The sequence below is a fragment of the Flavobacterium olei genome (assembly GCF_039749035.1).
Classification (GTDB): domain Bacteria; phylum Bacteroidota; class Bacteroidia; order Flavobacteriales; family Flavobacteriaceae; genus Flavobacterium; species Flavobacterium olei.
In genome coordinates this window covers 230,685-288,355 of sequence record NZ_JBDKWC010000002.1, presented here as the reverse complement: position 1 = coordinate 288,355, position 57,671 = coordinate 230,685, and the positions used below count along the sequence as shown (strand labels likewise).

At 33.8% G+C, this 57,671-nt stretch carries 51 protein-coding genes (2 of these 51 cut by a window edge); 31 read left to right on the top strand and 20 right to left on the bottom strand.

Features of this window, described 5'->3' with window-relative positions:
• Together ABEB31_RS05225 and ABEB31_RS05220 are read right to left on the bottom strand one after the other, a co-directional pair.
• Positions 1 to 1,022, bottom strand: partial view of an O-acetylhomoserine aminocarboxypropyltransferase/cysteine synthase family protein gene (locus tag ABEB31_RS05225; RefSeq protein ID WP_347050300.1) — the 5' portion only. The gene continues 283 nt to the left of window position 1, outside the view; 1,022 of the gene's 1,305 nt are visible here — the first part of the coding sequence; it begins with the start codon at positions 1,020 to 1,022; the stop codon falls past the left edge of the window.
• Between the two features lie 48 nt (positions 1,023 to 1,070).
• Positions 1,071 to 1,256: a hypothetical protein gene (locus ABEB31_RS05220; protein WP_347050299.1), complete on the bottom strand. Its 186-nt coding sequence runs from the start codon at positions 1,254 to 1,256 to the stop codon at positions 1,071 to 1,073.
• A gap of 752 nt (positions 1,257 to 2,008) precedes the next feature.
• Between ABEB31_RS05220 and metK the strand changes: the two genes are divergently transcribed.
• Entirely contained in the window at positions 2,009 to 3,259 is a 1,251-nt protein-coding gene (gene metK / locus ABEB31_RS05215; RefSeq protein WP_347050298.1) for a methionine adenosyltransferase, read from the top strand.
• 108 nt (positions 3,260 to 3,367) lie between these two features.
• Here metK and ABEB31_RS05210 read toward each other — a convergent pair whose 3' ends face one another.
• The 3 genes from ABEB31_RS05210 to ABEB31_RS05200 all read right to left on the bottom strand — a co-directional run bounded on the left by ABEB31_RS05210 (position 3,368) and on the right by ABEB31_RS05200 (position 9,320).
• Positions 3,368 to 5,611 (bottom strand): hypothetical protein, encoded by a 2,244-nt coding sequence (locus tag ABEB31_RS05210; RefSeq protein ID WP_347050297.1) that lies wholly within the window; start codon positions 5,609 to 5,611, stop codon positions 3,368 to 3,370.
• A gap of 89 nt (positions 5,612 to 5,700) precedes the next feature.
• Positions 5,701 to 8,397 (bottom strand): carboxypeptidase-like regulatory domain-containing protein, encoded by a 2,697-nt coding sequence (locus ABEB31_RS05205; RefSeq protein ID WP_347050296.1) that lies wholly within the window; start codon positions 8,395 to 8,397, stop codon positions 5,701 to 5,703.
• A 38-nt stretch (positions 8,398 to 8,435) separates the two neighbouring features.
• Positions 8,436 to 9,320: a GLPGLI family protein gene (locus ABEB31_RS05200; RefSeq protein WP_347050295.1), complete on the bottom strand. Its 885-nt coding sequence runs from the start codon at positions 9,318 to 9,320 to the stop codon at positions 8,436 to 8,438.
• Positions 9,321 to 9,533: 213 nt separating this feature from the next.
• Here ABEB31_RS05200 and ABEB31_RS05195 point away from each other — a divergent pair, with 213 nt between their 5' ends.
• From ABEB31_RS05195 to ABEB31_RS05180, 4 genes are all read left to right on the top strand, one after another.
• Positions 9,534 to 10,349, top strand: a complete 816-nt coding sequence (locus ABEB31_RS05195) for a hypothetical protein (protein ID WP_347050294.1) — start codon at positions 9,534 to 9,536, stop codon at positions 10,347 to 10,349.
• Positions 10,349 to 10,963, top strand: a complete 615-nt coding sequence (locus ABEB31_RS05190) for a deoxynucleoside kinase (protein ID WP_347050293.1) — start codon at positions 10,349 to 10,351, stop codon at positions 10,961 to 10,963. The genes ABEB31_RS05195 and ABEB31_RS05190 overlap by 1 nt, the downstream gene beginning before the upstream one ends.
• A gap of 144 nt (positions 10,964 to 11,107) precedes the next feature.
• Positions 11,108 to 11,404 (top strand): type II toxin-antitoxin system HigB family toxin, encoded by a 297-nt coding sequence (locus tag ABEB31_RS05185; RefSeq protein WP_347050292.1) that lies wholly within the window; start codon positions 11,108 to 11,110, stop codon positions 11,402 to 11,404.
• Between the two features lies 1 nt (position 11,405).
• Complete coding sequence (locus tag ABEB31_RS05180) at positions 11,406 to 11,774, top strand: helix-turn-helix domain-containing protein (protein WP_347050291.1); 369 nt, start codon at positions 11,406 to 11,408, stop codon at positions 11,772 to 11,774.
• 77 nt (positions 11,775 to 11,851) lie between these two features.
• On the opposite strand, the gene ABEB31_RS05175 is transcribed toward ABEB31_RS05180, so the two are convergent.
• From ABEB31_RS05175 to ABEB31_RS05155, 5 genes are all read right to left on the bottom strand, one after another.
• Complete coding sequence (locus tag ABEB31_RS05175) at positions 11,852 to 14,395, bottom strand: sodium-translocating pyrophosphatase (protein ID WP_347050290.1); 2,544 nt, start codon at positions 14,393 to 14,395, stop codon at positions 11,852 to 11,854.
• Positions 14,396 to 14,507: 112 nt separating this feature from the next.
• Entirely contained in the window at positions 14,508 to 15,038 is a 531-nt protein-coding gene (locus ABEB31_RS05170) for an inorganic diphosphatase (RefSeq protein WP_055097158.1), read from the bottom strand.
• A gap of 108 nt (positions 15,039 to 15,146) precedes the next feature.
• Positions 15,147 to 15,746 carry a DNA-3-methyladenine glycosylase family protein gene (locus tag ABEB31_RS05165; protein ID WP_347050289.1) on the bottom strand — a complete coding sequence of 200 codons (600 nt, stop codon included), beginning with the start codon at positions 15,744 to 15,746 and terminating at the stop codon, positions 15,147 to 15,149.
• Between the two features lie 232 nt (positions 15,747 to 15,978).
• Complete coding sequence (locus ABEB31_RS05160; RefSeq protein ID WP_347050288.1) at positions 15,979 to 18,480, bottom strand: DUF5686 and carboxypeptidase-like regulatory domain-containing protein; 2,502 nt, start codon at positions 18,478 to 18,480, stop codon at positions 15,979 to 15,981.
• A gap of 71 nt (positions 18,481 to 18,551) precedes the next feature.
• The gene (locus ABEB31_RS05155; protein WP_035645643.1) at positions 18,552 to 19,529 is read right to left on the bottom strand and encodes a pyruvate dehydrogenase complex E1 component subunit beta; all 978 of its coding nucleotides are present in this window, start codon (positions 19,527 to 19,529) and stop codon (positions 18,552 to 18,554) included.
• Positions 19,530 to 20,030: 501 nt separating this feature from the next.
• Between ABEB31_RS05155 and ABEB31_RS05150 the strand changes: the two genes are divergently transcribed.
• The 4 genes from ABEB31_RS05150 (at position 20,031) to ABEB31_RS05135 (ending at position 23,649) form a co-directional block, all read left to right on the top strand.
• The gene (locus ABEB31_RS05150; protein ID WP_347050287.1) at positions 20,031 to 20,777 is read left to right on the top strand and encodes an electron transfer flavoprotein subunit beta/FixA family protein; all 747 of its coding nucleotides are present in this window, start codon (positions 20,031 to 20,033) and stop codon (positions 20,775 to 20,777) included.
• A gap of 180 nt (positions 20,778 to 20,957) precedes the next feature.
• The gene (locus ABEB31_RS05145) at positions 20,958 to 21,926 is read left to right on the top strand and encodes an electron transfer flavoprotein subunit alpha/FixB family protein (protein WP_347050286.1); all 969 of its coding nucleotides are present in this window, start codon (positions 20,958 to 20,960) and stop codon (positions 21,924 to 21,926) included.
• Between the two features lie 163 nt (positions 21,927 to 22,089).
• Positions 22,090 to 22,713 carry a bifunctional nuclease domain-containing protein gene (locus tag ABEB31_RS05140; protein ID WP_347050285.1) on the top strand — a complete coding sequence of 208 codons (624 nt, stop codon included), beginning with the start codon at positions 22,090 to 22,092 and terminating at the stop codon, positions 22,711 to 22,713.
• 84 nt (positions 22,714 to 22,797) lie between these two features.
• On the top strand, positions 22,798 to 23,649 hold the full coding sequence (locus ABEB31_RS05135; RefSeq protein ID WP_347050284.1) for a thymidylate synthase: 852 nt from the start codon (positions 22,798 to 22,800) through the stop codon (positions 23,647 to 23,649).
• Between the two features lie 37 nt (positions 23,650 to 23,686).
• On the opposite strand, the gene ABEB31_RS05130 is transcribed toward ABEB31_RS05135, so the two are convergent.
• Positions 23,687 to 23,983 carry an isoamylase early set domain-containing protein gene (locus tag ABEB31_RS05130; RefSeq protein ID WP_347050764.1) on the bottom strand — a complete coding sequence of 99 codons (297 nt, stop codon included), beginning with the start codon at positions 23,981 to 23,983 and terminating at the stop codon, positions 23,687 to 23,689.
• Positions 23,984 to 24,223: 240 nt separating this feature from the next.
• Here ABEB31_RS05130 and ABEB31_RS05125 point away from each other — a divergent pair, with 240 nt between their 5' ends.
• From ABEB31_RS05125 to porT, 4 genes are all read left to right on the top strand, one after another.
• On the top strand, positions 24,224 to 24,568 hold the full coding sequence (locus ABEB31_RS05125; RefSeq protein WP_347050283.1) for a 2TM domain-containing protein: 345 nt from the start codon (positions 24,224 to 24,226) through the stop codon (positions 24,566 to 24,568).
• 11 nt (positions 24,569 to 24,579) lie between these two features.
• A complete protein-coding gene (locus ABEB31_RS05120) occupies positions 24,580 to 25,062 on the top strand; it encodes a dihydrofolate reductase (RefSeq protein WP_347050281.1) in 483 nt (160 codons plus the stop codon).
• A 573-nt stretch (positions 25,063 to 25,635) separates the two neighbouring features.
• A complete protein-coding gene (gene ubiE, locus ABEB31_RS05115; protein WP_347050280.1) occupies positions 25,636 to 26,367 on the top strand; it encodes a bifunctional demethylmenaquinone methyltransferase/2-methoxy-6-polyprenyl-1,4-benzoquinol methylase UbiE in 732 nt (243 codons plus the stop codon).
• A gap of 1 nt (position 26,368) precedes the next feature.
• A complete protein-coding gene (gene porT, locus ABEB31_RS05110) occupies positions 26,369 to 27,091 on the top strand; it encodes a type IX secretion/gliding motility protein PorT/SprT (protein ID WP_347050278.1) in 723 nt (240 codons plus the stop codon).
• A 9-nt stretch (positions 27,092 to 27,100) separates the two neighbouring features.
• Here porT and ABEB31_RS05105 read toward each other — a convergent pair whose 3' ends face one another.
• Positions 27,101 to 27,829, bottom strand: coding sequence for a TrmH family RNA methyltransferase (locus ABEB31_RS05105; RefSeq protein ID WP_347050276.1), 729 nt, complete (start codon positions 27,827 to 27,829; stop codon positions 27,101 to 27,103).
• Between the two features lie 37 nt (positions 27,830 to 27,866).
• On the opposite strand from ABEB31_RS05105, the gene tamL reads away from it, so the two are divergent.
• The 3 genes from tamL (at position 27,867) to accD (ending at position 32,503) form a co-directional block, all read left to right on the top strand.
• Complete coding sequence (gene tamL, locus ABEB31_RS05100; protein WP_347050275.1) at positions 27,867 to 30,440, top strand: translocation and assembly module lipoprotein TamL; 2,574 nt, start codon at positions 27,867 to 27,869, stop codon at positions 30,438 to 30,440.
• 60 nt (positions 30,441 to 30,500) lie between these two features.
• Positions 30,501 to 31,568, top strand: coding sequence for a class II fructose-bisphosphate aldolase (gene fbaA, locus ABEB31_RS05095; protein ID WP_347050273.1), 1,068 nt, complete (start codon positions 30,501 to 30,503; stop codon positions 31,566 to 31,568).
• An 80-nt stretch (positions 31,569 to 31,648) separates the two neighbouring features.
• The gene (accD, locus tag ABEB31_RS05090; protein ID WP_347050272.1) at positions 31,649 to 32,503 is read left to right on the top strand and encodes an acetyl-CoA carboxylase, carboxyltransferase subunit beta; all 855 of its coding nucleotides are present in this window, start codon (positions 31,649 to 31,651) and stop codon (positions 32,501 to 32,503) included.
• Between the two features lie 154 nt (positions 32,504 to 32,657).
• Here the strand turns inward: accD and ABEB31_RS05085 are convergent, their stop codons facing one another.
• On the bottom strand, positions 32,658 to 33,539 hold the full coding sequence (locus ABEB31_RS05085; RefSeq protein ID WP_347050271.1) for a cupin-like domain-containing protein: 882 nt from the start codon (positions 33,537 to 33,539) through the stop codon (positions 32,658 to 32,660).
• A gap of 72 nt (positions 33,540 to 33,611) precedes the next feature.
• A complete protein-coding gene (locus ABEB31_RS05080; RefSeq protein ID WP_347050270.1) occupies positions 33,612 to 34,859 on the bottom strand; it encodes an ABC transporter permease in 1,248 nt (415 codons plus the stop codon).
• Between the two features lie 164 nt (positions 34,860 to 35,023).
• On the opposite strand from ABEB31_RS05080, the gene purH reads away from it, so the two are divergent.
• From purH to rodA, 6 genes are all read left to right on the top strand, one after another.
• A complete protein-coding gene (gene purH, locus ABEB31_RS05075; RefSeq protein WP_347050268.1) occupies positions 35,024 to 36,550 on the top strand; it encodes a bifunctional phosphoribosylaminoimidazolecarboxamide formyltransferase/IMP cyclohydrolase in 1,527 nt (508 codons plus the stop codon).
• Positions 36,551 to 36,606: 56 nt separating this feature from the next.
• Complete coding sequence (locus tag ABEB31_RS05070) at positions 36,607 to 37,635, top strand: rod shape-determining protein (RefSeq protein ID WP_008466528.1); 1,029 nt, start codon at positions 36,607 to 36,609, stop codon at positions 37,633 to 37,635.
• A 108-nt stretch (positions 37,636 to 37,743) separates the two neighbouring features.
• Positions 37,744 to 38,574, top strand: a complete 831-nt coding sequence (gene mreC / locus ABEB31_RS05065) for a rod shape-determining protein MreC (protein ID WP_347050267.1) — start codon at positions 37,744 to 37,746, stop codon at positions 38,572 to 38,574.
• On the top strand, positions 38,567 to 39,073 hold the full coding sequence (locus ABEB31_RS05060; protein WP_347050266.1) for a rod shape-determining protein MreD: 507 nt from the start codon (positions 38,567 to 38,569) through the stop codon (positions 39,071 to 39,073). The genes mreC and ABEB31_RS05060 overlap by 8 nt, the downstream gene beginning before the upstream one ends.
• Positions 39,070 to 41,040: a penicillin-binding protein 2 gene (gene mrdA, locus ABEB31_RS05055; protein WP_347050265.1), complete on the top strand. Its 1,971-nt coding sequence runs from the start codon at positions 39,070 to 39,072 to the stop codon at positions 41,038 to 41,040. The genes ABEB31_RS05060 and mrdA overlap by 4 nt, the downstream gene beginning before the upstream one ends.
• Before the next feature lie 15 nt (positions 41,041 to 41,055).
• The gene (rodA, locus tag ABEB31_RS05050; RefSeq protein ID WP_347050263.1) at positions 41,056 to 42,291 is read left to right on the top strand and encodes a rod shape-determining protein RodA; all 1,236 of its coding nucleotides are present in this window, start codon (positions 41,056 to 41,058) and stop codon (positions 42,289 to 42,291) included.
• Between the two features lie 172 nt (positions 42,292 to 42,463).
• Here rodA and ABEB31_RS05045 read toward each other — a convergent pair whose 3' ends face one another.
• The 6 genes from ABEB31_RS05045 to xrtF all read right to left on the bottom strand — a co-directional run bounded on the left by ABEB31_RS05045 (position 42,464) and on the right by xrtF (position 47,217).
• Positions 42,464 to 43,147: a DedA family protein gene (locus ABEB31_RS05045; protein ID WP_347050261.1), complete on the bottom strand. Its 684-nt coding sequence runs from the start codon at positions 43,145 to 43,147 to the stop codon at positions 42,464 to 42,466.
• A gap of 132 nt (positions 43,148 to 43,279) precedes the next feature.
• The gene (locus ABEB31_RS05040; protein ID WP_347050260.1) at positions 43,280 to 43,621 is read right to left on the bottom strand and encodes a heavy-metal-associated domain-containing protein; all 342 of its coding nucleotides are present in this window, start codon (positions 43,619 to 43,621) and stop codon (positions 43,280 to 43,282) included.
• Between the two features lie 53 nt (positions 43,622 to 43,674).
• Positions 43,675 to 45,681: a TonB-dependent receptor plug domain-containing protein gene (locus tag ABEB31_RS05035; protein ID WP_347050258.1), complete on the bottom strand. Its 2,007-nt coding sequence runs from the start codon at positions 45,679 to 45,681 to the stop codon at positions 43,675 to 43,677.
• Between the two features lie 118 nt (positions 45,682 to 45,799).
• Positions 45,800 to 46,198, bottom strand: a complete 399-nt coding sequence (locus ABEB31_RS05030) for an HYC_CC_PP family protein (protein ID WP_347050256.1) — start codon at positions 46,196 to 46,198, stop codon at positions 45,800 to 45,802.
• Between the two features lie 46 nt (positions 46,199 to 46,244).
• On the bottom strand, positions 46,245 to 46,691 hold the full coding sequence (locus tag ABEB31_RS05025) for an exosortase F system-associated membrane protein (RefSeq protein ID WP_347050255.1): 447 nt from the start codon (positions 46,689 to 46,691) through the stop codon (positions 46,245 to 46,247).
• Positions 46,681 to 47,217, bottom strand: a complete 537-nt coding sequence (gene xrtF, locus ABEB31_RS05020) for an exosortase family protein XrtF (protein ID WP_347050254.1) — start codon at positions 47,215 to 47,217, stop codon at positions 46,681 to 46,683. Before xrtF ends, ABEB31_RS05025 begins: the two co-directional genes overlap by 11 nt.
• 71 nt (positions 47,218 to 47,288) lie before the next feature.
• Here xrtF and ABEB31_RS05015 point away from each other — a divergent pair, with 71 nt between their 5' ends.
• The 9 genes from ABEB31_RS05015 to ABEB31_RS04975 form a co-directional block, all read left to right on the top strand.
• A complete protein-coding gene (locus tag ABEB31_RS05015) occupies positions 47,289 to 47,744 on the top strand; it encodes a GAF domain-containing protein (RefSeq protein WP_347050253.1) in 456 nt (151 codons plus the stop codon).
• 32 nt (positions 47,745 to 47,776) lie between these two features.
• Positions 47,777 to 48,427, top strand: coding sequence for a toxin-antitoxin system YwqK family antitoxin (locus tag ABEB31_RS05010; RefSeq protein WP_347050252.1), 651 nt, complete (start codon positions 47,777 to 47,779; stop codon positions 48,425 to 48,427).
• Positions 48,428 to 48,538: 111 nt separating this feature from the next.
• The gene (locus ABEB31_RS05005; protein ID WP_347050251.1) at positions 48,539 to 49,480 is read left to right on the top strand and encodes an energy transducer TonB; all 942 of its coding nucleotides are present in this window, start codon (positions 48,539 to 48,541) and stop codon (positions 49,478 to 49,480) included.
• A 98-nt stretch (positions 49,481 to 49,578) separates the two neighbouring features.
• Positions 49,579 to 49,845 carry a 30S ribosomal protein S15 gene (rpsO, locus tag ABEB31_RS05000; RefSeq protein ID WP_042566099.1) on the top strand — a complete coding sequence of 89 codons (267 nt, stop codon included), beginning with the start codon at positions 49,579 to 49,581 and terminating at the stop codon, positions 49,843 to 49,845.
• 175 nt (positions 49,846 to 50,020) lie between these two features.
• Complete coding sequence (locus ABEB31_RS04995; RefSeq protein WP_347050250.1) at positions 50,021 to 52,156, top strand: polyribonucleotide nucleotidyltransferase; 2,136 nt, start codon at positions 50,021 to 50,023, stop codon at positions 52,154 to 52,156.
• A gap of 182 nt (positions 52,157 to 52,338) precedes the next feature.
• Entirely contained in the window at positions 52,339 to 53,079 is a 741-nt protein-coding gene (locus ABEB31_RS04990; protein ID WP_347050249.1) for a hypothetical protein, read from the top strand.
• The gene (locus ABEB31_RS04985; RefSeq protein WP_347050248.1) at positions 53,080 to 55,860 is read left to right on the top strand and encodes a TonB-dependent receptor; all 2,781 of its coding nucleotides are present in this window, start codon (positions 53,080 to 53,082) and stop codon (positions 55,858 to 55,860) included.
• A 3-nt stretch (positions 55,861 to 55,863) separates the two neighbouring features.
• Positions 55,864 to 57,093, top strand: a complete 1,230-nt coding sequence (locus ABEB31_RS04980) for a DUF4249 domain-containing protein (protein ID WP_347050247.1) — start codon at positions 55,864 to 55,866, stop codon at positions 57,091 to 57,093.
• An 11-nt stretch (positions 57,094 to 57,104) separates the two neighbouring features.
• Positions 57,105 to 57,671, top strand: partial view of a hypothetical protein gene (locus ABEB31_RS04975; protein WP_347050246.1) — the beginning only. 1,218 nt of this gene lie beyond the right edge of the window; only the first 567 of its 1,785 coding nucleotides appear in the window; the start codon lies at positions 57,105 to 57,107; the stop codon falls past the right edge of the window.

Genomic DNA, 57,671 nt, shown 5'->3' with positions numbered 1-57,671 from the left:
ATAATTCCGCTTTGACCCTCAGGTAGATATTCCTGCGCCAAATCAAAATATTTATTCGACTTTAAACCCGGATAATTTACCCAGACTACCTCATCCTGCTTCTCTAACCATTCGGCCAAAGCCAAAGCATTTTCGCTATGTTTCTTAATTCGGATAGGAAGTGTTTCTAATCCCTGAATGATTTGAAAGGCATTAAACGGACTCAGGGCTGAACCAAAATCACGTAAACCTTCTATTCTCGCTTTTGCAATAAAAGCAGCATTTCCCAGAGCTTCGTGATACACCAGACCATGATATCCAGCAGAAGGCTCTGTGAATTCCGGGAATTTTCCGTTGGACCAGTCAAAGTTTCCGGCATCAATAATAACGCCTCCCAATGAAGTTCCGTTTCCTGAAATATATTTTGTCAAAGAATGAATCACAATATCGGCACCGTATTGAATTGGATTTAATAAATAAGGCGTCGCAACTGTATTGTCTACTATAAAAGGGACTTTAAAATTTTTGGCTTCCGCCGAAATTCCTTTCAGATCTAATACATCCAATTTTGGATTACCTAGAGATTCCACAAAAAAAGCTCTGGTATTTTCTTTCGCAGCATGAGTAAAATTTTCAGGTTTTGAAGGATCAACAAATGTGGTAGTAATTCCTAATCTCGGCAAAGTCACTTTTAACAGATTATAAGTTCCTCCGTATAAACTGTTTGAAGCCACGATATGATCTCCGGCTTTTAGAAGTGTCAGCAATGTCGTAGAAATTGCCGACGCTCCCGATGCGGTAACCACCGCTCCGATTCCGCCTTCGAGCGCTGCCAGTCTTTGTTCTAAAACATCGTTTGTCGGGTTATTTAATCTCGTATAAATAAATCCCGCTTCGGCAAGACCAAATAAGTTCGCTGCATGATCGGCATTATTAAATACATACGATGATGTCTGATAAATTGGTACTGCTCTCGTTCCTGCGTTTTTAGTAACATCGTGTCCTGCGTGGAGTGCGTTTGTTGCAAATTTTTGTGTGCTCATAATTTCTTAGTTTTTTGGTATATTAATACTATTTATATTGTTATTGATTTAAATGTATAGGTCTTCTTCTTCAAGATTATATAATTGAAGCAATAAAGAATTTTGCGCTTCAAAATACTGATCCTGATTGAATTCTATTATAGTCTGCTCTACGGCATCATTATTATTATCGTGTTGAGATTCTGTTCTCAATAAGTATTGAAATGCAATTGTATTTATATCTGGAGTGTTCATGATTTTAATTTTAAGTATGAAATAAAAAAGCCCTTTCGGATGGCTTACCAAAAGGGCTTATAGTAGAAACTATAACAAAGATTCGATCTTTTACTTTTGGCAACAGCAGCGCGAAATGCACATTGGCATCTTACAACACATCATCATTTTATTTACTGTTGAGTTTTTCATTTTTGCTTTCTTTTTATTTCACCATTTAATTAATGTAAAAAAATTTGAGTTTTAATACTCTAATTAATCAACTTATGTAACTTATATTATTAATAGGTTTTCTATAAAAAAACCTCTGCTGTTGGGCAGAGGTTTTATTGTTATTTTGTAGATTTAGTTACTAAACAATAGCGCGCTCTGCGGATAAATCCGGCATCATGCAGCACATATTTTTAATAACTAAATTCATTTCTTTTCGTTTATTTGACAAAGTTGAGAACTTTTTTTCAAACAGCCAAACAAAAACTAAATTATTTTCTATTACCCTATCAAATTAGTATACTTGTGTTAAATTTATACGGAATAAAATAAAAAAATGTGAACTTTAATTTGCAAATCAAAATGGTTTCATACCTTTGCACCCGAATACAGAGGAAAAATTTGAACTGATTGCAACCTCTTCATAATGAAATGGTTCATTATGATTGCCGGAAGATAAATTTCGGCATTAAAAAATGCTAAAGCAGAAACTCTCCTTTAGCCTTTTTTAGCAATTATTTTTTCTCACTAAATTTTAATTTATACAAATTTAATACATTATTATGGCTTATTTATTTACGTCAGAATCTGTTAGTGAAGGGCATCCAGACAAAGTTGCAGATCAAATTTCGGATGCATTAATTGATAACTTCTTGGCATTTGATGCTGACTCAAAAGTGGCTTGTGAAACGCTGGTTACGACTGGTCAGGTAATTTTAGCAGGTGAGGTAAAATCAAATACATATCTTGATGTGCAAAATATTGCACGTGAAGTAATCCGTAAAATTGGTTATACAAAAAGTGAATATATGTTTGAGGCGAATTCTTGTGGAATTCTCTCTGCAATTCACGAACAGTCTGCAGACATTAATCAGGGTGTTGACAGAGCTAAGCCAGAAGAGCAAGGTGCCGGAGATCAGGGAATGATGTTTGGTTACGCTACAAACGAAACTGAAAACTACATGCCATTGGCATTAGATTTATCTCATAAATTATTACAGGAGCTAGCAATTTTAAGACGCGAAAATAAAGAAATCACTTATTTACGTCCGGATGCAAAATCTCAGGTAACTTTAGAATACAGCGACGATAACAAACCAACCCGTATCGATGCGATCGTTATTTCTACACAACACGATGATTTTGACGAAGAAACAGCAATGTTGGCTAAAATCAAAAAAGATATTGTTGAAATTTTGATTCCAAGAATTATCGCTAAAAACCCGGCTCACGCTCATTTATTTAACGATAAAATCAACTACCATATTAACCCAACAGGAAAATTCGTTATTGGAGGTCCTCACGGAGATACTGGTTTAACAGGAAGAAAAATTATTGTAGATACGTACGGCGGAAAAGGTGCTCACGGTGGTGGTGCATTCTCTGGAAAAGATCCAAGTAAAGTAGACAGAAGTGCTGCTTATGCTACACGTCATATTGCTAAAAACTTAGTTGCTGCAGGCGTTGCTGATGAAATCTTAGTTCAGGTTTCTTACGCAATTGGAGTTGCGGAACCAATGGGAATTTTCATTGAAACTTACGGAACTTCTAAAGTAAACCTGACAAACGGTGAAATCGCTAAAAAAGTAGAAGCTATCTTTGATATGCGTCCTTACTTTATTGAGCAAAGATTAAAATTAAGAAATCCAATCTACAGCGAAACTGCTGCCTACGGACACATGGGACGTAAACCAGAAACTGTTACTAAAACTTTCTCTGCTCCGGGCGGAAACGAAAAAACAGTTACTGTTGAATTGTTTACATGGGAGAAACTTGATTTTGTAGATCAGGTAAAAGCTGCATTTGGACTATAATTTGATTATTAGACTAACTTAGATTGTTTGACAATTTAGTTTGCTATACATAAAGAAGCCGATTTCTATAATTAGAAATCGGCTTTTATATTTTACAATCTGAATTTATTAGTAAGTTCCGTTTTGCATTTTAGACAGAACTTCTTTAATTTCTTCTGCAGTCTCCTGATCAACCGCCGTATCCAAATATTTTACCGCCAACGTCTGAGTTTCGATTGCTTTTTGTTTTTGTCCGTCTTTATAATATAACTGCGCCAAAGTATCTAAATAGTACGGATTATTTTTAGTGACAACTAAACTATATTCAGACCATTTTATCGCATCTTTTAAATAGTTAGAGTTTTGAGGTTTTTCTACGACAATCCACGCTGCCGAATTGGCAAGATTAGAATGGTATTCTTTAAACACATTCCAACCATCATAAGAATAAGCAGAACCTGAATCTAATCCTCCAAAAATTGCATCCAATTTCTCAATCGGACTTCCTCCTGCCAGTGTTGTATCAAAATAAGTATTGAATTCTTTTAGAAAAGTTGCATTTGAACCATCCTTATCTTCCATCTGACCCAGATAATCAAAATAGTTTCGGTAGGCATCAAAATTTCCTTTTCCGGATGCAATGATTTTTTTATACACCGAATTGACTTTATCTTTATTCATTTCACCCGTAACTCCATTCTGAGAAACATATATATTTTGCTGTAATGCAGTAGAAACCTCAGAAATAGGATTTCCCAGAGTATGAAGTTCTAATTCATTACTGTTAAATGCTGTACGATTGTTTTCAATCTCTTCTGAATGTTTTAATATATAATCTATTGCCAGAAAATCGGTATCGTTTAAAACCCTTTCTTCATTAAAAAGCTGTTTTGTAAATCCTTGATTCTTAATTTCCTTTAAAATTGTTTCAACCAAATACATATTCGGTTTTGCATCTTTTTGATGCGTTTCTATAAGTTTCTTCCAGGATTGGGCGACGTCTTTTTTATCCACAGAAACCTTTGTTAAAACAAAATCAGCTGAGTTGACTTCACCTTCGTTACTTTCAGCACTCCAGTCATAATAACTTTCCAGAACAGCGGCTTTATTAAAAGATTTAATTAAATCCTGGTCAGAAGGTTTTTTATTCTTAACCATTTTATTAAGCGAAATTAAAGCATCTGTACGCTGAATCTTTAGATACAAATCTCCATAATAACCAAAATTATATTTCTGAGCCGAAAGATCTGATTTTGCCACAGCCAGCTTATCACCCGCCCCATTTAAAATAATCACACTTGGTTCGTTGGTGATCTTATTATTCTTCAACCATGTTTTGTCATTAGTTCCGGCCAGATAAAAATTATAAACATCAAAAGCCGCATTGTACTTGTCGTACATATTGTAGCCAATTTGAGTTTCCTGATCTTTTACAAAAAGGTCAAAATCGGCTTTTGCTGAAGATTTTTTAGTGTCAGCATAAACGACCAGAAATTTTTTGTTTGCGTCTTTAATAGATGACAAAGCACTTTTTAAATTATTCTCTACTTTTAATTTAAAATCATACTTACTGTAAGTTGGAGAATCTGCTTCAACTACCACAGTAGTACTATCTGCAGCAAGCCCAGTTCCAAAATTCTCGTTAAGCAAAGCGCTTTCTTTTCCAGGATATGTCCAGTTTTCTACAACCTGGCTTTCCAAAGGAAGGACTTTTGAGATTTTCTTAACAGGCTGCGGATCTTTTTGATTAACAAAAACGAGCGGATTTACTCCGGATTTTTCTGAAATCTTTAGTTCATTGGTTTGTTTATCAAAGAAACCGCTAATTTGCAAATCGGCCAACGCGGCCAGTTCATAAGTTACAGAAATTTCAGAAACGTCTTTTGGTAATGCATACTTAGTAACGTTGCTTTTTCCTCCATACTCTTCATAAACTAAATATAAAAAGTCTGCTTTTTCGATTTCGAAATCCAGATCGGTTTTCTTCCATTCCGGATCTACTTTGGTTTTAATATCAGAAAGTCTTTGATACTGAACTTCTCCCTTTCCTTTTTGTGTACCTATATAAAATGAATAATAGGAAGGATCTGAGAACTTTACTTTTATGTTTTTAGCTTTTTTATCTACTTTGAAAGAAAGATCAAAACTGGTTCCTGCAGAGGTGTTTTTGCTAAATAATAATGAATCTCCTTTTACCTCGTAATCACCTGAATAAAATACCAATTCATATTTATTATCGTCTAATAAATTTAATTTAATTTTTTGACCTTTATTAGTGGATAGATACGTTCCTTTTTCAATGCTTTTTGTTTGAGAAAAAGAAAGAACAGTTCCACAAAGAAATATTGAAACACTCCAAATAAAATTGCGCATGATTTAAGTTTTGCTTGTTAATACAAGCATAAAGATATTTCATTCTCAATTAATAAACATTAAAAAATCATTCTTTTACAGCTAAATTATTACAAATTGTATTTCATAGAGAATATAATATATCTGGGCTGAACTGTATATTGGGAAACTCTTGTAGAAAATTGCGTAAAGTTATCATCATTAAGATAAGTCGTATTCAGTAAATTGGTTGCAGAAATTTTGTATTCCCATTTGCTGTTTTTTTTCTGATAAATCAAACTGGCACTCAGAAAATCATATTCATTATCCACCGTTTTGTCGCCATTATAATAATGATAAAATTCATATTCTGAAACAAAAGAAAAACTGTCCAGAAAATAATAATCCAGTCTTGCAAATGGTTTATCTGTGTAAAATGTTGAGCCGCTGTATTTATTAACCAAAAGATTATATCCCAATTCGATATTAGGAAGATTTTTATAATTTGTCGAAGCTTTAGCGGTGTAACTCTGAACAAAACTTTCTGTCGTTCTCAATTCATTATCTTGAATATTATTGAATTTTGACCAGTTGAAAGTGGCGTTTACAGAAGCTTTATAATTCTTTAAAAACGAACGTCCATAATTCCCCACTCCGGTAAATGTTTCGTCTGCTAAATTAGAATTATACGGTACCGAAGATTGATTAATTCCGTCAAAATTTGCCTGTGTTTTAATCGCATCTACTTTTCTTGTATACGTTGCGTTCGCAAAAATGTTCTCAAAATTGAACATATTGTATTTGAAATAACGAAGTGTATGCACTTGTGAAGTGGCGTTTTCTAAGAATCGATTTCCGCGGAATAAGCTGCTGTAATCAGACAAAACATAACCTGCTGCTAATTGGTTGATATCTGTAAAATCATTGGTTAAAGAAAAATTGTAAGTCAGCGTTTCGGCTTTTTTGATTTGATACAAAGCAAAAAAATCAGGCAGGACTTTTACAAAATTCTGCGAATAATCTGTTCCGAGCTGATGATTTGTCATTTGATACGAATGCAGACTAATTCCCGGTGTTAAAGTAAATTTTCCCGTTAAGATTTTATAATGAAAACCCAGAAAGGCATCATTAAATCTGTAATCAACATCATTATTATTTTCCGCATTATTGAGGTCATTTCTTGTTCCGTTATCTAACATTTGAAAAATGTGCGAATTAAAATTCTGATACGAATACGTATTTCCTAAAGTTATATTGAAATTACTTTTTGGCGTTACCATATAATAGTAATCCAGTTTTGTATCCAGCTTATTAGTTTTCACAAAACGGTTCTGATTATAATCATTTCGATTTTGATCAGGATTATATCCTGACAATTGATCTGCTCCGAAAGGCTGTGTAAGCAGATTAGCATTATAAAACGGATTTTCGTCCTGATACAGATGCTGCATTTCAAAAGCAAAAATATTCTTTTCGCTTTGTGTATAATATAAACTCAAATTCTGATTTATAGAAGTAGGATCTTGTTTTTTTGTCGTAAAAATAGATTCCGTAGTAGATTGGTTTAGGACAATCTGATCTCTAAACAAATCGGAGTATTCTTCCTGTTTGGTGAGTTTAGTTAAGATATCATAATCAAACTGAAATTTATCGTTGGGTTTATAAGCAGAACTTACTTTAAAAAGCCCCAGATTATTCTTCTGATTGGTATTTTCGTCTCTTTTATCCCTATTTCCTGAATCTAAGATCGTAGTCTGAGATTTGGTTTCCAATTCTGTTTTTGAAGTCGAAAGAATTCCAAAACCGCTCAAAGTCCAGGTTTTTGTAGGCGAGTAAGCAAAATTTGTGGCGCCAAATTTTGTTTCAATTTCTTTTGCGCGGTTATTTCGTAGAAGTGAAATTCCCAAATCATTGGAAGAAATATTAAAATTGCTTCCTCCCTTTTTCATCATATTTTTAAATCCGCCCGTGAACTTAAAATAATCCTGCGCTGTCAACGGCAATTCTCCAATATTATTGAAATTTGTAATTACATTTAAACTGTATTTTGGGCTGTAGTAAAATAATTTGGGATTAATGATATAGCGGCTGTCCAATTCACCCACGCCAATTCCTGCCGTCACATCTCCAAACCAAAAATTCTTTTTTCCTTCTTTTAGTTTAATGTTCATCGCTACATTATCCTGATCATTTCCTAGACCTTTTAATGCGCTTACTTCATTATAATTCCTTAAAACCTGAACTTTATCAATTGCATCTGCTGGAATATTTTTGACGCCCAATTTGGTATCGCCGTCAAAAAAATCTTTTCCTTCAACCATTAATTTAGAGACTTTTTTACCTTCTACTTCAATTTCTCCGTCGGCATTAACCTCAACACCCGGAAGTTTTTTCAATACATCTTCTAATTTTCTTTCTGTACCCGTCTTAAATGAATCAGCATTGTAAACTATCGTATCCCCTTGGATCGAAACCGGCATTTCGCGAACAATTTCGACACCTTCCAGTTCTATTCCCGTACCATCAAGAACAATATTCTGGCTCATGTTCTCAGATTTTGTAGTGACCGCAATTTCTTTAGATTTCATTCCGAGAAAACTCACTTTTACGGTATAAGCAGTGTTTGGCTTTAAAGTCAGTTGAAACTTTCCTTTATCATTTGTAATTCCATAAGAATCCATTGCTTTAGTCACATTATTGATAGCCATGATATTGGCCATCTCCAGCGGGTTTTTCTGTTCGTCCTGAATAAAACCATCAAAACGAATACTCTGTGCAAAAGAAATAGAGGTAATTAATAAAGTGACGAAAAAATATACTTTGTTCATTAAAAAATGATTAGGATAAATACTAATTACAGAAAATTTTATCTTCCCATGATTGGAGGACCGCCTGCACGACCGCGGTTCATCTCTCTAAATTCTTCCATTTTTTTAATTACCGTTTCATCGTATTCTTTCTGAGAGGTTACTTTTCCTTTTTTAGAAGGTTTTATTTCTACTTTTTCTTTTGCATTCAGCACAATTTTAGAACATAGAATTGTAGTTGTTCCATCATTTATTTCTAAAATTAAACCAGGCAGTCCCCAGTAATTCTCTGGTCCCTGATTTACGGGAATTTCCGGCGCATACCATGCTGTTACAACTATTTCTTTTGGCATTTCGAAGTTATCGGCAAAATTGGTTTTAGTATCGCCGGAAGTTTTCCTGGCTTCATCCTTTTTGTCTTCTTCTTTTTTAGGTCTCAGGTTTCTAAAATCGGTTTTACTCGCTTCTTTTACGGCTGTTGCTTTGAAGCAATTATAACCACCGATTAGCTTGGTTTCCTGTTCTAATTTCCAGTTTAATTTAGGAAGCGAATCAACAACCAGAAATTCTTTTCCCATAAATTCTTTGTCAACGGTATATGTTTTTGCCTTGACATCTTTGTAAAAAGTACCGCCACCGCCTGTAAGCGAACCAAACATAATACGAAAACCGCCTTGCTGACCCGGAGCCTCCAGTTTTTCTTCTTCTTTATAAATAGAAGCCGACTTTTCAAAGTTTAATATATATGTTTTTTCGAGCATTTTTTTCATTCTCTCTTCCATACTTTTTTGCATTTCTGGCGTAATATCACGGTTTCCACGCATTCCCTCAAGTTTTGGCGCCTGTGTTTTCGACTCGTAAACGGCCATTCCCTGAAAATCTTTCTGTGCCTGAATTTGTGCAGAAACAAGCATTAATATCATATAAAAAAATATTTTCTTCATTTCATTTTCTTTAAAGTGAGTAAATCCGATAAAACTTACACTCAAATGTATTACTAATTTTAAATAACTAAAAATTAAATAGATTAATTGCCGATGAGCATAGATAAAACCAGCTATTCATTAGACGATTAGAATTAAAAAAGGTTTAAGAAACAAAAGTCAGTTTCTAATGTTAGTTTTTTGTATTTTGGTACTTTTAAATCAATTTTTCAAATGCGTAAAATCGTGCAAAAATTTTCTTTTTTAGTTGTTCTTTTCAGCACATTTTATGCGGTTTCTGCTCAGAATTCAGTTATAAGTGCAACCTTAATTTCGCACTTTAAAAATACTTCTGAAACTTTTTTAGGATATGATTCTTTTGGATATTCTTATCAGATAAATAATAATGTCTTTAGCAAAATAAGAGAAAAGGAACTATTGGAATATAAAAATGTTTCTCTGGGAAATATCTCAAAAGCAGATTTGCAAAATCCTCTCAAAATTGTTTTGTTTTACGAAGATTTTAATAGTGTCGTTTTATTGGATAATCAACTCAATAAAATGACCGAAATCAACTTTTCTCAAAATGCAATTCCAATTGTAGTAAGCGGAATTGGTATGTCGACACAAAACCAGTTATGGATTTACAATACTCTAAACCAACAAATTGGTCTTTTTGATTATTTAAAAAACGAATACAAAACGGTTTCAATTCCGTTAACAGAACCTATTAAGTATTATCAGACCGATTTTAATATGTTTTACTGGATTGATAAAAAAAACAACTGGTACTGCTGTGATATTTTTGGTAAAATTAGTTTGCTTGGTAAAGTTGCCGATTTTGATAAAATTCAGTTTATCGATAGTACGAAATATATTTTCAGTAAAGCTAATATGTTGTTTCTGAAAGAGATTAATAAGTCAGGCACAGTGACGGTTTCTGAAATTAAAGTTTTAGAAAAAACCTTTGACAATTTTGATTACAAAGACCAAATTTTATCTATTTTTACAGCTACAGATATTTCAAATTATAAAATCGTAACACCGTAATGCACATAGCAATAGCAGGAAATATAGGCGCAGGTAAAACTACTCTGACCAAATTATTGGCGAAACATTTTAAATGGGAACCGCATTATGAGGATGTAGTCGACAATCCTTATCTGGATGATTTTTACCATCAAATGGAGCGCTGGTCTTTTAATCTTCAGATTTATTTCCTTAACAGCCGTTTCCGTCAGGTGCAGCAAATCCGCGAAAGCGGAAAAAAGATAATTCAGGACAGAACCATTTACGAAGACGCCTACATCTTCGCTCCCAATTTATATTCAATGGGATTAATGACAAGCCGTGATTTTGACAATTATACTTCTTTGTTCGAATTAATGGAACTTTTGGTTAAACCGCCAGATTTACTGATTTATTTAAGAAGCTCTATCCCAAATCTTGTTGGACAAATTCACAAACGCGGACGTGAGTACGAAAACTCTATTTCGATCGATTACTTAAGCCGCTTAAATGAACGATACGAAGCCTGGATTCAAACTTATACCAAAGGTAAATTACTAATTATCGATGTTGATAATATCAATTTTGTAGACAATCCTGAAGATCTGGGCAACATCATTAATAGAATTGATGCCGAACTGAATGGCTTGTTTTAATAAGTAGTAACTCAAAAATTTATATGATAAAAAAAAGTGCCTCTAAAGATTTAGAGGCACTTTTTTTATGAGTATTGAGGTATTTTTCTTACTTTTGTCCCAGAATAACATTTCCCGTTTTGGGAAAAATTAATTACCTTTGTAGTGAGAATTATAGCTAAAAGAACTTTACAAAATTTTTGGGATCGTTTCCCAACTGCTAAGCAGCAGTTATTATCTTGGTATCAAATCTTCAACAAAAATAGTTTTTTGAATTCCAGTGAAATTAAATCAATATTTGGTTCTGCTGATTTTGTTGGAAATAATAAGGTGATATTTAATATTTGTGGAAATCATTTTCGCTTAATAGTCAAAATAAATTATGAAACTCAAATCGTGTATGTTTTGTTTATTGGAACACACAGCGAATACAATGATTTAACAGACATTAAAAATTTATAGTATGGAAATAAAACCTATAAGAACAGAAAATGATTATGATTTAGCACTAGAAAGAGTAAATACTTTATTCAATGCTAAGCAAAATACAGATGAAGCAGATGAATTAGACATTCTTGTTACTTTAATAGAAAAGTACGAAAAAATTCACTATCCAATACCGGAGCCCGATCCCATAGAAGCAATTAAATTTGTTATGGAACAAAAAGGTCTCACCGATGCTGATTTAGGAATTTTATTAAACAGTCGTTCCAGAGTATCAGAAATTTTTAAGAGAAAAAGAGCTTTGACAATAAAACAGATTAGAGTTCTGACAAAAGAGCTGCAAATTCCTGCATCAATTTTAATTAAAGAGTATGCTTTGCTACCATAAAAAATGCCTCTAAAATCTTAGAGGCTTTTTTTATGATTCTATAAGCTTTGTGAAAGTTTAAAACTTTGACAACGCTGTTACTTCGCCATTTCTACTTTTGCCAAAACTTCTTCTTCTGATCCTTCGTAAACTTCGGTTGTTGTTTTGCCATTTTCAGTTTTTGTAACTGTGCCGGTAGTTTTTCCGTTTATATTTTTAACTTCAACCTTTACTGATTTTCTATCATATTTAGAAGTATCGAAACAATCTGTTTTTTGATATTTTCCAGTATTGTCAAAATGTGCTAGACATTGAGCAGTTTCTTCCGGAGAACAACCTTTTTCTTTGCACATCGCTATGCATTCTTCTTTTGTCATTCCAGATATATCGCCACATTTAGAAAGCCCTGAGTGCATTTCTGTTTTATTGCAACAAGAAGCTGCTGCTGCAATATCCGACGGCGCATGTCCATCACCTAAAATTGGAGCAATTACTAATCCTATCAAACAGGTTAATTTAATTAAAATATTCATTGACGGACCTGACGTATCTTTAAAAGGATCCCCAACTGTATCACCGGTTACCGCTGCTTTATGGGCATCTGAACCTTTGTAGGTCATTTCTCCGTTAATCATAACTCCAGCCTCAAAAGATTTTTTAGCATTGTCCCAGGCACCTCCGGCATTGTTTTGAAAAACCGCCCAAAGTACACCAGAAACTGTAACGCCTGCCATATATCCTCCAAGCATTTCTGCTATCAGCTGATTATTATCAGAATAAACTAATTTTCCTAAAAGTACAATTGCAATTGGAAAACCAATCGTCAAAATACCCGGAAGCATCATTTCGCGCAAAGCGGCTTTTGTAGAAATTTCTACGCATTTTCCATATTCCGGTTTTCCGGTTCCTTCCATAATTCCGGGAATTTCCTTAAACTGTCGGCGTACTTCATATACCATATCCATTGCTGCTTTTCCAACAGAATTCATTGCTAAAGCAGAGAAAACTACCGGAATCATGCCTCCCACAAATAACATCGCTAAAACTGGTGCTTTAAAAATATTAATTCCGTCAATTCCTGTAAAAGTTACATAGGCAGCAAACAAAGCTAATGAAGTTAAAGCTGCAGAGGCAATTGCAAACCCTTTTCCTGTAGCTGCTGTTGTATTTCCTACTGAGTCTAAAATATCTGTTCTGGTACGCACTTCTTTTGGTAATTCGCTCATTTCTGCAATTCCTCCCGCATTATCAGATATTGGTCCGAAAGCATCAATTGCCAATTGCATGGCTGTTGTAGCCATCATAGCTGAAGCTGCCAGCGCAACCCCATAAAATCCCGCTAAAGCGTAAGAAATCCAGATCGCCCCGGCAAATAAAAGTACAGTTGGAAAAGTAGAAATCATTCCGGTTGCCAAACCTGCAATTACATTTGTTCCTGCTCCGGTTGATGATTTTTGAACTATTGCTAAAACCGGTTTTGTTCCTAATCCGGTATAATATTCTGTTACAGAAGAAATAGCTCCTCCAACAATTAATCCCACTAAAGTGGCGTAGAAAACACGCATTGACGAAATAGCTTTAGAACCTTCTCCAAAAAAGCTCATTTGCATGGTTTCCGACAACATGTATTGCACTAAGAAAAAACAAGCCACAGCTGTTAAAACAATCGAAACCCAGTTTCCTATATTTAATGCTTTTTGAACCTGCGCTTCTCTGGCATTATCATCTGTAATTTTTACAAGTAAGGTTCCTATAATAGAAAATAAAATTCCGAAACCAGCGATTGCCATTGGGAGTAAAATTGGGCCAATTCCGCCGAAAGCATCGTTTATGCTTCCACCCATATCTTTAATCACATAATTTCCTAAAACCATTGCAGCCAGAACAGTGGCCACATAAGATCCGAATAAATCGGCTCCCATACCAGCAACGTCACCCACATTATCTCCAACGTTATCTGCAATTGTTGCAGGATTACGAGGATCATCTTCCGGGATTCCTGCTTCAACTTTACCCACTAAATCAGCACCAACATCTGCGGCTTTTGTGTAAATTCCGCCACCAACTCTCGCAAACAAAGCGATTGATTCTGCTCCTAAAGAAAATCCTGCCAGAGTTTCCAAAACTACCGTCATTGTTTCGGTATCTTTCCAGACTCCGTCAGAAAAGAGATTAAAGAAAATTATAAAAAACGTTGTAAGACCTAAAACTGCTAAACCTGCTACGCCCAAACCCATAACAGTTCCTCCGCCAAAAGAGACTTTTAAGGCCTGAGGAAGACTTGTACGTGCAGCCTGAGTTGTTCTAACGTTTGTTTTAGTTGCTATTTTCATTCCAATATTCCCGGCATAAGCCGAAAACAATGCCCCAAAAATAAATGCAATTACGATTAATAAATGTGTTTTAACTCCTGGAATAAAAGTAATTCCTGCCAAAGCAAGGCTGGCAATAATTACAAAAATAGTGAGTAATTTATATTCTGCTTTTAGAAATGCGAGTGCACCTTCGTAGATGTAATCTGAAATCTCTTTCATCTTACCATCGCCGGCATCCTGCTTTAAAACCCAAGTCCTTTTTATTCCCATGAAAAGTAATCCTAAAACTGCCATTACAATTGGCAGATAAATCATAAATGCATTCATAATATTTTAATGGTTTTGGTTAATAGTCAACAATCTAACTAAACGAATTTAAACAAAAAAGCAATACTCCTGACGGCAGTATTGCTTTTTTTATATTAGAATAGGGTAAAAATTATTTAATACTAAATAATCCTTCTGGTTTATTTTCAATATCGTTAAAACGTTTCGTACACTCTGCAATAATAGCAAAAGCTTCGTTTACGTCTCCCCAGCCTTCAACATCAACTTTTTTGTTTTCAAGATCTTTGTAAACCTGAAAGAAGTGCTCGATTTCTTTTACTAAGTGCGGGTTCATGTCTGATAAATCTGTTAACGAATTCCAGATTGGATCTGAAACCGGTACACAGATAATTTTCTCGTCTGGTCCTTTATCATCTGCCATGTGGAAAACTCCGATTGGCTTAACTTCCATAACACATCCTGGAAAAGTTGGTTCGTTTACCAAAACCAATACATCAAGAGGATCTCCGTCTAATGCTAAAGTTTCCGGAATAAACCCGTAATCTGCCGGGTACATCATTGAAGAGAATAACATTCTGTCAAAACGCATTCTTTTAATTTCAAAATCGTATTCGTATTTATTTCTGCTTCCTCTTGGTATTTCGATTAATACATCGAAAGTCGTTAATTTGTCTGCGGTCATTTTCGTTTTTTATTGTTTCTATAATTTCGGTTGCAAAAATAGCTAAAGAATCTAGTTTTACAATAAAAAACGATGTAATATCTGCATTAAGTTTTTAAAAATTAGACATTAAAAAGTTATTTTTCTATTTCGCTTGGTCAAATAGTGGTGCCACAATAAATAAGTTGCATAAGATCGGTACGGACTCCATTCTGCAGCAAACTTTTCCATCTCCAATTTATCATGAATATCAAACAGCTCCTTTATCGTATTTACTATTGCAATATCGCCTAACGGAATCAAATCAGGCTCCTGAAGACAAAACATTAAATAGATATCAATTGTCCAGTTTCCAATTCCTTTTAATTTAATTAATTCTTCCCGAACCTGAATTGAAGATTTCGAAGCTAAACTTTCAATATCTAATTCTTTATTTAAAACCGCTTCCGCTAAAATCTTGATGTATTTTGTTTTCTGACGACTGACGCCAAGACTTCTATATTCTTCATCAGACAAAAGCAGCATATTCTCCGGATTACAAATCGTGTAATTTTTGATTTTTAAAAATGTGGCTTTCGCCGAATCTATAGAAACCTGCTGTTCGAGAATCAACAATACCAATGTTTCAAAACCTGGTGGACGTTTCGGAATTGGTGGCAATCCGTATTTTTCTATGATTTCCAGAAAGATTGGATTTTTGGATGAAAGAAAATCGATGGCTTCCTGCATGATTTGAATTTTTAAGTCTAATTTCAAAATTAAATAAAAGAATATTCAAATAAATTATTTTAGATAATCTTGTCATTTCGACGAAGGAGAAATCACACTAGAGATTCCTCAGCTTGCCAATCTTTGTCGAGCTACTAGTGTGATTTCTCCTTCGCCGAAATGACAAAAATTGAAATAAAAAAAGCCGCAGAATTAAAAACTCTGCGACTTTGCAACTTTGTTCCTTTGCAACTTAGAAGTAAAATCCGAAAGATCCTTTTATTGCAAATTTATGCGCATCAGGCATATCTAAATAATTTCCTCTCCATGAGAAATCAAGTCTGAATACTTTAAATATATTTCCAATTCCGGCGTTGTATTCCCAATATACTTTTTCTGGAGCATTGTATGGTAATCCAGAAGCATTTATGGCACGATTGGCATCAGAAATGGTTCCGTGAACTGCTCGAACACCGATAAATTCTCTCCAGTTTAATTTTCTCATGAATGGAACTCTGGCAAATAATCTTCCGCCAAAATCATGGTTCCACTGCAAAGTTGTATATTGATCTGTAACAAATTCGTAAAAATTTAAATTACTGAATGTATTCTCAATCGTAAAATAAGTCTGATTCCCCGGAATTACACTCATTAATCCTAACGGAATTGTTCCAAATGTTTTTCCTGTTTCCACGATTACATTTGATCTTCCTAATGGACCAATTATAATTGGCTGCTTATAAAAAATTTGTATTTTTTCGTAAGCAAAATCACTGTCCATAACTCCTTTTAAACCGTAACTAAAGTTTACAAAGAAATGACTAAACGGACTGTCAACTAAATCTCTTTCAACTCCGTAACCAATAGTTTTTCGATTTGGCATATATTCAAACTGGATATTTGCCTCTGTTTGTTTGACATCACTTTTTATAACTCCCATCGGATCTGCGGCAGTAGGCAAAGTCGTGTAGTAATCTAAACTAAAGGTCTTAGAAGCAGATTCTAAGGTTCGGTATGAAAATCCCGCAGAAACAATAAAGTTCTTTTTTGCTTCCATTTCTACAGAAACATTACTCAAATTTATGTTTGTTAGTTTTCCGTTACTTCCCGTTGTAAACAAAGCTGATGAAGCAAAACTTCTTCCTAAAACATCATTTGTCGTGGTTAAGCTGGCACCAATTTGTTCGATATCCCGCCTGTTTCCTCCAGAAATGATGACACGGTTTTTCTTGTCAACCATCCATTTTCCTGAAACTCCATATTTAAATTTGTTGTCGTCAAATCCGTAGGCTGTGTATGCCTGGATACGCCATGGATCGTTTGGTCCGAAGTACGTTCTCCCTCCTACACGCAATCTTAAGCCTTCGACTTCATTATATCCAAAGGTTGAAAATATCGGCCCATAATCAAAGTTTTTAAATTCAACATAACCACTACCCAAAATCGAGACGAGACTGTACAATTGCTTAAATCGCTTGACGGTCTGCAGCGTGTCAAGCATTTTATAGATACCGGCTTCGTCCTTATTCAGTTTTTCAAAACGATTTTCTTCCCAAAATTCAGGGGGTCGTTCGTAGACTGCATTATCAATATAATTGACTTCTTCCTTATAAAACTTTTCCGGCTTCTGAATGTTGAATTTATGTCCGCGATACAAAGTCGTTCGTTTTCCGTAAACACCTTTTGATTTTTCTTTTTTATTCAAAGCAAAATCAGACATCATATAATCGCGTGTCAGTAAAAAAACAGAATCGTTTTCTACTTCAAATTCCTGCTCTATATAAATGTCTTTTACCCAGTTGATATTGGCGCTTTTGGTAACGCCCATATTAATTTTTTTAATCGCAAAAGTGGTATCGTTTACCCAGAAATCTCCTTTAAAAGTTAACTCATTTTTACGTCTCGGATAAAAAACAATATTAAAACACCATTTTTTATCGATATAAGCACTGTCCTTTAGAACATAGTTATAAACATCTATTCCGGTTTTTGAAAGCGGACTTGTAAAACTTTTATCAAAAAATTTAAGGTGATTGTCGTAAATATTATAATCGGAATAAAGATCTTTTACAAAAGATAAAATCTGCTGATTTCCATTGAAACCGGACATTTTATTTCCTTTTATATTTTCTTTTACTTTTTTTAATTTATTGTCACCGTAAACATCGTAAACCGATTCATTAATGAAAATTGGCAAATACGTTTTTCCGGTAACATCAGAAGTATCTACATGATTAAAGACAAACTCCATTCCTTTAAAAAGCTTATTTTTCATGAACGCACTATCAATTGTGTTCATGTCAAACTCTACTTTTTCATATTTCTGCATTTGATACTGATCAAACTGATAAAGTCCGTTTTTTCGTTTCCTTTCCCAGATTTTCCTCAAAATATCCAGCGCCGGATTGTTCTTTTTAGATGTTTTTCCGGCAAAAATCACGACTTCATTAAGAGCTTCAGCTTCGCCTAATACAATTTTAAAATCGTAGTTAACTGCTTTTTCCAAAGTCACTTCTTTATCCGAAAATCCTGCAGAAGTTACAATCAGAGCTGTATAAGTGTTTGGCGATTCTAAATAAAAACGTCCGTCTTCATTTGAAACAATTCCGGTATTTGTGCCTTTAAAAACGACATTTGCAAAAGGAATAGGCTGATTCGTTTTGTCCAAAACAATTCCACTCACTTTTGTTTGTGCAGTAGCAATAGTCGCAAATGCGAGTACAAAAAATAGGCTGAGTAAAATTAGTTTTTTCATCATCTGGGCAAAAAAAAAACTTCATCAATTAACTGTGAATGATGAAGTTTTGTGAGTATTTTAAATATGTATTATTTGTACATTACTTTTTTTACTGCTTTTACTACATCACCAGCATTTGGCAACCAGTCTTTTAATAAAACCGGAGAGTAAGGAGCAGGAGTATCAGCAGTTGTGATACGTTGAATTGGAGCGTCAAGGAAATCAAAAGCTTGTTCCTGAACGATATATGTAATTTCAGAAGAAATACTGGCGAATGGCCACGCTTCTTCGAGAATTACTAAACGGTTTGTTTTTTTAACTGAAGTAAGAATAGCATCCTTATCCATAGGGCGAACCGTTCTTAAATCGATAATCTCGCATGAAATTCCTTCTTTGGCTAGTTCATCTGCAGCAATAAAAGCTTCTTTAATGATTTTTCCAAAAGATACGATTGTTACGTCTTTTCCTTCACGTTTGATATCAGCAACTCCTAATGGAATTGTATATTCTCCGTCTGGCACTTCTCCTTTATCACCGTACATTTGCTCAGATTCCATGAAAATAACAGGATCATTATCACGAATAGCCGATTTTAAAAGTCCTTTTGCATCGTAAGGAGTTGAAGGCACAACCACTTTAAGACCCGGAGTATTTGCAAACCAGTTTTCTAAAGCCTGAGAGTGAGTCGCCCCTAATTGACCTGCAGAAGCAGTTGGTCCTCGGAAAACGATAGGCACATTAAATTGTCCACCTGTCATTTGACGCATTTTAGCAGCGTTATTTATAATTTGATCAATACCAACCAGACAGAAGTTGAATGTCATATATTCTACAATCGGTCGATTTCCGTTCATTGCAGAACCTACTGCAATTCCTGTAAACCCAAGCTCAGCAATTGGAGTATCAATAACTCTTTTTTCTCCAAACTCAGCAAGCATTCCTTTTGAAGCTTTGTATGCTCCATTGTATTCTGCAACTTCTTCGCCCATTAAATATATGGATTCATCGTGACGCATTTCTTCGCTCATCGCTTCACAAATGGCCTCTCTAAATTGTATTGTTCTCATATTTTATATTGTATGTTGAATTTTCTGAAGAGCAAAAATAAATATTTTAAATAACTTAAAAGCAAAAAACGAATTTAAAATCGCATGAACTTCTCTCTGCTCTTCCGTTTTAACTTTTTTAACTTTATTGTACTATTTACGAAATCGATATAATAACGTATTAATGACACTTATTCTCTCAAAATCATTTTTTAGACAAACTTGTATTTATTTGTTTAATTATTGATGTTCCAAAAATCCTTCATAAAAACGAAAAATTAAAAGTTTTAGTATTTTTCATACAAAAAATAATTCCCAACTACTTTTACAAATATTATAAAATTACTAATAATCAACAAAAAAGCATGATTTTTTAATTACTACAGACGATGAAAACCAGTAAAATCTGCGCAATTTGCGAAATCGTAATAGTTTTGAAAAATATTATGCATGCATAGTATAATTATTCCAAATTAAATTCTAAATTTGTAAAAGCATATTATAAATTCAAAATATATACTTATGAAAATATTAGTTTGCATCAGCCACGTGCCTGATACTACTTCAAAAATTAACTTTACTAACGGCGATTCAGAATTTGATACTGCCGGCGTACAATATGTAATAAATCCTAATGATGAATTTGGTCTTACACGTGCAATCTGGTTTCAGGAACAACAAGGTGCAAATGTAACCGTTGTAAATGTTGGAGGTCCTGATACAGAACCAACTTTACGTAAAGCTTTAGCAATTGGAGCCAACGAGGCCATTCGTGTAAATGCAAACCCAACTGATGGTTTTTTTGTTGCAAAACAATTGGCAGAAGTAATTAAAAATGGCGGTTATGATTTAGTAATTGCAGGAAAAGAATCTTTAGATTACAACGGCGGAATGGTTCCTGGTATGATTGCCGGAATTTTAGGTTCTAATTTTTTAAACTCTTGTACAAGTTTAACTGTTGACGGAAATAATGTAAAAGCAGTCCGTGAAATTGACGGTGGAAAAGAAACTGTAAGTACTACTCTTCCTTTAATTATTGGAGGTCAGAAAGGTCTGGTTGAAGAAAAAGATTTACGTATCCCGAACATGAGAGGAATTATGACAGCCAGAACCAAAGCGCTTACTATTCTTGAGCCTGTTGACGCGCCTGTAAATACAAAAGCAGTGAAGTTTGAAAAACCAGCTCCTAAATCGGCAGTAAAATTAATTTCTCCAGATAATTTAGATGAGTTAGTAAATTTATTACACAACGAAGCTAAGGTGATTTAAGATTGTAGTCCCTATCCCGATGCTTCGGGACGGATAGATTTTAGATTGCTCATCAAAGCTGATAAAATCTAATTGAAACAATATAATTTACTCATAATATAAAATCGTTAATCTAAGAATCACATTTTAGAATTCAGTTTCAAAAAATCTGAAATCTAAAATCTAAAATCTAAAATTATTATGTCATTATTAATATATGCAGAATCTGCAGAAGGAAAATTTAAAAAAGTTGCTTTTGAATTGGCTTCATACGCTAAGAAAGTAGCAGAAACTTTAGGAACAACCGTTACTGCGGTAACAGTAAATATTAGCGACGTTAGCGAATTGGCAAAATACGGAGTTGATAAAGTCCTAAAAGTAAACAACGATAAACTGGCCGGTTTTACTGCTAAGGCTTATGCCGATGTAATTAAACAAGCGGCTCAAAAAGAAGGAGCAAAAGTAATTTTACTTTCTTCTACAACAGACAGTATTTATCTTTCATCATTGGTTGCAGTTTCTTTAGAAGCTGGTTTTGCATCCAATGTTGTAGGATTACCTGTTAGCACTTCTCCTTTTCAGGTAAAAAGAAACGCTTTTTCGAACAAAGCTTTCAACATTACAGAAATCAGTACAGACATCAAAGTTCTTGCTTTGGCTAAAAACTCTTACGGAATTTTCGAAAGTGCCGGAGCCGGAGCCGAAGAAGATTTTAACCCAACCATTGGCGAAAATGATTTTGGTGTAAAAGTTGAATCTGTAGAAAAAGTATCCGGTAAAGTTTCTATCGCTGACGCGGATATCGTAGTTTCCGGAGGACGCGGATTAAAAGGTCCGGAAAACTGGGGACTAATCGAAGATCTAGCAGCCGTTCTTGGGGCTGCGACAGCTTGTTCCAAACCTGTTTCAGATTTAGGATGGAGACCTCACAGCGAACACGTTGGACAAACCGGTAAACCGGTTGCAACGAATTTATATATTGCAGTGGGAATTTCCGGGGCAATTCAACACATTGCCGGAATCAATTCCTCGAAAGTTAAAGTAGTAATTAACAGCGATCCTGAAGCCCCTTTCTTTAAAGTTGCTGATTATGGTATAGTTGGAGATGCATTTACAATTATACCTGAACTAACAGAGAAATTAAAAGCTTTTAAAGCTCAGCATTCATAATTTAAAATTCTCTTTAAAAATATAGCTGCCTAAAAACAAGATAATCGTATCTTTGTTTTAAGGCGGCTTTTTTGTTCCATATTTTTTGATTAAAATTGCACCTTTATTTTCCAATCAAAAAAAGCAATAAAATGAGGCAGTAATGCCCTTTTTACATACATATATGAGTCTAGTTAAATTATCCATAAAAGGAATTTCATACAGTCAAACTCAAAATGGCGCTTATGCCTTAATTTTGAATGAAGTTGATGGCGAAAGAAAATTGCCAATTGTCATAGGAGCTTTTGAAGCCCAGTCAATTGCTATCGCCTTAGAAAAAGAAATAAAACCACCACGTCCGTTAACACACGATTTATTCAAAAATTTCGCTGAAAGATTTGATATCGTAGTAAAACAAGTAATCATACATAAATTAGTCGATGGTGTTTTTTATTCCAGCTTAATTTGCGAAAGAGATAAAATCGAAGAAATAATTGATGCACGAACGTCAGATGCCATTGCTTTAGCATTGCGCTTTAATGCTCCGATTTTTACGTATAAAAACATTCTTGACAAAGCCGGAATCTACTTAAAATCAAATACCGCAGAAACTGATCAGGGCGCGCAGGAGATTGATGATGTACTTTCAAATCCGGAAACATTCGGACATGAAGAAGAAACAAATCAATCTGGAGAAGTTTATGCCAAACATAGTTTGCAAGAACTAAATGAACTTTTAGATCAGGCGGTTTCTCAGGAAGATTATGAAAAAGCGGCAAAAATCAGAGACGAAATTTCGAAAAGATAAATTTTAATGGTTAATCGTTTAACCGTTTATTCGTTAATACGTCTAGACAAATAAACGATCAACAATTAAACGATTAAACAAAAGATGAAACAATACTTAGATTTAGTAAAACACGTTTTAGAAAACGGTTGTCAGAAAGGTGACCGAACCGGCACCGGGACAAAAAGTGTTTTCGGTTATCAGATGCGTTTTGATTTAAGTGAAGGTTTCCCAATGGTAACTACAAAAAAACTTCATTTAAAATCAATCATATACGAATTGCTCTGGTTTTTAAAAGGAGATACCAATATTAAATATCTGCAGGAAAACGGAGTAAAAATTTGGGATGAATGGGCAGATTCTGATGGGAATCTGGGGCCTGTTTATGGACATCAATGGCGCAATTGGAACAGTGAAGAAATTGACCAAATTTCTGAATTAATTAAAGAGTTAAAAACAAACCCGAATAGCAGAAGAATGCTGGTTTCTGCCTGGAATCCATCTGTTCTTCCAGATACTAAAAAATCTTTTGAGGAGAATGTAGCCAATAATAAAGCCGCTTTACCTCCATGCCACGCCTTCTTTCAGTTTTATGTGGCAAGTCCGGATACCGAAAAAGGAGAAACTAAAGGAAAATTATCCTGCCAGTTGTATCAACGAAGTGCAGATATCTTTTTAGGAGTTCCTTTTAATATTGCTTCTTATGCATTACTTACTATGATGATTGCTCAGGTTTGCGATTTAGAGCCAGGTGAATTCATACATACTTTTGGAGATGCACATATTTATAACAATCACTTTGAGCAATTGGAATTGCAATTGTCAAGAGATCCAAAACCATTGCCAAAAATGATATTAAATCCGGAGATCAAAAACATTTTCGATTTTGATTTTGAAGATTTCACATTAGTAGACTATGATCCGCATCCTGCCATAAAAGGAAGTGTTGCCGTATAAAAAACAAAAATCCGCTTAAAAATTTAAGCGGATTTTTTTATACAACTAATACACTATTTTCACTTCCGGCGTAATCATTCCATTTATAAGAATCTGCTTCGGGATCATTAATATAAGAACCGTCTACTAAATACTTAAACTCATAAACAGCATCTTTGACTAAATCATACGTAGCTTTAAAAGTACCATTTTTCAATTTACTCAAAGCTCCTTCTTCGGCATTCCAATTATTAAAATCTCCTACAACAGCAGCCGATGTTGCATTTTTAGCTTCTACTGAAAACGTAACTTTACAGACAGGTTTTGTTTTTACAAATTGTTTCTTCAAAGACATAACTGTTTCTTTTTTAGATTTATACATCTAAAATTAATTAAATTCAGTGAGACACTCACTAGCACTCTTACCGATTTATCATAATACAAAAAACAGGATGCCATTTTCGCTTTATCTGTAATTTATCGCCTTTAAAATTTTGTATTTCAGATTCTTATAACGTTTTCAACTAAATATTCGATCTCCAAAATATTGTCTTTCAAAAAATAATTTTAACTTTATAATCTCATTTTTTATCTTATGGAAAAAGAAGTACACGAACAATACGAATATGCGAGACGACGATTAAGACAAAAAAAGGTTTTGTATTTTCATTTTGTTCTTTTCCTTTTAGGAAGTTTATTTTTATTTATAGCCAACAGATTCTTTGGCTTCGGAGAAGGCACAACTCAAAATTGGTGCATTTGGGGTATTACTGCCTGGCTTTTTATTTTTATCCTGCATTTTATTAAAGTATATATTACCGATCGTTTTATGAATAAAAAATGGGAAAGAGAACAAGTGGACAGATTAGTTGCTTTACAGCAAAAAAGAATCAGCCAGCTGGAATCTTCTATAAACGATGAGAATGATAATAAAATTTAGTTACGAATACCATGATTATAATGATAGCGGCTGCAGCCGAAAATAATGCACTTGGAAAAAACAATGAATTAGTCTGGCATTTGCCTAATGATTTTAAAAGATTTAAAGCTCTTACTACAGGTCATCATATCATTATGGGAAGAAAAACTTTTGAGAGTTTCCCTAAACCGTTGCCAAATCGCGTGCATGTTGTAATCTCGCGTCAGGAAAATTACAAGCCAGAAGGATGTATTGTTGTAGACAGTATTGAGAAAGCTTTAGCGATATGTCCTCAAGATGATGACAGCTATGTTATTGGTGGAGGCGAAATTTATAATCTGGCACTTCCTTTTACAGATATTATTGAATTGACAAAAGTTCATCACACCTTCGATGCAGATGCATTTTTTCCTAAGATCAATAAAAACGAATGGATTGTGGTAGAATCTGAAGAAAATCATAAGGATGAAAAACATCTTTATGATTATACTTATGAAACTTACATTAGAAAATAAATAAAAAACATCCTCTTTTGACGGAGGATGTTTTTAAAACGATTGATATTTAAGGCCGGACTCTCTCAAGAAAAATTTTGTTTAAAAAATCACAAATGTAAAAAACACTTGATAACTGAATAACATTTAATGTTATTTGAGACCTAAATCTCAAAAACGCCTTTAATAACAAATACCACTAAGATATTAAAGGCAGAAAATTAAAATTTCCAAAAACAAATTTAATCCTAAGAACGTATTTTGCACTTATTAACAGTATTTCCCCCCAAGAACAATACTTACAAAACCTTTCAAGAACAGATGAATTTACCAGTGCAAAGAAAGCAATCATCTGTTTAAGTCATTGGCTGTATCAATCATTAAAACTTTAATCATTTTTACTTTGACAAAGTTGCGAATAAACAACATGTCAGACAATACCTACTTTTAGTGATTTTACCAAAATACCTAGATTTAGGGATGGAGTTTTTAACTGCATTATAACTTTCAACAGAACTTCATAAACGTTATTTCAAATTAAAAAAACTCAATTACAGTTAGACTAGATTGTTTATATTTGCCTAAATAAAAAAAATGTCTGAAAAAGTAACTCCGTATAAAGACTCTTCACTAGGTAAAAAAGAGCAAGTAACCCAAATGTTTGATACCATTTCAGGGAATTATGACAATTTAAACCGCGTAATTTCATTTGGAATCGACATTAAGTGGCGTAAGAAAGTTTTAAAAATAGTATCGGATAAAAAACCAAAAGTTATCCTTGATATTGCAACCGGAACTGGAGATTTAGCAATTTTAATGGCGCAGACCAATGCAGAAAAAATTATTGGCCTAGATATTTCTGCCGGAATGCTGGAAGTTGGAAAAAAGAAAGTGGAAGAAAAGAAACTTTCAAACACTATAGATTTAGTTTTAGGTGATTCTGAAAACATGCCTTTTGAGGACAATTACTTTGATGCTATTACTGTAGGTTTTGGTGTGAGAAACTTTGAAAATCTTGAGAAAGGTTTTGGAGAAATTTTAAGAGTTTTAAAACCAAACGGGGTTTTTGTTATTTTAGAAACTTCTGTTCCTGAAAAGTTTCCTTACAAGCAAGGTTACAATTTTTACAGTAAAAATATACTTCCGTTAATCGGTAAATTATTTTCGAAAGATAATGATGCTTACGGATATTTATCTGAATCTGCTGCTGCTTTTCCTTATGGCGAAGCACTGAACAATATTTTGAGAAAAACTGGGTTTATAGATGTTGTGGCAATGCCTCAAACTTTTGGTGTCGCAACAATTTATTCTGCATCTAAAAAATAATATGAAAAAAGCTGTAATCTTATTTTTATTGGTCTTAGCTACAAAAGGGCATGCGCAATTTGCTAAAAACATGTTTAGTAAAGATCCTATCGTTAACCTTGAAAACTGGCAAAAGCAGCGTATTTACTTTGGCTATTATCTAGGTTTTAATAGTTTTGACTTTAAATTTGATTACAAAACCCCTGTTCAGGAAGATATTCAGGTAAAAAAAACGACCGGTTTTAATGTGGGGGTTGTGGCCGATCTGCGACTACAGGAATATATTAATCTTCGTTTTGAACCAGGTTTATATTATACCAAACGCGATCTTTATTTTCCCGGCGTAGGAACTTTAGAAAAAGATTATTTAAGAGAAGTAAACAGTACTTATATTCATTTTCCTCTATTGCTGAAATTTTCTGCTTTACGTACAGGAAATATACGTCCGTATCTTGTAGGCGGAATGTCGACAACCTTAAATTTATCTAGTAACGCAAAATCTAAAGACGACAACTGGCAGCAAAAATTCAGAGTAAAACAATGGACTGCCTCTTACGAAGTTGGGTTGGGAATTGACATCTTTACTGAATATTTCATCTTTTCTCCTTCTGTAAGAGGAATGTTCGGAATTACTAACGAAATAATCCCGGACAATGTAACAGCAGAACATCCTGTTAGTCCTTACACAGATAATATCGATTCGATGAAATCCCGGGCAATTTTAATAAATTTTACTTTTCATTAAAACAAAATCTTAACTATTTCGTTTAAATTCACTAAGAATAATTGCAGTTGCGGTAGCTACATTTAAACTTTCAGTTTTTTGCAGCTCTCCAAACCTGGGAATTGTTAGACGGCTGGTTACAGTTTTTTCAATCTCGTCTGAAATACCATTGGCTTCATTACCCATAATGATGATTCCGTCCGTAGGTAATTTTGACTGATAAATGTTTTCTCCGTCCATAAAAGTTCCAAAAACCGGCAGTTTAGTCTGAGCAAGAAAAAGTTTTAAGTCAACATAGTTTACATTTACTCTGGAAATAGAACCCATTGTAGCCTGTACCACTTTCGGATTAAAAATATCCACTGTTTCATTAGAACAAATTACCTGCCTGATGCCAAACCAGTCGCAAAGACGTAAAATAGTTCCTAAATTTCCGGGATCTCTAATATCGTCCAGTGCTAAAATTAAACCCGAATCGATGATTTTCTTTTCGGATGGAATTTTGAAAACTGCCAAACAGGAATTAGGAGTCGACAAAGCACTTATTTTTTTCAGTTCCTGCTCATTAATAAGCGTGCGTTTTGAAGTGTGAACTGCTTCAAAATCATTTAAGGTAGTATATAAATGTTCTAATTCAAAATTGGATTGCAGCAATTCTTGAATTACTTTTACTCCTTCAGCAAAAAATAATTGATTGGCCAGACGCTGCTTTTTTTGATGCAAACCTGAGATAAGTTTTATTTGGTTTTTACTAACCATAAAATAATGTACTTTTGAATTAAATATTTAATAACACTTGAAAAATAATTCCACAAAAATAATAGCATTTCTTCTAATTGCAATATTAATTTGCGCTTGTAATGCCGTAAAAAGAGTTCCTGATGGAAAAAATCTTCTTGTAAAAAATAATATTATAGTAAACGGCAAGTCTACCAATGACGAAACAGCTTCTAACCAAATGTACCAAAAACCAAACGGTAAATTGTTGGGCTACAAATTAAGATTGAATTTATACAATTTAGCCAATTTAAATCCGGATTCTACCTATCAGGCAAAATTTAAAAACAATCCCGGGAAGTATGAGCGTATGTCTAAAATCTATTCGGCAAAACAAGTAGATCGTCTTGGACAGTCTTTCTATTACAAAGGTATTCACGAATTTCTAAAAAACACCGGCGAACCACCCGTTATCATTGATACTTCTAAAACGAAAAAATCCTTGCTCCGATTAAAATACTATTATTTTAATAATGGATATTTTAACGTGCTAACAGATTATACTATTGACACAATTGGAAAGAAAAGAGCTTCAATCAATTATAACATCACGACTGGTCCGGCTTATAAATTAGATACCATTAAGACTAAAATAATGACTCCGGCATTAGATTCATTATACAAAACTAATAATGATCCTTCTCTATTGAAATCTGGAAATCAATACAAAACTACCGATTTTGAAGACGAGAAGAACCGAATTACAACTTATTTTAGAAATCACGGAGCTTATTATTTTCAGCCCACGTATGTTACTTATGATATTGATACAATTGGCAAAAAAGCAAAAGCCGATGTTACTTTAATTATTAACAATAACAATATCCAGGAAAGAGATTCCAGCCGAACTGAACCTTTTAAACTGTACAAAATTAGCGATGTTAATATTTACACCGACTACTCTGCCGCCAATGCAAAGAGAAAACCAACTGACAGTACTACCTACAATAATTTTAATCTGTACAGTTACAAAAAATTAAAATACAAACCACGTGCAATAACAGATGCTATCTTTATTACCAAAGGAGGTACGTATGCCGATTTCAGAACAACGTTGTCTTCGAGATATTTAAATAATCTAAGAATATTCAATTATCCGTCCATTCAGTATGAAGTCGATAAGAGAGATTCTACTGCCCAGTCTTTAATTGCAAATGTTTATTTAACTCCAAGAAAAAAATATAGTTTTGGAGCTACTTTTGACGTAACGCATTCCAACATTCAGGATTTTGGAATTGGTGCCAGTATTTCTGAAACCATTAGAAATGTTTTTAACCGCGCCGAAACACTTGAAATTTCTGCCCGTTTAAATATTGGTTCTTCGAGAGACATGGCCAATCCGAATAATAACTTTTTTAATGTCTCTGAATACGGGTTGGATATGAAATTAAACTTCCCAAGAATTTTATTGCCTTTTGGAACAGAGAAAATTATTCCCAAAAGCATGATTCCGTATACCTCTATTACATCTGGTTTTTCTAAGCAGCGTAATATTGGTCTTGACAAAGAGAATTTTACTGGTGGTATTGCCTATAACTGGACTCCAAAACGTTATAATACAGCAAAATTAGAATTATTGAACGCGCAGTTTGTACGCAATTTAAATCCTGATAATTATTTTAATGTTTACACTTCTTCGTACGATGACCTGAATGGTATAGGAAAAAATTACAACACAAATCCCGGCAACTGGGGAGACACTCCGGAAGAACAGGCTAATGAAAATCTAACGATTCCTAAAGGAACCGCAGGATTTACAAACGATGTTATAACAAACAAGACCGCATTAACACCGGCAGATTCGCAATATCAGGAAGTTGAAAGTATCGAAGAAAGAAGAATTCGTTTAACAGAAAACGATTTTATTCTGGCTACCAATTACACTTTTACAAAAACCACGAAAAAGGATCTTGCCGACAATACTTTTTATCAAATCAGGGCAAAAATTGAATCGGCTGGTTCTCTGTTATCTGCGGTTTCTGCAATTGGAAATCTTCCGAAAAATTCCAGAGGAAATTACGAGATTTTCAACTTAGAATATTCTGAATATATTAAAACCGAATTTGACTATATTAAACACTGGGATTTTGGCAAGGAGAAAGTTCTGGCCGTGAGAAGTTTCTTTGGAATTGCGATTCCTTTTGGAAATTCAAATTATATCCCGTTTTCACGAAGTTATTACGGAGGAGGTTCTAATGATAATCGCGCCTGGCAGCCATATGCACTTGGCCCGGGAAGTACAAATGCTGTAAATGATTTTAATGAGGCCAATATGAAGCTTGCGCTGAGTGGAGAATTTCGCTTTAAAATTCTTGGCGACGTTAAGGGAGCTATCTTTGCAGATGCCGGAAATATCTGGAATGTACTCGATAATGTTATAGATCCGAAAGCAAAATTTAACAGCTTAAACGATTTAGAAGAAATTGCACTAGGTACAGGATTTGGTTTGAGATACGATTTAAGCTTTTTTGTGATTCGTTTAGATTTAGGCTTCAAGACCTATAATCCGGCGCATGAGAAGGGAGACCGATGGTTTAAAGAATACAATTTCGGTCACTCGGTTTTAAATTTTGGGATAAATTATCCGTTCTAATGCTAATTAATTCTTATTTTTGCAACCTAAAAACTAAAAACAACTATAAAAAAAATTACAATGGCACACAATATTAAGCCCGGAGTAGCTACAGGAGATCAGGTTCAGGAGATTTTCAATTATGCGAAAGAAAAAGGATTTGCTTTACCTGCAGTAAACGTTACAGGATCGAGTACAATTAACGGAGTTCTGGAAACTGCAGCAAAATTAAATGCACCGGTTATTATTCAGTTTTCTAACGGAGGAGCACAATTCAACGCTGGAAAAGGATTATCAAATGCAGGTGAAAAAGCAGCTATCGCTGGTGGAATCGCAGGAGCATTACATATTCATACATTAGCAGAGGCTTACGGTGCAACTGTAATTCTACATACTGATCACTGTGCAAAAAAACTTTTGCCTTGGATCGACGGTTTATTAGATGCTTCTGAGAAACATTTCGCAGAAACAGGAAAACCATTATTCAGTTCTCATATGATCGATTTGTCTGAGGAGCCAATCGAAGAAAATATCGAGATCTGTAAAGAATACTTAGCGAGAATGAGCAAAATGGGCATGACATTGGAAATCGAACTTGGAATTACAGGTGGTGAAGAAGATGGTGTTGACAATTCTGATGTTGACAGTTCAAAATTATATACACAGCCAGAAGAAGTAGCTTATGCTTACGAAGAATTATCTAAAGTAAGTCCTAAGTTTACAATTGCTGCTGCTTTTGGAAACGTTCATGGTGTTTACAAACCAGGAAACGTAAAATTAACTCCAAAAATCTTAAAAAATTCTCAGGATTTCGTTCAAAACAAATTCAACACTGGACATAATCCGGTAGATTTCGTTTTCCACGGAGGTTCAGGTTCTACACTTGAAGAAATCAGAGAAGGAATTAGCTACGGAGTTATCAAAATGAACATTGATACAGATTTGCAATTTGCATATACTGAAGGAATTCGTGATTATATGGTTAAAAACCTTGACTATTTAAAATCACAAATTGGTAACCCAGAAGGTGCTGATGTTCCTAACAAAAAATTCTATGACCCAAGAAGATGGGTACGTGAAAGCGAAGTAACATTCAACGCAAGACTGGAGCAAGCTTTTGCTGACTTAAACAATGTGAATACACTATAATAAAAGTTTCAAGTTTAAAGTTTCAAGTTTCAGGTTCCGCAACTTGAAACTTGAAACCTCAAACAAATAAAACATTCAATATGGCTTGGTTTAAAAGACAGGAAAAAGGGATTACGACCGCGACAGAAGACAAAATGGACGTGCCGAAAGGATTGTGGTACAAATCTCCTACAGGAAAAATTATTGATGCCGACGAATTAGCGAGAAACTTATTCGTAAGTCCGGAAGATGATTTTCATGTTAGAATTGGAAGCGCAACCTATTTTGAAATTTTATTCGACAACAACGAATTTGTTGAGTTAGATAAAAACATGACATCAAAAGATCCTCTGCATTTTGTGGATACAAAAAAATATGCAGAAAGATTGAAAGATGTAATGGAAAAAACTCATCTTAAAGATGCTGTTCGAACCGGAGTTGGAAAATCTAAAGGAAAAGAACTGGTAATCTGCTGTATGGATTTTGCTTTTATCGGCGGATCTATGGGAGCGGTTGTGGGTGAAAAAATCGCAAGAGGAATTGATCATGCCATTAAAAACAGACTTCCTTTTGTAATGATTTCTAAATCTGGCGGAGCCCGTATGATGGAAGCTGCTTATTCTTTAATGCAATTGGCCAAAACTTCTGTAAAACTAGCTCAATTGGCTGAAGCAAAATTACCTTATATCTCTCTTTGTACCGATCCAACAACTGGAGGAACTACTGCATCTTACGCTATGTTAGGAGATATTAATATCTCTGAGCCAGGTGCCTTGATCGGTTTTGCAGGTCCGCGTGTTGTTCGTGATACTACAGGAAAAGATTTACCGGAAGGTTTTCAAACAGCTGAATTTCTTTTAGAGCACGGTTTCCTTGACTTTATTACTCCAAGAAAAGAATTGAAAGATAAAATCAATTTATATATCGATTTGATTCAGAATAATACTCTTAGATAGTTTTCAAAAGCTTCTAAAACAAAAATCCCAAGAATTGCTTCTTGGGATTTTTTTATTTTTAAACCATATAAGTTATATATGTTCATTTTAAATTTTTCTGCAAAGTTTTCAACTAAGAATCTTAGAACCTTAGAATCTTAGCAACTCAGAACCTTTATTTCGGCCTATTGTTCTTCAATTCCTTTTCAGCTATTTTAAAAACCAATTTTTCACGCCATTTAGCATAACTTTCTTTAAAAACCAACTTTATACCACTGTCAACAGCCCCATGCATAAATAAACTCCAGACACTTGCCATTTTTCTACTTACAGAACGATCCCATGCGCGAAGCGTCAGCGAAAAAGATCCATCGATATAGCGCATCCAGTGCCACATTCCGGTTGGCATGAACAAAGTGTCGCCATGTTCCAGAAAAACTTCGTAGCCTTCTACTCCTTTAAGTGCCGGAAACTTCTCAAAATCAGGATTGGCAACATCATAATCTTCTAATGCATACGTCGTATTAGGAAGACAATAAAGTCTTTTCTTCCATTTATTATCAAATAATATAATGTGCTTTCTTCCTCCAAAATGAGTATGAAAAAGATGAGGCAAATCGATATCATAATGTAAAAAAGTAATTGCTTTCGAGCCACCAAAAAACATTGCGGGCATGCTTTCTATAAAACCGCCCATTAATTCTTTCGGAACTTTTACATCATTAATTAATTCAGGTCTGTGTTTAAAAAGATTGAAGAAAAAAATACGTAAATCTGTAGGTTCTCTTTTTATCAAATCCAGATATTCGCCAAATTTCATTGTGGCAATCGAAGCATTGATTACTTTGGCCGGATCTGCTTTTGAGTTATCTACCAATTTGACTTCAATATCTCCGGCAATTTCTTTAAAATAATCGGTTGACCATTTTTCTCTTGCCGGCCAGTCTTTGGTTAATCCTTTTATAATTAAAGGCTTTCTTTTATCTAAATATTTTTTTTTGAATTCTTCTCTGGTAATCGATTCAACGGTGTCAACAGAATTTAAAATAAAACTCATTTACTACAATTTATTAAATTAATTACACATTTAAATTCTAAAACAGCTTACTTTAAACTATTCAAAATGCATTTACATTCCTGTTCGAATTGCCTCAACAGGATCCAAATTTGAAGCAGAAATAGCAGGCAGAATTCCGGAAATCAAGCCAATTAGAGCGGCAAGACTAGTTCCTAAAATTATGTTTCCTAAGCTTAAAACAAATTCAAAGTCAAGTAATTTGGTCAAAGCAAATGCAATTCCCCAAACCATCAGCAAACCAATAATCCCTCCAATAACAGAGAGGATTACAGCTTCAAATAAAAACTGAAAAAGAATAAACTTATTTTTTGCACCCAAAGATTTCTGAATTCCTATCAGATTGGTTCTTTCTTTAACGGAAACAAACATAATATTGGCAATTCCGAAACCACCAACCAGCAGCGAAAATCCACTAATAATCCATCCCACAACATTCATTTGCCCCAGAATTCCATCAATAAAATCGGTAAATCCGGAAAGAACATTGATAAAGAAATTGTCCATTTCACCGGCTTTCATTCCGCGAATCGCTCTTAATTTTTGCGCCACTTCAGCTTTGTAAGCTTCCATATCTACTCCTTTAACGGGTTTTAAAACAATTACAGGCGTCATGGAGTCGCTGTCACCGTACATTCTCCTTAAAAAGTTAGCCGGCAGATAAACCGAAGTATCGTTGCTGTCTCCAAAAAATCCGGCACCTTGTTTGGCCATTACACCAATTACCGTAAATCGTTGTCCGTAGAGACGTATGTTTTTTCCAATCGGATCACTGTTTCCAAAAAGTCCATCTGCAATATCATAACCAAGAACAATAACAGGAGCTCCGGAATTAGATTCTGATTCGTTATAAAATCTTCCTTTATCAAAACTCAACCCGTCAATATCGACCATTTCGCTTGACGATGGAACAATATTTACATCGCTAACTGTTTTGGAATCGTATTTTAAACTTTCTCTCGCTACAAAAAGCTGGTATCCGACCTGATCGGTATTATTCATTGAGTTTTTGAGGGCTACGTATTCATCGTATTTAACATTTGGAAACTGTTCTCTCTTCCATTGCGGAATATCTGACGGTCCAAAATTGAATTTCATTAAATAAATTGTATTTTTATCTAAGCTGCTTAAATCTTTTGATATTTTTTTATCTAAGGAATCAACAGCTGCCAAAACCGCTATAATTGAAAAAATACCAATCGTAACACCCAATAAAGACAGCAAAGTTCTTAATTTATTATTTCGCAGTGCATTTATCGCAAAACTCAAACTTTCTTTTAATAATCTTAGATAGACAATCATATTCCGGTATTTTTCAATAGAGTAAAATTCAATAATTTAAAATCAAAAACCTAATAAAAGTTAACTAACTCATCAGTAGATTTTTTTAGCATATTGTTACACTAATTCTTTTAAATTAATATATAAAAAAACTACTTTTGCAGTCTGAAAAACATAACTACAAAATGAGCACAACTAAAAAAATACAATCAGCATTAATTTCGGTTTTTTCTAAAGATGGTTTAGAGCCAATTGTTAGAAAACTACACGAACAAAATGTAACACTTTATTCGACTGGCGGAACAGAAGATTTTATCAAAAACCTTGGAATTCCGGTAGTTCCTGTTGAAGATATTACTTCTTTCCCTGAAATTCTTGGCGGAAGAGTAAAAACGCTGCACCCGAAAATTTTTGGCGGTATTTTAAATCGTCAGGATAATGAAAGTGATGTGCAGCAAATGAAGGAATTTGACATTCCTCAGATCGATTTAGTTATTGTTGATTTGTATCCTTTTGAAAAAACTGTTGCTTCAGGAGCAAGCGAGCAGGATATTATTGAAAAAATTGACATTGGCGGAATTTCATTAATCCGTGCAGGCGCAAAAAATTTCAAAGACACTGTAATTGTAGCTTCTGTAAATGAATACAGCTTACTTTTGGATTTGATTACAGACCAGGACGGAGCAACAACTCTTGAAAACAGAAGATTGTTTGCTACAAAAGCTTTTCATGTTTCTTCTCATTACGATGGAGCAATTTTCAATTATTTCAATACAGACGAAACTATTTATAAAGAAAGTATATCAGACGGTCAGGTTTTAAGATACGGGGAAAATCCACATCAAAAAGGATTTTTCTTTGGAGATTTTGACGCGATCTTCAAAAAAGTTCACGGAAAAGAATTATCCTATAACAACTTATTAGATGTTGATGCAGCAGTTAATTTAATTGCAGAATTTAAAACAGACGGACCAACATTTGCAATTCTAAAACACAACAATGCTTGTGGTCTGGCTTCCAGAAAAACGATCAGCGAAGCCTATTTGGCTGCTCTGGCTTGTGATCCGACATCTGCGTTTGGTGGAGTTTTAATTTCAAATGTTAAAATTGATTTAGCTACAGCTCAGGAAATCAACAAATTATTCTGCGAAGTAGTTATCGCTCCTTCATATGATAATGAGGCGATTGAGGTTTTACAAGAGAAGAAAAACAGAATTATTTTGGTTCAGAACGATGTTGAATTGCCATCCCGTCAGGTGAGAACTTGTCTTAATGGTTTGTTAATTCAGGACAGAAATAATATTACAGATAATAAAGAGCATTTAAAAACCGTTACAATTACAGAACCTACTGCTCAGGAGATCGAAGATTTGATCTTTGCTTCAAAAATCTGCAAGAATACAAAATCAAACACAATTGTATTTGCTAAAAACGGAACATTGATTTCATCCGGTACAGGTCAGACTTCAAGAGTTGATGCTTTGATTCAAGCTGTTGATAAAGCAAAAGCTTTCGGATTTGATTTAAATGGGGCTTCGATGGCGAGTGATGCATTTTTCCCGTTTCCGGATTGTGTAGAATTGGCTAAAAAAGCAGGAATTACAGCAGTAATTCAGCCGGGAGGTTCTATAAAAGACGAATTAAGTATAAATTATTGCAACGAAAATAATCTTGCAATGGTATTTACCGGAACTCGTCATTTTAAACATTAATTTGTTTAACTTTGTTCGATAAATAATTTATAACATTTTAAACCCCTAAAAAACTTATGGGATTTTTTGATTTCATGACTGAGGATATTGCAATAGACCTTGGTACCGCAAACACTTTAATCATTCATAATGATAAAGTTGTTATTGACAGCCCCTCTATCGTAGCACGCGACAGAGTATCAGGCAAAATCATCGCTGTTGGTAAGGAAGCCAACATGATGCAAGGTAAAACGCATGAAAACATCAAGACCATAAGGCCTTTGAAAGATGGTGTAATTGCCGACTTTGATGCTTCAGAAAAAATGATCAATATGTTCATTAAAAGTATTCCTGCATTAAAGAAAAGAATGTTTACCCCAGCATTGAGAATGGTGGTTTGTATTCCTTCCGGAATTACTGAGGTTGAGATGCGAGCTGTAAAAGAATCGTGCGAGAGAGTAAACGGAAAAGAAGTTTACCTGATCCATGAGCCAATGGCAGCTGCTATTGGTATCGGTATCGATATCATGCAGCCAAAAGGAAACATGATTGTTGATATTGGAGGTGGTACAACAGAAATTGCTGTAATTGCACTGGGCGGAATTGTTTGTGATAAATCTGTAAAAATTGCAGGTGACGTTTTTACAAACGACATCGTATATTACATGCGTACACAACACAACCTTTTTGTGGGTGAAAGTACTGCTGAAAAAATTAAAATTCAAATCGGAGCGGCTATCGAAGATCTTGACGGACCGCCGGAAGATATGTCTGTTCAGGGTAGAGATTTACTTACTGGGAAACCAAAACAAGTAGATGTTTCTTACCGTGAAATTGCAAAAGCCTTAGATAAATCTATTCAACGTATTGAAGATGCAGTAATGGAAACATTATCTCAGACTCCACCAGAGTTAGCAGCAGATATCTATAACACAGGTATTTATTTAGCAGGTGGTGGATCTATGTTGAGAGGTCTTGACAAACGTATTTCTCAGAAAACAGATTTACCTGTTTACATTGCAGAAGATCCGTTAAGAGCTGTTGTCCGCGGTACAGGAATGGCGCTTAAAAATATCGCAAAATTTAAAAGTATCTTAATCAAATAAGATTCCAAATAACAATCAATTATTTTTATCGGGGTTAAATTTATTCTATTTAACCCTGATAAAATTTGAAACTTAAGCATATCCTGAAACAAAATAACCAAACAAGAAATGCAGCAAATTTTTAATTTTATTATAAGAAACAGTAATCGATTGCTGTTTTTGCTGCTTTTAGGTATTTCGTTAGGGCTCGCTGTTCAATCCCATTCTTTCCATAGAAGCAGAGTAATCAGTTCTGCAAATTTCCTTAGCGGAGGTGTATATGAAAGAATTAATCGTGTTAACGAATACTTGAATTTAAGAGCTGAAAACGACGAACTTGTACTTGAGAACGCAAGATTAAAAAGTCTTTTATTTAATAAAGAAGACACTACAAAAGCACCTTTACCCGATTCTATCAAAGGGGTAAAACCTGCTGATATCATTGTATCTAAAGTAATTCACAATTCATATAACACCCATGAAAACTACATCACTTTGAATTCCGGAAGTAATGACGGAGTAAAAGAAGATATGGGAGTGATCAACAGTTTAGGAATTATTGGAGTTGTGGACAATACTTCCCCACGCTATTCTACTGTGGTGAGTATATTGAATATGAAGTCCCGAATTAACGCCAAGATTAAAAAATCTAATCACTTCGGATCTTTAACATGGAATGGAAAAAGTACAGGTTTTGCACAACTTGAAGATGTTCCAAGATTAGCGTCTATTCGTAAAGGAGACACTATCGTTACAGGAGGACAATCTTCTATTTTCCCTGAAGGTATTAATATTGGAACAGTTGAAAATATTTATCAAAAAGAAAACACTAGTTTTTATGTTATCAGAGTTAAACTTTTTAATGACATGACAAACTTAGGACATGTTTATATTATCAAAAGTAAAGACAGGGAAGAGATTATTAATTTAGAAAACAAAAGCAAGGAAAAGAATGAGTAGCGCTGTATTACTAAATATTTTTAGATTTATTATGCTGCTGGCAATTCAAATCGTTATTTTTAATAACATGAATTTCCTGGGATACATAAGTCCTTTTCCATACATTTTGTATATCATTCTGTATCCTGTAAACAGTAATAAGGCAGGTTTAATTATTTCAAGTTTTTTACTTGGACTAACGATGGATATGTTTTGTAACTCCGGCGGAATACATGCCACGGCATGCGTCATTTTAGCCTATTACAGACCCTATATTTTCAAATTCTCTTTTGGATTAAGTTATGAGTATCAAACTATAAAGCTAAACGAATCATTAACTCCTGAACGATTTTCTTTTATTTTGGTTTCGGTTTTAATGCATCATATTGTATTATTTGTTTTGGAGGCATTCCAGTTCAAATTTATCTGGGACATTTTATTACGGACATTATTTAGTTCTATCTTTACCATAATCACTTCAATAATAATAATTTATCTTATTAAGCCCAATAAACGATGAGAAAAGTTCTGCTGCCCACAATAATTATTATTGCAGCATCTTTGCTACTGATCAGGATCTTTTATCTCCAGATTATCGATGATTCCTTTAAACTGAAATCTGAGAATAATGCGATAAAAAAAGTTTATGACTATCCGGAGAGAGGGTATATCTACGATCGAAACGGAAAACTTCTTGTTGCGAATCAGGCGTCTTATGATATTATGGTTATTCCGAGAGAAGTAAAAGAAAACCTCAACATTGCTGAATTTTGCGCTCTTTTAAATATTACTCCGGAAGATTATCACAAACGTATTGAAAAAGCTAAGGTTTACAGCCCGAGGCTTCCTTCTGTATTTTTATCGCAATTAAATAAAAGTGAATTTGCTGCTTTTCAGGAAAAAATCAGAAAATATGAAGGCTTCTACTTTCAAAAAAGATCACTTCGTGATTACGAAGTAGATTACGGTGCAAATATTTTTGGTTTTATTACACAGGTAAACGAAAAGCTAATTGCCAAAAATCCGTATTACAATAGTGGGGATTTAATTGGTCAGCAAGGCGTTGAACAAAGCTATGAAGAGATTTTACGCGGAATTAAAGGTGTAAAATACATTCAAAAAGATAAATACAACCGTGAGATTGGTTCATACAAAGAAGGTAAATATGATACGATTGCCGTAGCAGGAGAAGATATCAATATAACTATTGATGCCGAACTTCAAAAGTACGGTGAAGAATTGATGATCAACAAAAGAGGAGGCATCGTCGCTCTTGAGCCTAAAACAGGAGAGATTCTGGCATTAGTTACTGCACCTTCTTACGATCCTGGTATTATGGTGGGGCGACAAAGATCTAAAAATTATACACTTTTATATCGCGATTCTATAGCAAAACCATTGTATGACAGAGGACTTTTGGCCGAATATCCTCCAGGATCTCCTTTCAAAATCTTAACCGGATTAGTTGCACTTCAGGAAGGTGTAGTAAACGAACAGACTACTTTTATGTGCCATCATGGTTTTAGTTACGGAGGAGGACGCTTTATGAAATGTCACGGTTTTGGTCCACACCAATTACACAACGGAATTTATAATTCCTGTAATACATATTTTGGTCAGGCTTACATGCTAACTATTAATAAATATGGCAACCCGGGCAAAGCTGTAGATGTTTGGAGCGATCACGTAAAAAGTTTTGGATTAGGACAGTTTATGGGTTACGATTTACCAACTGGAAAAAGAGGTAATATTCCAACTTCTAAAACTTATAAAAGAATTTATCCTAACGGAGGATGGAGAAGCTCCACAATTGTATCTAATGCAATTGGCCAGGGAGAGGTTTTAATGACTCCAATTCAGCTGGCCAATATGATGGCAACAGTTGCGAACCAGGGTTATTATTATACTCCTCACATCATCAAAAAAATTGAAGGAGAAAAAATTGACAGTAAGTTTACAACAAAACATGTTACTACTATTGATCAGAAATATTTTCCACCAGTTATAAGTGGTTTGTTTGATGTTTATAACAAAGGTACTGCTTATGCCCTTCGTGTAGAAGGTATAGACATTTGCGGAAAAACAGGAACGGCTGAGAATTATGCCAAAATTAATGGTAAAAGAGAAAAGCTTAAAGATCACTCTATATTTGTGGCTTTTGCTCCAAAAGACAATCCAAAGATAGCCATTGCAGTAATGATTGAAAACGGAGGTTTTGGTGCAACTGTTGCAGGACCGATTGCGAGTTTGATGATTGAAAAATATCTGAGAAAAAAAATTACCAGAACCGATTTGGAAGTACGGGTATTAAATAAAAGCTTACTTGCAGAATATGCTAAGCTTGGCGGAATAAGCGAGGCCCTCAAAATCGAATCTGTACCTAAAGATTCTGTTTTACAAGCCAAAATTGTTAAACCAAAAGCACCTGTAACAACTCCGAAACCAGAAGTTAAGAAAACAGCAATAGACACTACTAAAAAGAACTAAGAAAGATTATTTCAAATGAAAAATCAAAGTGTAAAAAATAATATCGACTGGATATGTGTCTTTATCTACATTGCGTTGGTAACTTTAGGGTGGCTGAATATTTATTCGTCTTCATTGTTATCAACAGACCGAACTTATGAAAAGCAGCTTATATTTATCTGCTGTACCATTCCATTGATATTTGTTGTACTTTTTGTAGACGGAAAGTTTTACGAAAAATATGCGAGTATTATATTTGGTGTAGCATTGTTATCTCTTGCAGGTCTATTTCTTTTCGGAAAAACAATTGCCGGACAACGATGCTGGTATGCAATCGGAAGTTTTACGTTACAGCCTTCAGAATTTGCAAAAGCTGCCACTTCTTTAGCGTTGGCCAAATATTTAAGTGATACGCAAATAAATTTAAAAGAAACCAATAGGCAGATTCAGGCGCTCGCCATTATGCTCTTACCGGTAATACTCATTTTACCGCAACCCGATCCCGGAAGTGCGCTAATTTATAGTGCATTTATACTCGTACTATATAGAGAAGGATTACCATCATGGTATGTATGGACAGCGTTTATTACTATTGTTCTTTTTGTTCTTACGCTTATATTAGAACCATACGTCGTTATTGCAATTGCTTTTGCGGTGTTGGCCATTATCCATTTTAAAGGTCGTGCTGTAGATCGCAATATAATTCTTAGCGGTATTTTACTGGTTTTAATTTCCGGCTTTGTATTTTCTGTTGATTATGTTTTTGACAACGTTTTTAAACAACACCACAGAGATCGTTTCAATATATTACTTGGTAAATCTGTAGATATGAAAGGTATCGGATATAATACCAATCAATCTGAAATTGCAATCGGTTCTGGCGGATGGATTGGGAAAGGATTTCTCGAAGGAACACAAACAAAAGGTGGATTTGTACCCGAACAACACACCGATTATATCTTTACAACGGTTGGCGAAGAATGGGGGTTTGCAGGATCTCTAACTGTTATTGCTCTTTTCGTAGGTTTATTGTTAAGGGTAATTTATTTAGCAGAAAGACAGAAAACCAAATTTAGCCGGGTTTATGGTTATTGTGTCGCCGGAATTCTTTTTATCCATTTCTTTGTAAATATTGCAATGGTTATTGGAATTTTTCCGACTATTGGTGTTCCCCTGCCCTTCTTTTCTTATGGAGGTTCGGGACTTTGGGGCTTTACAATTTTACTATTTATCTTTCTTAAAATGGATGCTAATAAAGTGAATGAATGGTAAAATCTGAGGTCTAAGTTTCAAAGATGCAAATTGTAAGGTTTCCTTTGAGGTTTAAAATCCTAGATAACTTCGTAATAGGGTTCTAGTTAATAATAATTTATTACTCATTATAAATACAAAAAGTCCGAAGTTTATAACTTCGGACTTTTTGTATTTATAATTCCAGATATTTTTAAATATTCTCGCTTGGTCTCTTTTTTAATAGTTTTACTAAAACGGGGAAAGTGGAGATGATAACGATTATTATTATAATATATTCTATATGATGTTTTAAGTCTATACCAAAATTATCTTTAAATACTCCATATAAATAATGACCGGCAAAGATTAAAATGAATGACCACAGAAATGAACTTAATACATTAAAAAACATGAATTTCTTTTTGTCCATTGAAACAATTCCTGCAATAATTGGCGCAAATGTTCTGAAGATTGGAAGAAAACGAGCATAAATTATTGCTTTTCCGCCGTATTTTTCAAAGAAATCTTTAGATTGCAGTAAGTATTTTTTCTTAAACCAGAAAGAATCTTCTTTTTTAAACAAATAATAACCACTTTTTGCTCCGAACCAGTACCCCGTCATATTACCCAGAACACCCATAACAGCAACCAAAGTTGCAAGGAGTAAAACATTTAAAAAATCGTTTGGTATAAATAAAATATTCTCAATTAAATCACGACTGTAAATACCTGCTAAAAAAAGTAAACTGTCTCCCGGCAGAAAAAAACCTGCAAAAAGCCCTGTTTCAGCGAAGACTATAAACAGCACAATAAATAACCCAATCTGAAAACCTCCAATACTTAAAGTAATATAAAATTCAGGGTTTATTAACTGGGTCCAATCAAAATTATTCATAAAACGAGTTGGTTATCTTTATAAGTGGTGAAAGTAACAATTATTTACTTTAACCACAATAAAATGCGGTATTTTAAACATAAATTAACTATTAAAAAAAGCCCAAACATACCGTTTGAGCTTCTGGTAATACTATTCTCTCACATACTTACAACAGCTGTGAAGATTGTCATAATCGGCAGTTGTTGCTTTAACTTCCTTAGTATCATGACCTGCTTTTGCAATTGCATTATTCAAATCTAAAGGTGAAGATTTTTCTTCGTTTAAAATAACCGAAAGCTGATGCGAACTTATATCCCAGTTTGCTGTTTTTACTCCCGGAACAGCAAAGGCAGCTTTTTCAATTCGCTTTTTACATTGCTCGCAGTTTCCGTTTACTTCTGTTGCATATTTTAAGTTTTTGTTCTTTTTGGTTTGAGCCTGGGCTGAAAATCCTAAAAAAACCATTATCGCTATTAGAACTATTTTATTCATTTTATATATTATTAATTATTATTAAAATTTATTTTAAAATTGATATTGGGCCTTTATTTGATTTTAAAACGCAATCCCGCGTAATACATTTGACCGAAAATTGGAGCATACGCAATTGACGCATCAAAATTAGGTCCAAAAGGATCGTTGGCTCCTAAAATTGCTTTTTCCTGTTTGTAATTCCCAATATTTTCTCCTCCTATATATACTTCAAAAACAGGAGAAATAATACGTGTTATTTGTGCATTCATAATGCCATAAGATGGTGAAAATTCGGGAAACTGATCTTGCGCCGGATTAGATGCTGTATAAGGCAATTGCTGTTTTCCCGACCAGTTGTATGTAAAATCAAACTTCCATTGCCTGTCATTATTAAGCGTTGTTTCATATTCTAAATTTCCTAAGAAACGGTGCTTCGCCTGAAGCGGGCGCTGGAATGTACCTCGCAAATAGTGGGTCTGAATGTCGTAATACTTATAAGCGGTTCTTAAATTCAGATTATGGATTAGCTCATAATTGAACTCAACCTGAAGACTATTGGCAAACGAACTTCCTTTTAAATCGTAAAACAATGCCTGCTGTGGGCTTTGCATGAGATCTACAACGGCCTGATTTTGAAAATCTGTTCGGTAAAAGTCAAAACCTGCATCTGCATTTTTATGAAAGAGTTTGAATTTCTGAGAAAAACTTACACCGTAATTCCAAGCAATCTCCGGATTTAAACCATATATTTTTCCGTTGGCATCTAAAACTGAAAAGGTTCTCGAACTTGCAAAAAGCTGTTGGTTTTCAGCAAAAATATTAGCAGAACGTTTTCCTCGGCCGGCAGAAAAACGCAATACCGCATTTTTCCATGGATTGTAGCGCACGTGCAAACGAGGCGTAACAAAAAATCCCAGACGATTATGATTGTCGACTCTGCCTCCTAAAATCAAACTAAAATTATCGGTATTGTCATACGTATATTCAAAAAAGGCTCCAACTGAGTTGTCAATTCTGCTTACATCTGTAAGATTTACAAATTCCTGATATTGATCGTAAGAAAAATTCAGGCCAGTTGTGAACTTATGCATCGTATTATTGATAATCGAATTGAATATCAAATTAGAATAAAAACTATTTTGCTTTATATCGTATTGATTTAAACCAAAATAAGAATCCTGTTTATGAGTATTAAAGGCATTTTGAAACCCAATACTCTGATAAGGCATATCTTTAAAAACATACCCAATTTTTGTAGAAACATCAAAACGTTCCGTATTAATTTCTGAGCCCCAATATTTAGTTGTGCCACGATCACGATCTTTATCAAAATCAAGTTCTCCTGTTTGCTTTTTATCATTCATGTACCGGAAATTAATAAAACTAACCACACCGCTTTCGGGATTATAATATTGATATCGATTTAAAACATTAATCTGTTTTCCTAACGGATTATCCAAAAATCCGTCATTGTTCATATCGTTTTTAGCGACACGCGTATTTCCGTGAACAAACAGACTGGTTGCCCATTTATCTGACAATTTTTTATTGAAATGCGTGTTCAGTTCAAAACGGGAATCTGTCGAACCATAAGCATTCAGAAAAAACGGAATATCATTTAAAGGTTTTAAAAGCTCAGTATTAATTTGACCGGAAATACTTTCGTAGCCGTTTATAACACTGCCGGCACCTTTGGTAATCTGTACACTTTCGATCCAGGTTCCCGGAGTAAACGATAAGCCATATGCCTGAGAAGCACCACGAACGGAAGGAATGTTTTCTTCTGTTATCATTAAATAAGGACTTGTTAAACCAAGCATTTTAATTTGCTTTGTTCCGGTTAAGGCATCAGAGAAATTAACATCAATTGATGGATTGGTCTCAAAACTTTCGGCGAGGTTACAACAAGCTGCTTTGAGCAATTCTTTACTGGTTATCACAGAAGTATTTGCTGTTACGGTTAAGGATTTTTTAATTCCTTTTTGCTTTTTAGTAATTTTTACTTCTTCTAAATCTTCTTGCGAAAAGACAGAAACAGAAAGCAAAAATGCCATAAAAAGCATTATATTTTTTTGCATAAAGATAATTTTAATGTTGAATAGAAATCACATTTTTTAAAGTTCGTACAGGGCACAAACCATTAAAAATGTAAATACAAAGCCTTAATCAAGACCTGCATTGCATTCTAACATTAAATCAGGAATAAAAAATATACTGACTGTATAATTTAAATAGTGGCGGCGCATTCGCATCTGCGTAATACGAAAGAACTTCTTTCTTTTTAAAATTTGGAAGTTCTAAGAAAACTACAGGATTGTAATCTTGTTTTACTGCCGTGAAAGCAAACTGAAAAAAGAAGAATTTGATTGTAGCATTATCTGACTTTTTTTCAAAATGTACAACCTTATCCTTACAACAAGAGTTTTTCTTTTCTTTTGAACCACAACATTTTTTTTCAACAATAGGTTCGGCAGTAGTTTTTAAGGAAACCGAAGCGATAGAACCTCCGCAATAATGTACATCAAAAGCAAAACCGATATTGGAAACCAATAGCAGTATAGCTAAAAAAAGGCCTGTACATTTTTTCAAATTCATATTGCAAAATTATTCAAAAAGAGCCGAATAAAAACTAAAATAATTGTTATTTTTTTGAATTTTGAAGCTGATAATAAAATCCGGGAATAAATAACAGCACCAAAAGAGGCTGAATAATAAATCTTCTTACATAAAAAAGCAACCAGCTCGCGTGCTCAAAAAATTCAAAAATGACAAAAAATGCTGCAAAAAGTGCAATCAAAAATAAAATATATAGTATTAAGCTAAATTTTAAAATGTCACGATCCTGAAACAAAGCATAAATCAAACACAGAGACAGTACCGAATTTAAAAAGTAACGAAAAAAAAGACCCAGAAAAAGTTTCAGTTTTTCAACCTGAGGATAAGGTAGTGAATGAAAATCTGCTTTAAAATAATCCAGAAAAGGATCATAAAATAATTGCCTCTCGAAACTTCTGATCAATGCAAAACATATTACAACAATTAAAGCAGCAAAGATTTTAAATTTATTCTCTCTTAATTTATTTAGCATATTTAGAAAATCTATTGATCCAGAAAACCCATAAAGCAAACACGTATCCGTAAATAATCAACGGAAACAAAATATTATGGAGAAAGTTAGTTTGCTTTGGAAAATTATAAACAAGGACAACCAAAAGCGCAATTCTAATGATATTTAAAATGTAAATAGAGACAAGTCCTAAAACTATAAAAATGACTGTTTTTTTAAAATTTCCTGAAAAAGCTGCAACAAAGGAAACAAATAGTATCATGACACTTACGGCATTGCAGCCTTCCGTAACTTGAGCTATATAGATGCCATTAAGAAGAATGTCCATCCAGGGATTTTGTGAATTTTTCTGAATTATGGCTTCATAATTAAAGGCACGTAATAATTGCTCAGAATTTCTTCCAACAAGTAATGTGATACTATCAAGATCCTCAGCCTGATAACTATTTAAATAGAACTTATAAAGCAGAGTGAGAACAATATATGTCAGAAAAAAAATGCTGACAAAAATCAAAAATGGCTTAAACTGGACTAAATATTTTTTCAAGAGATTTTTTTTTCAAATTTATGTATTTTTTGAGTTTAGCTTTAAATACTTTTGTAATAAAATTAAATATCATGACATTTCAGGAATTACAACCAAAAATAAGCATTATTATTACTGATAATCAAACAAATAGAGACGAAAAATTATTAGCTATCTGCCAGCTTTTAAACGAAAATATCGAATATTATAACTGGGTGGGCTTTTATTTTGCCAATCACGACACCAAAACTTTACATCTTGGACCATACGTTGGAGCAGAAACTGATCACACCGTAATTCCGTTTGGAAAAGGAATTTGTGGACAAGTCGCAGAAAGCAACGCTAATTTTGTTGTTCCCGATGTTAAGGCACAGGACAACTATATTGCCTGCAGTTTTACTGTAAAATCTGAAATTGTAGTACCTCTTTTTGTTAACGGAATCAATATAGGCCAAATTGATATCGACAGTCACGTTATTGATCCTTTTACAGAAGAAGATGAAAGATTCCTGGAATTTGTAAATCAGGAAGTTGCTAAATTATTTTAGAAGAACTATTTTTAGTGTCTAAATAGAACTGAATGAAAAGAAACATCGTCCTTTTTTTGCTTCTGATGATTTCAGTTAATCTGTCTGCGCAAATTAGTATGGTTTCTAAAAAGATATTTTTAGATTCCCTAAATCGTGAATGTAAACCCGAAAATCAACTTTATACAAGAGTAATTACCAATTATTCTCAGAAAAGTGTACGTTATGTTGTGACTGACTTCTATAAAAACGGAAGGAAGAAAATGACGGGTTCTACTTTAGATCGCGACATTCTAAAAAAAGACGGAGAGTTTATTTATTATTATAAAAATGGCACAAAAGAGTCGGTTGTAGATTATACTGACGATCACAAATCGGGAAAGGAAATAAATTGGTACGAAAACCAGAGTAAAAAATCGGAGAAACAGAATATCTGGAATCCTAAGACCAAAACTGTTCAGACATTGATTCTTAATTTTTGGAATGAAGATAAGGAGCAAACAGTGCTGGATGGAAATGGCGAATATGAGGCAACAGAAAATTCTATAACCGAAAAAGGAATTCTTAAAAATGGTTTAAAACAAGGAGTTTGGCAGGGAACTGATTCGATAAATAAAATTACTTTTACCGAGAATTACGATAAAGGAGTTCTTTTATCTACAACAAAGTCTAAAGAAAGCTCGAAAAAAATCGTCAAAAATTAAAATCAAAACAACCAAAATCTTATATAAGATTTGAAAATTTGTTAATAGTAGAAACTTGCTGAGCTGTATTAAAAATACTACTTTAGCATCATCTTAAACGCTTTTTCTTCTATGAAAACATTTTTACGTCTGATCTTTTTGATTTTAATTTCCGCAAAATCATTCTCTCAAAATACCGCCGTAACAAATAAATTGATTTACCTCGATTCTTTGTGGACGCCCAGCAATGAGGACAATTATAAATATACCAGACTTATAGAAGCATATTATACTGATAAGGAATCTTATGTATATAGAGATTTCTACAGATCCGGAAAATTGAAATTCATTGCTATTACTTTAGATAAAGATGTAATAATAAAGGACGGACAAGCAGTTTCTTATTATGAGAATGGAAATAAAAAATATACAGTAAATTATGTAAAGGATAAAAAATCAGGAAAGGAATTTAGCTGGTATGAAAATGGAAATATAAAATCTGAGATTGATTATCCTGAAGAAAAAAAGGAGGAGGAAGGAAAAATCAACAACTTTTGGAATACCGAAAAAGAAAGAATAGTTGCGGATGGAAATGGATATTATTTTGATAAAAGTGAAACCAATGAGCAATCTGGTCAAATAAAAAATGGTGTACCTGATGGCACATGGACGGGAAAAGATTTTAAGAAAAAATCAAATTTTATTGAAATGTATAAAAATGGAGAATTAATTTCAGGACTCACCACCGATTCTCTGAATGTAAAACATTCTTACGGTACAAAATATCTTCGGCCAAGCCCAAAAAATGGTATGAGTTCATTTTACAGTTATATTGGAAAATCCATGCATATACCACTTGAAGTCAGAAATAAGGTTTCCGGAAAAATATACCTGACTTTTATAGTAGATGAAGAAGGGAATTTAGTAGAACCAAAAATAATAAAAGGTATTGGTTATGGTATCGATGAAAACGCCATTCAATTGATTAAAGAAGCAAAAAAATGGAATCCGGGCAAAATTAGAGGTGTCCCGGTTCGGGCTCTTTATAAATTACCAATAACAATTACAAAATAAGGAGCAATAAAATTTCTTTTTCGAAAAAAAAATTCTAATTTTGCACCCGTCTTACAAAAGTTGTATGACATACATAAAAATCATTAAATAATATTGGAATGTATTTAACTAAAGAAAAGAAAGAAGAGATTTTCGCACAACACGGTGGTGCAACAAACACTGGAAGCGCAGAAGGTCAGATTGCATTGTTCACTTACAGAATTTCACACTTAACTGAGCACTTGAAAAAAAATCGTCACGATTACAACACTGAACGTTCTCTTGTACTATTAGTAGGTAAAAGAAGATCTTTGTTGGATTACTTGAAAAAGAAAGAGATCAACAGATATCGTGAGATTATCAAAGTATTGAATATCAGAAAATAATCAATATAGAAAAGAGGTGCGAGAGTGCCTCTTTTTGTTTTTAAAATACACAAGTCTGAGAGGACTTGTTACAAGAAAAAAAGTTTGGTTTTTCATTGGGTTTTAGATTACAACAACTACACACAACAACTACAACACAACTAAAACCCATTGTATAATCAAAAAGGAAAAAATTATGATTCCACAATTATTTGTAGAAAAAATCGATTTAGGTGATGGCAGAAGCATCACAATCGAGACAGGACGTTTAGCAAAACAAGCTGATGGTTCTGTAGTAGTAAGAATGGGAGATACGATGATACTTGCAACGGCAGTTTCAGCACGTACCTCAAACCCAGGCGTTGACTTTTTACCATTAACGGTAGATTATCGCGAAAAATTTGCAGCAGCTGGTCGTTTTCCAGGAGGTTTCTTTAAAAGAGAAGCTCGTCCAAGCGACAGTGAAGTATTAACAATGAGATTAGTAGACCGTGTTTTACGTCCGCTTTTCCCAGACGATTACCATGCAGAAACACAAGTTATGATTCAGTTAATGTCTCATGACGAAGAAGTTATGCCAGATGCTTTAGCTGGTTTAGCAGCTTCTGCAGCATTAGCAGTTTCAGATATTCCATTTTACAACCTAATTTCAGAAGTTCGTGTTGCACGTATCGACGGGAAATTGGTTATAAACCCAAGCAGAGAAGATTTAGAAAAATCAGACATCGACATGATGATCGGTGCTTCTATGGATTCTGTTGCTATGGTTGAAGGTGAGATGAAAGAAATTTCAGAAGCTGAAATGATCGAAGCAATTAAATTTGCTCACGAAGCAATCAAAGTTCAGATTCAGGCACAATTACGCTTACAAGCAGCTTTTGGAAAGAAAGAAATTCGTACTTATGAAGGTGAGAGAGAAAACGAAGAAATTTATGCAAAAGTAAAAGCAGCTGCATACGATAAAATTTACGCTATTGCGAAAGTTGGATCTGCTAAACATGAAAGAAGTGCTGCGTTTGCTGAAGTAAAAGAAGAAGTAAAATCTTTATTTACCGATGAAGAGTTAGCTGCTGATGGTGATTTAGTTTCTAAATATTTTTACAAAACAAACAAAGAAGCTGTTCGTAACGTAGTATTAGAATTAGGCGTGCGTCTTGACGGTAGAAAAACAACAGACATCAGACCAATCTGGTGTGAAACTGATTATTTACCGAGAGTTCACGGTTCTTCTTTATTTACACGTGGAGAAACTCAGGCTTTGGCTACAGTAACTCTTGGAACTTCAAGAGAAGCTAACCAAATCGATTCTCCATCTGAACAAGGTGAAGAGAAATTCTACTTACACTATAACTTCCCTCCTTTCTCTACTGGTGAAGCAAAACCACTAAGAGGAACTTCACGAAGAGAAGTTGGTCACGGTAACCTGGCTCAAAGAGCATTAAAAAACATGATCCCAGCAGATTGTCCTTACACAATTCGTATTGTTTCTGAAGTTTTAGAATCTAATGGTTCTTCTTCTATGGCAACAGTTTGTGCAGGAACAATGGCTTTGATGGATGCAGGTGTTCAAATGGTAAAACCAGTTTCTGGTATTGCTATGGGATTAATTACTGATGGTGAGAAATTTGCTGTATTGTCTGATATCTTAGGAGACGAAGATCACTTAGGAGATATGGACTTTAAAGTAACTGGTACGGCTGACGGTATTACTGCTTGTCAAATGGACATCAAAATTGATGGTTTACGTTATGATATTATGGAGCAGGCTTTGGCTCAGGCTCGCGATGGACGTTTACATATTTTAGGTAAATTAACTGAGACGATTGCTGAACCAAGATCTGATGTAAAAGCACACGCACCAAAAATTATTACCAGAACTATTCCTGGAAACTTTATTGGAGCATTGATCGGACCTGGAGGAAAAGTAATTCAGGAATTACAAAAAGCTACCGGAACAACTATCGTAATTAACGAAGTTGACGAGCAAGGTGTTATTGAAATTTTAGGTACAGATCCTGCCGGAATCGAAGCGGTTTTAGCAAAAATCAAATCTATTACCTTCAAACCACAAATGGGAGAAGCTTATGAAGTTAAAGTAATCAAAATGCTTGACTTTGGAGCTGTAGTAGAATACACTTCTGCACCAGGAAACGAAGTATTGCTTCACGTATCTGAGTTAGCTTGGGAACGTACTGAAAATGTTACTGATGTTGTTAATATGGGTGATGTTTTTGAAGTGAAATACTTAGGATTAGATCCTAAAACTAAAAAAGAAAAAGTGTCCAGAAAAGCACTTATTCCTAGACCTCCGCGTGAGGAGAAAAAAGAGTAATCAGATCTTAGTTTACTAAAGGTTTATTCATAGAAAACCCCAATTCATTTATTTGAATTGGGGTTTTTCGTTTTATTTAAAATAAATATTTTATTACAATTTAACATCTTTAACATGATTTTTATAACATTTTTTTAATACTTTTGAATTCAATCAATCCAAAAACAAAAACCACGTTTCCTTTGAAAAATTATCATAAAAAATCCATTTATCTTGTGATATTTGGCATACTGCTAAATATATCGTACATACAGTCACAATCTAATGAAAAATCTTCACTTTACGATTATTTTGATGAAGCAGTTGGAAAAGACAACTTAAATATTAATAACGGAATTGTACACAGCGAGCCATTTCGTCCGATTACAGGAAAGAACAGATATTATATCGAGGAATTCCAAATTGGCAATATTAGTTTTGAAGGGCAGATCTATTCCGATGTCAATCTAAAATACGACATCTTAAACGATCAGGTCATTTACAAACAAAATGGTTCTTCAGAAAACTTACCCATCAATTTAATTGTCGAAAAAGTTGATTACTTCTTTATAAAGAATAAGAAATTTGTCAATTTAAAAGCAGAATCCATTAAATTTCCTAGTATTATAAATGGAATACATGAAGAAGCTTACGTTGATAATTTATCACTTTATATTAAACATTTTAAGGAAAAAGTAAAAGTGTTTCAGAGCGATGGTATTTATTATAACTTCATTTATAAAAACAATTATATATTAAAGTACAATAATTATTTTTATAAGGTAGAATCTGAAAAAGATTTTAAAAAATTATTTCCCGATTTTAAAAAGGAAATAAATAGTTTTTACACCGCAAATAGAAAGTTAGAACGTTCCGACAAAAGCCAGTTTATGGAAAATCTAACAAAACAAATTAATGGTTTTCTAAGAAAAAGTTCTAATTAAATGAAAAAAATTACTCTTATACTCTTTTTAATCGCCTTTCAACAAATAATCAATTCTCAGGTAATTAGTGACAAAGTAACAGTTGAGTTCAAAAATGCGTCTATTAAAACTGCCATTCAGGATATAGAAAAAGTATCTTACTTTAAATTTTACTTTGATGAAAAATGGTTTGAAAACGATAGCACAATAATAAACAAACAATATAAAGACATTAAAATTGGTGAGGTTTTGGAAGATGTTTTTCAAAATACAAGTTTTAATTTTTTTATCTCCGAAAATAAAATTATCGTTACAAATAACAGCATAATTTACAGTCAGCTTCCCGACGATTATTTTGGTGGCTTTGTTGAAAGGGATGAAAATGGGCAAATTAACCCAATCTTTTATCAGCAATATGATTCTGTAAGAAAGACAAACTCCAGAAATCCGAATAAAAATGTGAGAGATCTTATTCTTATTGGAAAAGAAATCAAAAATCAGAAAAAGAAAACATATACATTATCAGGTTACGTTAGGGGAGAAAAAAACAATTCCGGACTCGCTAATGTCCTTGTAAAAATTCCAAATTCAGAATTTACAGCTTCTACTGACAAAAGAGGATATTACACACTACAAGTTCCAGCTGGTTTAAATGTTTTGGAAACTGAAACATTCTCCTATAACAAAGTCACTAAAAACATCATGGTTTATAATGACGGATCTCTAAATATCTCTTTAACAGAAAACATCAATCAACTTGATGAAGTTTTAATTAATACCAATAAAAGTAAAAGTGCAAAATCGGCAATTACAGGCGTAACAACAATTGATGCAGAAGGAATTAAAAACGTTCCGCTGGTTCTTGGCGAACGCGACATTCTTAAAGTCGCTCTCACCATGCCAGGGATAAAAACTGCCGGAGAAGGATCTGCAGGATATAATGTCCGAGGCGGAAAAGAAGATCAGAATTTATTTTTATTAGATCACGCTACTTTGTATAATCCCTCGCATTTCTTTGGTTTTTTTACTGCCTTAAATCCTTACACCACTAAAAAAGTTGATATTTATAAAGGAAGTATCCCTGCTGAATTTGGAGGGAGGTTATCTTCTGTATTTGATATTACGTCTAAAATTGGTAATGTAAATGAGTTTCAGGGCGAGGGAGGTATTGGTCCGGTAACCAGTAATTTAATGCTTTCAACTCCAGTTGTAAAGGGAAAATCAAGTTTGGTTTTCGGGGGAAGAGCTACTTATTCGGACTGGATTTTAAAAAGTCTTGATGAAGAAAATTTAAAAAACAGCCAGGCTTCTTTTTATGATTTTATTTTAAAATACAACCACAAAATCAATGTTAACAACGATATTGAATCTACACTTTATTACAGCCACGATAAGTTTAGCGTCTCCTCAGATTCATTATACAAATACAGCAATAGATTAGCTACTTTAAAATGGAACCATACTTTTAATGAGAAAAATAAAGGTTCGTTAATTGTAACTAATAGCGAGTACAAATTTAATATTGATTACCAGTCTAGCGGTATAAACAATTTTGATTTTGGCTATAAAATCGCTGAAACCCAGGCAATGCTGAAAATGAATTATTTTTATAATGACAAACATAAATTCAGTTACGGACTTTCTACAAAATTATATGGTGTAGATCCAGGATATTTAAATCCGACGAATCCGGAATCCAGTTTAATTCCGCTTGATATTGAAAAAGAACGGGGATTAGAATCTGCTGCTTATATTGGAGATAATTTTAAAATAAGTGATAAGTTTTTGCTTGATTTCGGTTTACGTTATTCAAGTTTTGCAGCTTTAGGAAAATCTATTCAACGTATTTATGAGGATAACTTACCTATTAGCGACGCAACTGTAATTGAAACAAAAACATATGGAAATAACAAAGTAATTAAGAGATATGGCGGACTTGAACCGAGAATTGCCGCACGATATTTTCTTTCTGATGATTTTTCTGTACGAGCAAGTTATGACAAAACATATCAGTACATTCATTTACTATCAAACAATACAACACAGTCGCCTACTGACATCTGGAAACTTTCTGATTTAAATGTGAAACCGGAAAGTGCTCAGCAAGTTTCGTTAGGCTTTTATAAAAATTTAAAAGGCGGAGATATTGAGTTGAGTTTAGAAGGATATTATAAAAAGTCTAAAAATATTTTAGATTATAAAGTTGGAGCCGAATTATTATTAAATGAAAATATCGAGACCGAACTTTTGCAAGGCGAAGGAAAAGCATACGGTATTGAAGTACTGTTAAAAAAACAAGTTGGAAAACTTAACGGATGGGTTGGATATACTTATTCAAGATCATTGATAAAATTGAACAGTCAGTTTAATGAAGAAAAAGTAAACGACGGAAAATTCTTTGCTTCTAATTTTGACAAACCGCATGATTTTAGTGCTGTTTTAAACTACAGAATTACTAAACGTTACAGTTTTTCCAGCAACTTTATCTATCAGACCGGGCGACCAATTACCTACCCTATTGGAAGATATGACTATGGTAACGAGCAATATACCGTCTACAGCGATCGAAATAAATTTAGAATTCCGGATTACTACAGACTTGATATTGGTCTGAATATTGAAGGAAATCATAAAATTAAAAAGCTAGCACATAGTTTTTGGAATATTTCGATCTATAATGTCTTAGGGCGTAACAATCCATATTCTGTTTTCTTTATTACAGACCAGGGTCAAATCAAGGCGTACAAAACATCTATTTTTGCTTATCCAATTCCTAGTATTACTTATAATTTTAAGTTTTAAATCATGAAAAAAATCACATATAAACTCTCTATATTTTTAATTCTCGCATTTGCATTATGCAGCTGTACAGAACAGTATGTTTTTCAAAATAATGATTTTGAAAGTGCCCTTGTAGTCGAAGGAACTATTACAAATGAACTTAAAAACCAGACGATACGACTTTCTCAGGTATATGAATTGGAAGAAACAGGTCCTAAACTCGAAAAAGGAGCAAATGTATCTGTTGCTGACGATCAAGGAAATGAATATCAATTTGAAGAGAAAGACACAATATATTCTTCAATAACGCCATTTAAGGCAGAACCGGGTAGAAAATATCAATTAAAAATAAGAACAAGCACTGGTAAGAATTATACTTCTGATGAACAAGTTTTAACTACCGAAACTAAAATAGACAATGTAACGGCAACGGTAGCAAATTTTAATGGAGAAAGAGGTGTACAAATTAATGTAAATAGCTATGACCCAACTAATACTTCAAAGTATTATCGTTACGAGTACAATGAAACTTATAAAATCATAGCTCCTTTGTGGGATTCAAGAGAAACAAATTTAGTAATTATCCCAGCTATTCCCGCAAATCCGATTGATGGAATTCCAGGATCTCCTGAAAGAGAAGATATAATAGTAAGTGCAAGAAAATACGAAACCCGAACTTGTTACTCCAGCAAAAAATCTAATGATATAATTTTAAACAGCACCAACAGTCAAAGTGATGATCGTGTGCATTTTCCAGTACGATTTATAAGTAATCAAAATTATATAATATCACACCGTTATAGTATTTTCGTAAAACAATATGTTCAAAATTTAGCTGCATTTACTTATTATAAAACCTTAAGAGACTTATCATCTTCTGGAGGAGTTCTTTCACCAAAACAGCCGGGTTTTTTCTATGGAAATATAAGATCTGTAGAAAATGCGACAGAAAAAGTAATTGGCTTTTTTGAAGTGTCTGCAGTTTCTTCTGAGAGAATCTTTTTTAATTATACTGATTTATTTCCAAGTGAACCGCTGCCTCCTTATTACGAAAGTGATTGCGCTGTCAGAGATTTCGTAGACTGCCTGGGCGATCCACCATGTAATGGGACACAATTACGTTCAGGAATTAGAAGCCGTTATTTGGTACATTTATCTTCTAATCCACCGTCAAATTATTTTATGGTTAAAGCTGCATGCGGAGACTGCACTTCATTTTCATCTAATATTGTTCCACCTTTTTGGATAGATTAATCTTATAATTCATGAAAAAACTTTTTATATATAAAACCCAAAGAATTAAGCATTTCATGTTTTTAATGATGGTGCTATTTCAGGGTTGCTTTATTTTTGCACAGAATCTTCAAAATAAAAATAACATTCCTACACTTTCAACTCAGGAAACTATTTTTATTCATTCCAATACTACAACTTTTCTAACCGGAGAAACTTTGTATTATAAACTATACTGTTTAAACCCACTAAACAATACGACAAGTCAAATTAGCAAGATTGCTTACATGGAACTTATTGACAGTGAGAAAAATTCACTTCTAAAAAATAAGGTTTATCTAAATAAGGGAATTGGCTCCGGTGATTATTTTATACCGACAACTTTAAAAACTGGCAGTTACAAAATTGTTGCTTATACAAAATGGATGCTCAATAATCCAAATTCTCAAAAGTACACCATTGATATTTTTATAATAAACCCGTTTCAGTCACAAGAAGCAAACAATAACATTACATATGATTTATATAATGCACAAAGAGAGGCAGCCACACCACAAATTTCAAATTTAAATGTAGTTAATGACAATAGAGTAGATTTT

What these genes read in the sequence shown, in the direction of transcription:
- ABEB31_RS05220 (WP_347050299.1), bottom strand. Translation starts at nt 1,256, where the DNA reads ATGAACACTCCAGATATAAATACAATTGCATTTCAATACTTATTGAGA.
- ABEB31_RS05195 (WP_347050294.1), top strand. Translation starts at nt 9,534, where the DNA reads ATGCGTAAAATCGTGCAAAAATTTTCTTTTTTAGTTGTTCTTTTCAGC.
- ABEB31_RS05040 (WP_347050260.1), bottom strand. Translation starts at nt 43,621, where the DNA reads ATGAATAAAATAGTTCTAATAGCGATAATGGTTTTTTTAGGATTTTCA.
- ABEB31_RS05010 (WP_347050252.1), top strand. Translation starts at nt 47,777, where the DNA reads ATGAAAAGAAACATCGTCCTTTTTTTGCTTCTGATGATTTCAGTTAAT.
- ABEB31_RS05205 (WP_347050296.1), bottom strand. Translation starts at nt 8,397, where the DNA reads ATGAACAAAGTATATTTTTTCGTCACTTTATTAATTACCTCTATTTCT.
- ABEB31_RS04980 (WP_347050247.1), top strand. Translation starts at nt 55,864, where the DNA reads ATGAAAAAAATCACATATAAACTCTCTATATTTTTAATTCTCGCATTT.
- fbaA (WP_347050273.1), top strand. Translation starts at nt 30,501, where the DNA reads ATGGCACACAATATTAAGCCCGGAGTAGCTACAGGAGATCAGGTTCAG.
- ABEB31_RS05155 (WP_035645643.1), bottom strand. Translation starts at nt 19,529, where the DNA reads ATGAGAACAATACAATTTAGAGAGGCCATTTGTGAAGCGATGAGCGAA.
- metK (WP_347050298.1), top strand. Translation starts at nt 2,009, where the DNA reads ATGGCTTATTTATTTACGTCAGAATCTGTTAGTGAAGGGCATCCAGAC.
- ABEB31_RS05120 (WP_347050281.1), top strand. Translation starts at nt 24,580, where the DNA reads ATGATTATAATGATAGCGGCTGCAGCCGAAAATAATGCACTTGGAAAA.
- ABEB31_RS05105 (WP_347050276.1), bottom strand. Translation starts at nt 27,829, where the DNA reads ATGGTTAGTAAAAACCAAATAAAACTTATCTCAGGTTTGCATCAAAAA.
- ABEB31_RS04995 (WP_347050250.1), top strand. Translation starts at nt 50,021, where the DNA reads ATGATTCCACAATTATTTGTAGAAAAAATCGATTTAGGTGATGGCAGA.
- ABEB31_RS05030 (WP_347050256.1), bottom strand. Translation starts at nt 46,198, where the DNA reads ATGAATTTGAAAAAATGTACAGGCCTTTTTTTAGCTATACTGCTATTG.
- ABEB31_RS05080 (WP_347050270.1), bottom strand. Translation starts at nt 34,859, where the DNA reads ATGATTGTCTATCTAAGATTATTAAAAGAAAGTTTGAGTTTTGCGATA.
- ABEB31_RS05005 (WP_347050251.1), top strand. Translation starts at nt 48,539, where the DNA reads ATGAAAACATTTTTACGTCTGATCTTTTTGATTTTAATTTCCGCAAAA.
- ABEB31_RS05150 (WP_347050287.1), top strand. Translation starts at nt 20,031, where the DNA reads ATGAAAATATTAGTTTGCATCAGCCACGTGCCTGATACTACTTCAAAA.
- ABEB31_RS05035 (WP_347050258.1), bottom strand. Translation starts at nt 45,681, where the DNA reads ATGCAAAAAAATATAATGCTTTTTATGGCATTTTTGCTTTCTGTTTCT.
- ABEB31_RS05190 (WP_347050293.1), top strand. Translation starts at nt 10,349, where the DNA reads ATGCACATAGCAATAGCAGGAAATATAGGCGCAGGTAAAACTACTCTG.
- purH (WP_347050268.1), top strand. Translation starts at nt 35,024, where the DNA reads ATGAGCACAACTAAAAAAATACAATCAGCATTAATTTCGGTTTTTTCT.
- mrdA (WP_347050265.1), top strand. Translation starts at nt 39,070, where the DNA reads ATGAGAAAAGTTCTGCTGCCCACAATAATTATTATTGCAGCATCTTTG.
- ABEB31_RS05200 (WP_347050295.1), bottom strand. Translation starts at nt 9,320, where the DNA reads ATGAAGAAAATATTTTTTTATATGATATTAATGCTTGTTTCTGCACAA.
- ABEB31_RS05210 (WP_347050297.1), bottom strand. Translation starts at nt 5,611, where the DNA reads ATGCGCAATTTTATTTGGAGTGTTTCAATATTTCTTTGTGGAACTGTT.
- ABEB31_RS05045 (WP_347050261.1), bottom strand. Translation starts at nt 43,147, where the DNA reads ATGAATAATTTTGATTGGACCCAGTTAATAAACCCTGAATTTTATATT.
- mreC (WP_347050267.1), top strand. Translation starts at nt 37,744, where the DNA reads ATGCAGCAAATTTTTAATTTTATTATAAGAAACAGTAATCGATTGCTG.
- porT (WP_347050278.1), top strand. Translation starts at nt 26,369, where the DNA reads ATGAAAAAAGCTGTAATCTTATTTTTATTGGTCTTAGCTACAAAAGGG.
- ABEB31_RS05135 (WP_347050284.1), top strand. Translation starts at nt 22,798, where the DNA reads ATGAAACAATACTTAGATTTAGTAAAACACGTTTTAGAAAACGGTTGT.
- ABEB31_RS05015 (WP_347050253.1), top strand. Translation starts at nt 47,289, where the DNA reads ATGACATTTCAGGAATTACAACCAAAAATAAGCATTATTATTACTGAT.
- ABEB31_RS05175 (WP_347050290.1), bottom strand. Translation starts at nt 14,395, where the DNA reads ATGAATGCATTTATGATTTATCTGCCAATTGTAATGGCAGTTTTAGGA.
- rodA (WP_347050263.1), top strand. Translation starts at nt 41,056, where the DNA reads ATGAAAAATCAAAGTGTAAAAAATAATATCGACTGGATATGTGTCTTT.
- ABEB31_RS05130 (WP_347050764.1), bottom strand. Translation starts at nt 23,983, where the DNA reads ATGTCTTTGAAGAAACAATTTGTAAAAACAAAACCTGTCTGTAAAGTT.
- ABEB31_RS05025 (WP_347050255.1), bottom strand. Translation starts at nt 46,691, where the DNA reads ATGCTAAATAAATTAAGAGAGAATAAATTTAAAATCTTTGCTGCTTTA.
- ABEB31_RS05145 (WP_347050286.1), top strand. Translation starts at nt 20,958, where the DNA reads ATGTCATTATTAATATATGCAGAATCTGCAGAAGGAAAATTTAAAAAA.
- ABEB31_RS05125 (WP_347050283.1), top strand. Translation starts at nt 24,224, where the DNA reads ATGGAAAAAGAAGTACACGAACAATACGAATATGCGAGACGACGATTA.
- ABEB31_RS04985 (WP_347050248.1), top strand. Translation starts at nt 53,080, where the DNA reads ATGAAAAAAATTACTCTTATACTCTTTTTAATCGCCTTTCAACAAATA.
- ABEB31_RS05060 (WP_347050266.1), top strand. Translation starts at nt 38,567, where the DNA reads ATGAGTAGCGCTGTATTACTAAATATTTTTAGATTTATTATGCTGCTG.
- ubiE (WP_347050280.1), top strand. Translation starts at nt 25,636, where the DNA reads ATGTCTGAAAAAGTAACTCCGTATAAAGACTCTTCACTAGGTAAAAAA.
- ABEB31_RS05180 (WP_347050291.1), top strand. Translation starts at nt 11,406, where the DNA reads ATGGAAATAAAACCTATAAGAACAGAAAATGATTATGATTTAGCACTA.
- ABEB31_RS05085 (WP_347050271.1), bottom strand. Translation starts at nt 33,539, where the DNA reads ATGAGTTTTATTTTAAATTCTGTTGACACCGTTGAATCGATTACCAGA.
- ABEB31_RS05140 (WP_347050285.1), top strand. Translation starts at nt 22,090, where the DNA reads ATGAGTCTAGTTAAATTATCCATAAAAGGAATTTCATACAGTCAAACT.
- ABEB31_RS05160 (WP_347050288.1), bottom strand. Translation starts at nt 18,480, where the DNA reads ATGAAAAAACTAATTTTACTCAGCCTATTTTTTGTACTCGCATTTGCG.
- ABEB31_RS05170 (WP_055097158.1), bottom strand. Translation starts at nt 15,038, where the DNA reads ATGACCGCAGACAAATTAACGACTTTCGATGTATTAATCGAAATACCA.
- ABEB31_RS05165 (WP_347050289.1), bottom strand. Translation starts at nt 15,746, where the DNA reads ATGCAGGAAGCCATCGATTTTCTTTCATCCAAAAATCCAATCTTTCTG.
- rpsO (WP_042566099.1), top strand. Translation starts at nt 49,579, where the DNA reads ATGTATTTAACTAAAGAAAAGAAAGAAGAGATTTTCGCACAACACGGT.
- ABEB31_RS05070 (WP_008466528.1), top strand. Translation starts at nt 36,607, where the DNA reads ATGGGATTTTTTGATTTCATGACTGAGGATATTGCAATAGACCTTGGT.
- accD (WP_347050272.1), top strand. Translation starts at nt 31,649, where the DNA reads ATGGCTTGGTTTAAAAGACAGGAAAAAGGGATTACGACCGCGACAGAA.